This is a genomic window from Kushneria phyllosphaerae, from assembly GCF_900312995.1.
In the GTDB taxonomy this organism is placed as follows: Bacteria; Pseudomonadota; Gammaproteobacteria; order Pseudomonadales; family Halomonadaceae; genus Kushneria; species Kushneria phyllosphaerae.
This window is the reverse complement of record NZ_ONZI01000001.1, coordinates 170,834-228,140: the sequence shown is the minus strand read 5'-3', so window position 1 is coordinate 228,140 and position 57,307 is coordinate 170,834. Positions and strand designations below refer to the sequence as shown.

Annotated in this window: 51 protein-coding genes (1 of these 51 only partly in view); 23 read left to right on the top strand and 28 right to left on the bottom strand. The window is 61.4% G+C overall.

Going from position 1 to position 57,307, the window contains the following annotated elements; translation table 11 throughout:
- Positions 1-153: 153 nt before the first annotated feature.
- From KSP9073_RS00965 to KSP9073_RS00910, 12 genes are all read right to left on the bottom strand, one after another.
- Positions 154-801 carry an OmpW/AlkL family protein gene (locus KSP9073_RS00965; protein WP_108841094.1) on the bottom strand — a complete coding sequence of 216 codons (648 nt, stop codon included), beginning with the start codon at positions 799-801 and terminating at the stop codon, positions 154-156.
- A gap of 245 nt (positions 802-1,046) precedes the next feature.
- Positions 1,047-2,318, bottom strand: a complete 1,272-nt coding sequence (locus KSP9073_RS00960) for a TRAP transporter large permease (protein ID WP_108841093.1) — start codon at positions 2,316-2,318, stop codon at positions 1,047-1,049.
- A 1-nt stretch (position 2,319) separates the two neighbouring features.
- Entirely contained in the window at positions 2,320-2,886 is a 567-nt protein-coding gene (locus tag KSP9073_RS00955; RefSeq protein ID WP_108841092.1) for a TRAP transporter small permease, read from the bottom strand.
- A gap of 96 nt (positions 2,887-2,982) precedes the next feature.
- Entirely contained in the window at positions 2,983-4,002 is a 1,020-nt protein-coding gene (locus tag KSP9073_RS00950) for a DctP family TRAP transporter solute-binding subunit (protein WP_108841091.1), read from the bottom strand.
- Positions 4,003-4,243: 241 nt separating this feature from the next.
- On the bottom strand, positions 4,244-6,103 hold the full coding sequence (locus KSP9073_RS00945) for a bifunctional sugar phosphate isomerase/epimerase/4-hydroxyphenylpyruvate dioxygenase family protein (protein ID WP_108841090.1): 1,860 nt from the start codon (positions 6,101-6,103) through the stop codon (positions 4,244-4,246).
- Between the two features lie 79 nt (positions 6,104-6,182).
- A complete protein-coding gene (locus tag KSP9073_RS00940; RefSeq protein WP_108841089.1) occupies positions 6,183-7,043 on the bottom strand; it encodes a shikimate dehydrogenase family protein in 861 nt (286 codons plus the stop codon).
- A 50-nt stretch (positions 7,044-7,093) separates the two neighbouring features.
- Complete coding sequence (gene pcaDC, locus KSP9073_RS00935; RefSeq protein WP_108841088.1) at positions 7,094-8,281, bottom strand: bifunctional 3-oxoadipate enol-lactonase/4-carboxymuconolactone decarboxylase PcaDC; 1,188 nt, start codon at positions 8,279-8,281, stop codon at positions 7,094-7,096.
- Between the two features lie 57 nt (positions 8,282-8,338).
- Positions 8,339-9,661, bottom strand: a complete 1,323-nt coding sequence (locus KSP9073_RS00930) for a short-chain fatty acid transporter (RefSeq protein WP_108841087.1) — start codon at positions 9,659-9,661, stop codon at positions 8,339-8,341.
- Positions 9,662-9,699: 38 nt separating this feature from the next.
- The gene (gene pcaF, locus KSP9073_RS00925) at positions 9,700-10,902 is read right to left on the bottom strand and encodes a 3-oxoadipyl-CoA thiolase (protein WP_108841086.1); all 1,203 of its coding nucleotides are present in this window, start codon (positions 10,900-10,902) and stop codon (positions 9,700-9,702) included.
- A complete protein-coding gene (locus KSP9073_RS00920) occupies positions 10,899-11,738 on the bottom strand; it encodes a CoA-transferase subunit beta (RefSeq protein ID WP_243409061.1) in 840 nt (279 codons plus the stop codon). Before KSP9073_RS00920 ends, pcaF begins: the two co-directional genes overlap by 4 nt.
- Complete coding sequence (locus tag KSP9073_RS00915) at positions 11,735-12,559, bottom strand: CoA transferase subunit A (RefSeq protein ID WP_108841085.1); 825 nt, start codon at positions 12,557-12,559, stop codon at positions 11,735-11,737. Before KSP9073_RS00915 ends, KSP9073_RS00920 begins: the two co-directional genes overlap by 4 nt.
- A 242-nt stretch (positions 12,560-12,801) precedes the next feature.
- The gene (locus KSP9073_RS00910) at positions 12,802-13,950 is read right to left on the bottom strand and encodes a lyase family protein (protein ID WP_108841084.1); all 1,149 of its coding nucleotides are present in this window, start codon (positions 13,948-13,950) and stop codon (positions 12,802-12,804) included.
- Positions 13,951-14,104: 154 nt separating this feature from the next.
- On the opposite strand from KSP9073_RS00910, the gene KSP9073_RS00905 reads away from it, so the two are divergent.
- The 3 genes from KSP9073_RS00905 to pcaG all read left to right on the top strand — a co-directional run bounded on the left by KSP9073_RS00905 (position 14,105) and on the right by pcaG (position 16,528).
- The gene (locus KSP9073_RS00905) at positions 14,105-14,905 is read left to right on the top strand and encodes an IclR family transcriptional regulator domain-containing protein (RefSeq protein ID WP_108841083.1); all 801 of its coding nucleotides are present in this window, start codon (positions 14,105-14,107) and stop codon (positions 14,903-14,905) included.
- 228 nt (positions 14,906-15,133) lie between these two features.
- Positions 15,134-15,871: a protocatechuate 3,4-dioxygenase subunit beta gene (gene pcaH / locus KSP9073_RS00900; RefSeq protein WP_108841082.1), complete on the top strand. Its 738-nt coding sequence runs from the start codon at positions 15,134-15,136 to the stop codon at positions 15,869-15,871.
- 18 nt (positions 15,872-15,889) lie between these two features.
- Positions 15,890-16,528 (top strand): protocatechuate 3,4-dioxygenase subunit alpha, encoded by a 639-nt coding sequence (pcaG, locus tag KSP9073_RS00895; protein WP_108841081.1) that lies wholly within the window; start codon positions 15,890-15,892, stop codon positions 16,526-16,528.
- A gap of 46 nt (positions 16,529-16,574) precedes the next feature.
- On the opposite strand, the gene KSP9073_RS00890 is transcribed toward pcaG, so the two are convergent.
- On the bottom strand, positions 16,575-17,438 hold the full coding sequence (locus tag KSP9073_RS00890; RefSeq protein ID WP_165814116.1) for a LysR family transcriptional regulator: 864 nt from the start codon (positions 17,436-17,438) through the stop codon (positions 16,575-16,577).
- A gap of 108 nt (positions 17,439-17,546) precedes the next feature.
- On the opposite strand from KSP9073_RS00890, the gene KSP9073_RS00885 reads away from it, so the two are divergent.
- Positions 17,547-17,951, top strand: coding sequence for a tautomerase family protein (locus KSP9073_RS00885; RefSeq protein WP_108841079.1), 405 nt, complete (start codon positions 17,547-17,549; stop codon positions 17,949-17,951).
- Positions 17,952-18,020: 69 nt separating this feature from the next.
- Here KSP9073_RS00885 and KSP9073_RS00880 read toward each other — a convergent pair whose 3' ends face one another.
- Both KSP9073_RS00880 and KSP9073_RS00875 read right to left on the bottom strand, forming a co-directional pair.
- Positions 18,021-18,989: a PDR/VanB family oxidoreductase gene (locus KSP9073_RS00880; protein ID WP_108841078.1), complete on the bottom strand. Its 969-nt coding sequence runs from the start codon at positions 18,987-18,989 to the stop codon at positions 18,021-18,023.
- Between the two features lie 94 nt (positions 18,990-19,083).
- Positions 19,084-20,139: an aromatic ring-hydroxylating dioxygenase subunit alpha gene (locus KSP9073_RS00875; RefSeq protein ID WP_108841077.1), complete on the bottom strand. Its 1,056-nt coding sequence runs from the start codon at positions 20,137-20,139 to the stop codon at positions 19,084-19,086.
- Positions 20,140-20,288: 149 nt separating this feature from the next.
- Between KSP9073_RS00875 and KSP9073_RS00870 the strand changes: the two genes are divergently transcribed.
- A complete protein-coding gene (locus tag KSP9073_RS00870) occupies positions 20,289-20,978 on the top strand; it encodes a GntR family transcriptional regulator (RefSeq protein WP_108841076.1) in 690 nt (229 codons plus the stop codon).
- Positions 20,979-21,000: 22 nt separating this feature from the next.
- On the opposite strand, the gene KSP9073_RS00865 is transcribed toward KSP9073_RS00870, so the two are convergent.
- Positions 21,001-21,888, bottom strand: coding sequence for a helix-turn-helix domain-containing protein (locus tag KSP9073_RS00865; RefSeq protein ID WP_108841075.1), 888 nt, complete (start codon positions 21,886-21,888; stop codon positions 21,001-21,003).
- A 147-nt stretch (positions 21,889-22,035) separates the two neighbouring features.
- Here KSP9073_RS00865 and pobA point away from each other — a divergent pair, with 147 nt between their 5' ends.
- The 4 genes from pobA (at position 22,036) to KSP9073_RS00845 (ending at position 26,254) form a co-directional block, all read left to right on the top strand.
- Positions 22,036-23,220, top strand: coding sequence for a 4-hydroxybenzoate 3-monooxygenase (pobA, locus tag KSP9073_RS00860; protein ID WP_108841074.1), 1,185 nt, complete (start codon positions 22,036-22,038; stop codon positions 23,218-23,220).
- Positions 23,221-23,366: 146 nt separating this feature from the next.
- On the top strand, positions 23,367-24,398 hold the full coding sequence (locus KSP9073_RS00855; protein ID WP_108841073.1) for a TRAP transporter substrate-binding protein: 1,032 nt from the start codon (positions 23,367-23,369) through the stop codon (positions 24,396-24,398).
- A gap of 34 nt (positions 24,399-24,432) precedes the next feature.
- The gene (locus KSP9073_RS00850; RefSeq protein ID WP_108841072.1) at positions 24,433-24,960 is read left to right on the top strand and encodes a TRAP transporter small permease; all 528 of its coding nucleotides are present in this window, start codon (positions 24,433-24,435) and stop codon (positions 24,958-24,960) included.
- A gap of 1 nt (position 24,961) precedes the next feature.
- A complete protein-coding gene (locus KSP9073_RS00845) occupies positions 24,962-26,254 on the top strand; it encodes a TRAP transporter large permease (protein ID WP_108841071.1) in 1,293 nt (430 codons plus the stop codon).
- Positions 26,255-26,354: 100 nt separating this feature from the next.
- Here KSP9073_RS00845 and KSP9073_RS00840 read toward each other — a convergent pair whose 3' ends face one another.
- A complete protein-coding gene (locus KSP9073_RS00840; protein WP_243409060.1) occupies positions 26,355-28,184 on the bottom strand; it encodes a feruloyl-CoA synthase in 1,830 nt (609 codons plus the stop codon).
- 210 nt (positions 28,185-28,394) lie between these two features.
- On the opposite strand from KSP9073_RS00840, the gene KSP9073_RS00835 reads away from it, so the two are divergent.
- Complete coding sequence (locus KSP9073_RS00835) at positions 28,395-28,898, top strand: MarR family winged helix-turn-helix transcriptional regulator (protein WP_108841069.1); 504 nt, start codon at positions 28,395-28,397, stop codon at positions 28,896-28,898.
- 13 nt (positions 28,899-28,911) lie between these two features.
- On the top strand, positions 28,912-29,400 hold the full coding sequence (locus KSP9073_RS00830; protein ID WP_108841068.1) for a DUF3237 domain-containing protein: 489 nt from the start codon (positions 28,912-28,914) through the stop codon (positions 29,398-29,400).
- 28 nt (positions 29,401-29,428) lie between these two features.
- Here the strand turns inward: KSP9073_RS00830 and KSP9073_RS00825 are convergent, their stop codons facing one another.
- Positions 29,429-29,914: a MarR family winged helix-turn-helix transcriptional regulator gene (locus KSP9073_RS00825; RefSeq protein WP_108841067.1), complete on the bottom strand. Its 486-nt coding sequence runs from the start codon at positions 29,912-29,914 to the stop codon at positions 29,429-29,431.
- Between the two features lie 95 nt (positions 29,915-30,009).
- Between KSP9073_RS00825 and KSP9073_RS00820 the strand changes: the two genes are divergently transcribed.
- The 3 genes from KSP9073_RS00820 to KSP9073_RS00810 all read left to right on the top strand — a co-directional run bounded on the left by KSP9073_RS00820 (position 30,010) and on the right by KSP9073_RS00810 (position 33,669).
- Entirely contained in the window at positions 30,010-30,840 is an 831-nt protein-coding gene (locus tag KSP9073_RS00820; protein ID WP_108841066.1) for a p-hydroxycinnamoyl CoA hydratase/lyase, read from the top strand.
- Positions 30,841-30,921: 81 nt separating this feature from the next.
- On the top strand, positions 30,922-32,370 hold the full coding sequence (locus KSP9073_RS00815) for an aldehyde dehydrogenase (protein ID WP_108841065.1): 1,449 nt from the start codon (positions 30,922-30,924) through the stop codon (positions 32,368-32,370).
- 201 nt (positions 32,371-32,571) lie between these two features.
- Positions 32,572-33,669 carry a M42 family metallopeptidase gene (locus KSP9073_RS00810; RefSeq protein WP_207771383.1) on the top strand — a complete coding sequence of 366 codons (1,098 nt, stop codon included), beginning with the start codon at positions 32,572-32,574 and terminating at the stop codon, positions 33,667-33,669.
- Between the two features lie 61 nt (positions 33,670-33,730).
- Here the strand turns inward: KSP9073_RS00810 and KSP9073_RS00805 are convergent, their stop codons facing one another.
- Positions 33,731-34,375: a LysE family translocator gene (locus KSP9073_RS00805; RefSeq protein ID WP_108841063.1), complete on the bottom strand. Its 645-nt coding sequence runs from the start codon at positions 34,373-34,375 to the stop codon at positions 33,731-33,733.
- Between the two features lie 37 nt (positions 34,376-34,412).
- On the bottom strand, positions 34,413-35,063 hold the full coding sequence (locus KSP9073_RS00800) for a glutathione S-transferase family protein (RefSeq protein WP_108841062.1): 651 nt from the start codon (positions 35,061-35,063) through the stop codon (positions 34,413-34,415).
- Between the two features lie 64 nt (positions 35,064-35,127).
- Here KSP9073_RS00800 and KSP9073_RS00795 point away from each other — a divergent pair, with 64 nt between their 5' ends.
- Together KSP9073_RS00795 and gloA are read left to right on the top strand one after the other, a co-directional pair.
- Positions 35,128-35,586, top strand: coding sequence for a GNAT family N-acetyltransferase (locus KSP9073_RS00795; protein ID WP_108841061.1), 459 nt, complete (start codon positions 35,128-35,130; stop codon positions 35,584-35,586).
- Positions 35,587-35,706: 120 nt separating this feature from the next.
- Positions 35,707-36,243 carry a lactoylglutathione lyase gene (gene gloA / locus KSP9073_RS00790; protein WP_108841060.1) on the top strand — a complete coding sequence of 179 codons (537 nt, stop codon included), beginning with the start codon at positions 35,707-35,709 and terminating at the stop codon, positions 36,241-36,243.
- Positions 36,244-36,286: 43 nt separating this feature from the next.
- On the opposite strand, the gene KSP9073_RS00785 is transcribed toward gloA, so the two are convergent.
- On the bottom strand, positions 36,287-37,693 hold the full coding sequence (locus KSP9073_RS00785; protein ID WP_108841059.1) for a mechanosensitive ion channel family protein: 1,407 nt from the start codon (positions 37,691-37,693) through the stop codon (positions 36,287-36,289).
- Positions 37,694-37,853: 160 nt separating this feature from the next.
- Here KSP9073_RS00785 and KSP9073_RS00780 point away from each other — a divergent pair, with 160 nt between their 5' ends.
- The 7 genes from KSP9073_RS00780 to yccS all read left to right on the top strand — a co-directional run bounded on the left by KSP9073_RS00780 (position 37,854) and on the right by yccS (position 47,807).
- Complete coding sequence (locus KSP9073_RS00780) at positions 37,854-38,714, top strand: IclR family transcriptional regulator (RefSeq protein WP_108841058.1); 861 nt, start codon at positions 37,854-37,856, stop codon at positions 38,712-38,714.
- Entirely contained in the window at positions 38,707-39,678 is a 972-nt protein-coding gene (locus tag KSP9073_RS00775; RefSeq protein WP_108841057.1) for a 2-dehydro-3-deoxygalactonokinase, read from the top strand. Before KSP9073_RS00780 ends, KSP9073_RS00775 begins: the two co-directional genes overlap by 8 nt.
- A gap of 32 nt (positions 39,679-39,710) precedes the next feature.
- On the top strand, positions 39,711-40,334 hold the full coding sequence (locus tag KSP9073_RS00770; protein WP_108841056.1) for a 2-dehydro-3-deoxy-6-phosphogalactonate aldolase: 624 nt from the start codon (positions 39,711-39,713) through the stop codon (positions 40,332-40,334).
- A gap of 74 nt (positions 40,335-40,408) precedes the next feature.
- A complete protein-coding gene (dgoD, locus tag KSP9073_RS00765) occupies positions 40,409-41,557 on the top strand; it encodes a galactonate dehydratase (protein WP_108841055.1) in 1,149 nt (382 codons plus the stop codon).
- Between the two features lie 253 nt (positions 41,558-41,810).
- A complete protein-coding gene (locus tag KSP9073_RS00760) occupies positions 41,811-42,977 on the top strand; it encodes a nucleotide sugar dehydrogenase (RefSeq protein WP_108841054.1) in 1,167 nt (388 codons plus the stop codon).
- Positions 42,978-43,218: 241 nt separating this feature from the next.
- On the top strand, positions 43,219-45,435 hold the full coding sequence (locus KSP9073_RS00755) for a TonB-dependent receptor (protein WP_108841053.1): 2,217 nt from the start codon (positions 43,219-43,221) through the stop codon (positions 45,433-45,435).
- 149 nt (positions 45,436-45,584) lie between these two features.
- Positions 45,585-47,807 (top strand): YccS family putative transporter, encoded by a 2,223-nt coding sequence (gene yccS / locus KSP9073_RS00750; protein WP_108841969.1) that lies wholly within the window; start codon positions 45,585-45,587, stop codon positions 47,805-47,807.
- Here the strand turns inward: yccS and KSP9073_RS00745 are convergent.
- The 7 genes from KSP9073_RS00745 to KSP9073_RS00715 all read right to left on the bottom strand — a co-directional run.
- Positions 47,782-49,908, bottom strand: a complete 2,127-nt coding sequence (locus KSP9073_RS00745; RefSeq protein WP_108841052.1) for a sensor domain-containing protein — start codon at positions 49,906-49,908, stop codon at positions 47,782-47,784. The genes yccS and KSP9073_RS00745 overlap by 26 nt on opposite strands.
- A gap of 182 nt (positions 49,909-50,090) precedes the next feature.
- Positions 50,091-51,245: a M20 aminoacylase family protein gene (locus KSP9073_RS00740; protein ID WP_108841051.1), complete on the bottom strand. Its 1,155-nt coding sequence runs from the start codon at positions 51,243-51,245 to the stop codon at positions 50,091-50,093.
- 195 nt (positions 51,246-51,440) lie between these two features.
- On the bottom strand, positions 51,441-52,571 hold the full coding sequence (locus tag KSP9073_RS00735; protein ID WP_133240960.1) for a CapA family protein: 1,131 nt from the start codon (positions 52,569-52,571) through the stop codon (positions 51,441-51,443).
- A gap of 37 nt (positions 52,572-52,608) precedes the next feature.
- A complete protein-coding gene (locus KSP9073_RS00730) occupies positions 52,609-53,895 on the bottom strand; it encodes a flippase (RefSeq protein ID WP_108841049.1) in 1,287 nt (428 codons plus the stop codon).
- Between the two features lie 166 nt (positions 53,896-54,061).
- Complete coding sequence (locus KSP9073_RS00725; RefSeq protein ID WP_108841048.1) at positions 54,062-54,295, bottom strand: hypothetical protein; 234 nt, start codon at positions 54,293-54,295, stop codon at positions 54,062-54,064.
- A 148-nt stretch (positions 54,296-54,443) separates the two neighbouring features.
- Entirely contained in the window at positions 54,444-56,099 is a 1,656-nt protein-coding gene (locus tag KSP9073_RS00720; protein WP_108841047.1) for a carboxylesterase/lipase family protein, read from the bottom strand.
- 62 nt (positions 56,100-56,161) lie between these two features.
- Positions 56,162-57,307, bottom strand: the 3' portion of a protein-coding gene (locus KSP9073_RS00715) for a carboxylesterase/lipase family protein (RefSeq protein WP_165814115.1). Its footprint extends 591 nt past the window's final position; the window shows 1,146 of its 1,737 coding nt (coding positions 592-1,737); its start codon lies off the right edge, out of view; it ends in the stop codon at positions 56,162-56,164.

The window sequence follows — 57,307 nt, the reverse complement described above, 5'->3', positions numbered from 1 at the left end:
AGGTGTTGAAACGCGCATCCGTTTTAGACCCTGTCAGGGCGATAAAACACGATCATGACCGGGCGATAAACACAAAAAAACCCGACGGCAGGCCGAAACCGTCGGGTCAGCACCGGTCGAGAGAGCGGTGCAAAAAGGGTAGGATTTTCTGGATCAGAAGCGGTAGCTGATGCCGCTCATGATGACGACCGGATCGATATCCAGGTGCGTCTTGTAGGTCTCGCCGCCGGCGCTGGCGGTCACGTTGGAGTCGATGTCCAGATACCAGGCCGCGGCGTTGATGGCCCAGTGATCATTGATCAAAAGATCCACACCGACCTGACCGGCCCAGCCCCAGGAGTTGTCCATGTCCATGCTGGCGCCATCGATGTCGACGCTTTCCGCCGAGAAGCGGGTGTAGTTGATGCCAGCGCCGACATAGGGCTGTACGCGGGCATCGGTGCCGCCCAGCGGGTAGTACTGCAGCGTCAGCGTCGGGGGGAGGTGCTTGACCGAGCCGCCCTTGTCACCGTCGAGATTGAAGTCATGCTTGATGCGCTGCGCGGCCAGCAGTTCCACGCCCCACTGGTCGAGAAAGCGATAGCCGAAGGTGATCGCGAACCCGCGGCCGTCCTTGACGTCGACCTTGTCCACGCCGAGTGAATCGTAATCACCGTTGTCATCTTTCGGTGACACCTTGGCAAGGCCGGCGCGGGTGAAAAAATCGCCCTGACCGTAAGTGGATTCAGCAGCCTGGGCAGTTGTACCCACGGTCACCCCGAGTGCCAGAGCGGCAATGGAAATAAGCGGCAGCGCGCGCATGTGTCTGGTTCCCCTGAACAGGTTTTTTCTGAAGTGGTTCGGGCTCCCCTGAAGGCATGATGCGCCTGACCCGATCCCTGTAAGTGCCTGACACCATTTTGCCAGGCGAACGCTGTTCATTTATTGACGCACGTCAAATCCGTTGTTTTGAAAGACAGTTTTGAAAAACAGTTTGAAAGACATTGAGAACGCATTCGGGCCTTTCATTGTCTGAAAGGCCCGAATGTGATGAGGCTGATAGCGGCCTAAAAGCCGAGTAGATGGGGCAGGGTAGTGACAATGGCCGGCACAAAGGCGACCAGCAGCAGCACGCCGACCTGCACGGCAAACAGCGGCAGAATGCGCCGAGTCAGCCGCGCCATGCCGACATTGGCGATCGAGTCGACCACGAACAGACAAAGCCCCATCGGCGGGGTGATCAGCCCGATCATCAGATTAAAGATCACAACGATCGCAAAATGCACCGGATCAATGCCCAGCTGAACGGCAATGGGATGCAGGATCGGTACCAGCACCAGCATGGCAGCGATGCCTTCCAGAAACAGTCCGACCACCAGCAGTAGCGCGATGACGGCGATCAGAAAGGTCCAGGGCGTGGAGATCAGCGACAGGGTCCAGTCCGTGAGCAGATTGGGAATACGATTGAAGGTCAAAAGCCAATTGGCCGCGGCCACTGCGCCAATGACGATCATGATGACGGCGCTGTCGACCATGGTGCGCGAGAAGATGCCCGGCAGGTCGCGCAGGCGGATCTTGCGAAAGATAAACACGCCAACGATCAGCGCATAGGCGACCGCAAAGGCTGCCGCCTCGGTCGGGGTGACCACTCCGAGCAGAATCGAGCCGATGACAAACACCGGCATCAACAGCGGCACGATGCCATCAATCAGGATCGTGACCTTCTGCTCGCGAGGCATCTGCGTAGGCTTTTTCTGATAGTGGCTGGCAAAGAACACCACATACAGCGACAGAAAGACGGCCAGCAGCAGCCCCGGCACAATGCCCGCAATAAAGAGCGCCGGCACCGACACGCCGCTGACAATCAGCGCATAGATGATGACCGGAATACTGGGCGGAATGATGGGACCGATGACAGAGGATGCCGCCGTCAGCGCCGCGGCAAAATCGCGGGGATAGCCTTCCTTTTCCATCTCCGGGATAAAGACCCGACCCAGCGCCGAGGTATCGGCCACGGCCGAACCGGAAAGGCCTGCGAACATGACCGAGGCCCAGATGTTGACGTGCGCAAGACCGCCGCTCACCCGGCCGATCATCACCTTTGAAAAGGCAATGATGCGAGTGGTGATGCCGCTTTCGTTCATCAGCTCGCCGGCCAGAATGAACAGTGGGATGGCCAGCAGGGAAAAGGAGTTCATGCCGGCAAAGAGCTGGGTCGCCACGCCCTGAATGCTGTAGGGAAAATCGCCCGTGCCCATGAAGTAGAAAAGGGCGGCGAGGATGGCAAAGGCTACCGGCACACCGATCAGCAGTGACACCAGCAAAATGGCATAGACCATGTCAGATGCCTCCTTCGGATGGTGTGGTCGTGGCGGTGTGGTCCATGGTCAGGCGATCGATCAGACGCAGTATTCCGGCCAGCAGCAAAAGGACACCGCCGATGACCATCGCAAACTGATAGGGCGCCAGCGTTCCCAGTGCCTTGAAAAGCGACAGTCCGGTTGAGGTGCTCAGCGAGTCCGCGATACCGGTCATGCCCGACACGCGCATGCTGCCACGGCTTTCGACAAACCGCAGGCCGGCCACGGCAAGGGTGCCTCCCAGCACGATGACCGAGACATCAACCAGCAAAAACAGCCGCTCCCTGAGTGCCCGGGGCAGCGCATCGACCACAAGTCCCAGCCTGATGTGGCGGTCCTGCAGATAGGCCAGCGCGATGCCGAACATCACACCGTAGATCCCCAGAAAAATCGGCAGCTGCCCGCCCCATGCCAGCGAGCTGCCAAGAAAATAGCGCATCAATGCGTTGACCAGGACGATGGCAAACAGCAGCACCATGCTTAGCCCGGCGCCAAAGGCGAGCAGGGCGATGACGCTGGCACGCAGGCGAGCGTAGAGTCGACTCATGAGGTCATCCCGAGGGTAGTGAACACCGGCGGACAGTGATCCGCCGGCAGGTTGGGCCAACAAGGATTGGCGTGTGTCGATGATCGTGCGAAGACGTTATGACGCGTCCTTTTGAGTGGTGCTGTCGACGGCCTGCTGCAGCTTGTCGATCCAGTTCCCTTCATCGCCAAGGTCGTTGCGCAGCAGTTTAACCACCGGCGGCTGAGCCTTGTCGCGGAACTGCTCAAGTTCCTCAGGGGTGGGCGTGTAGACCTCCATGCCCGCTTTCTGAACGGCCAGAAGACCGTTGGCCGCGGTGAACTCCTGAATGGAGCGCCCCATGTTTCCTGCCAGCTTGCCGGCCTCCTCGACGATGGCCTGATCCTCGGGCGAGAGCGACTGGAAGAACTGCTCGTTGATCAGCAGAAAATCGGTGGCATAAACGTGGCGGTCCAGCGTCATGTACTTCTGCAGCTCATGCAGATTGTTGTTGTAAATGGTGCTGACCGGATTTTCCTGACCGTCCACGACGCCTGTTGACAGGGCCGTTGGGGTTTCCGACCAGGGGATCGGTGCCGGTTCACCGCCCAGCGACTTCACCAGCTCGACATACAGGGGAATATCCTGAACCCGGAACTTCAGCCCCTCCATGTCGGCGGGCGAATGGATCGGGTGATCGTTGTTGGTGAAATTGCGAAAGCCGGTTTCGCCGTAGCCCAGCGTACGCAGGCCGGTCTGATCGAGACAGTGCTGTGCCAGCGCGTTGCCGAAGTCGCCGTCCAGCACCTGCCAGGCCTGTGAAGCCGTATTGAACATGAAGGGGATATCAAGCACCCCGGCGGCGGGACAGACCTTGGACATCGCCCCTGAAATCATGACCACCTGGGTCATGCCATCCATGGCCTGCTGAACGGTTTCGTCCTCACCGCCCAGCGCGCCAGCCGGGTAAAGCTCGACCTTTAAATCGTCGCTTCTGGATTCCACGGCTGCCTTGAACATCGCCGCCGCGGCCCCCTTTTTCGAATTCTGCCAGCTGTCGGGATCGACATGCGCAAATCGGATCGTTTGAGCCTGAGCCACGAGGCTGGCGCCCATCAGGCCCCCGACGACTGCCATCTTCCAGATTGAGTTGACCATAGTGTTGTTCTCCACAGGCGGTTTTATCGTTGTACCGTCATGATGACTAAGCGCCATATTCGTGTTTGTTGTACGAACTTCGGTTTGCATTCCGAACCAGGCTATTCGCACGCCCGACCCGGGTCAAATGGACGAAAGCAGTACCCTCAGTTCCAGGATAAGTTTCGGTTTTTGAATGTATTTTTAAATTCAAGGACATGGAAGCGTTTTCTGCCCCTCAAGATCATGGCCGCGTGTGGTCTCAGCGCCGTTGCGCCCGATGACGCGACTGGGCAGCCAGCCGGATCGGCGCGTTGACGGCGCCGAACTGTTGATAGTCGCCGCGGCGCTCGACAATCTCGAAATAGAAGCGATCGGCGAAGAAATCGGTATAGGCGTGCAGGAATTCACCGCCTTCTTCACTGCGGTCATAGAGAATGTTGCGCGTGCGCATGCCCTCCAGCATCGCGTCATCAAGATCAAACCGCGCCGCCAGGTCATCGTAGTAGTTGTCGGGAATGTCCAGCAGCACCAGCCCGTTGTCGATCAGTCGATCAACCGTTTTGAAAATATCAGCGGTTGCCAGCGCGATCTGCTGAATGCCGCCGCGGCCTTCGCTCATGAAGCGCCCGGGCAGCGTTTCCTGGGCGCTTGAGACGTTAAGCGGCAGACGGATGGTGCCATCGCGGCTGGTCATGGCCTGGCTGACCACCAGCCCGTGAGGATCGACCAGCTCGTGCTCGCTGCCGGCCTCAAAGCCGAACACCGTCTTGAACAATAGCTGCCAGCCCAGCAGCTGGGTCGGGGCCACCACCGTCGATAGATGATCGACACCGGCCATGCCGGCCTCCGTGCCCCGAGGCGATTCAAACAGCTCGAAGTCGGTCTGCCACTGTTTTTCGCGAGCCGTGTTCGGGTCGACCAGATAGATAAGACTGTTTTCCATGCCGCGCAGGGCTGGAATCTGTAGCTCGCCCGGCCCGACCGGGCCTTCGTGACTGCGGGCCCGGAAGGCCCGGGCGCGGGCCATGGTCAGCAAGGGATCATTGTCGCGAACGCCTATGGCGCATACCGAAATGCCATGCACCAGCCGGAAGGTGTGGGCAAAGCTGTCGGTTTCCATGTTGAGCACCAGGTGCAGATCACCCTGACGCCAGAGCTGAATATTCTTGGAGCGGTGATGCCCGATATGGCGAAAGCCCAGCGCCGCAATCATTTGCTCCAGCGGTGCGGCCCGTTCTTCATCCACGGTGAATTCCAGAAAGTGGATGCCGTTGAAAACGGGTGACGGCGGCAGGGAGGAAAAATAAGGCGTATTGGTCGCCATGTTCTCGACCAGAATCATCGAGCGCATGCCATCCAGCGCGGTATCCCGGGGTGGGGCGGTTCGAAAGCTGGTGTTGAAGATCTCGTGAGACAGCGGCCCGTTATAGCCGGTACGGCCCAGCGCCTTCATGAACGCCTCGATATCCAGTCGCCCCTGCCCGGGAAAGCAGCGATAGTGGCGGCTCCAGTTGAGCAGGTCCATGTCCAGTAGCGGCGCATCTGCCAGATGGACCAGAAAAATGCGATCCCCCGGAATCTCGGCGATCGGGTCGGTGGGCAGACCGGGTGCCAGTGCGTGAAAGCTGTCGAGCACCAGCCCCAGCGACGGATGGTCGGCGCGCTGGACCATCTCCCAGGCCTCACGATAGTCATCGATATGGCGCCCCCAGGCCAGCGCCTCGAAACCGATGCGCAGGCCATGGGCGGCGGCACGCTCGGCCAGCTCGCGCAGATCGGTCACGATCTGTTCACGATCACTCGAGCTCTGGGGAGAGGTGTTGCTGCACACCAGCATGAAATCGGTGCCCAGCGCCTTCATCAGCTCAAACTTGCGCTCGGCGCGCTCGAAGTTGCGCCGGCGCTGGGGCTCTGGCATGCCTTCAAAGTCGCGAAAGGGCTGCAGGGCGGTGATGGACAGCCCCTGCGCCGTTGCCATCTCGCGCACCTCCTCGGGCGTGCCGCCCCACGAGAGCAAATCATTTTCAAAAATTTCGACGCCCTGGAAACCGGCGCGGCCGATGGCCTCGAGCTTGTCGCTGAGGTCACCGCTGATGGAAACGGTCGCGATCGAACGCATGAAATGTCTCCTGGTGGCTGAATCTGTCGCCGCCTCGAGCTGCTCGAGCGGCATGGCCTGTCTGCTGCCGTTTTTGTGATCACTTCTTGCCGATCAGCTCACGATGATAGTGCGCTCTCAGCGTCGGGGTCTGCTGAGCAATACGCGCCTCGGCATCACTTGAGGCGGCAAACCAGCGAAAGGCATCGACCCCCTGGAAGACAAAGAGATCCACGCCGGAGAATACGGTCATGCCCCGCTGACGCGCCGCCATCAAAAGCTCGGTTTCGGCCGGCACGTAGACGGCATCAAAAATCCACTGCTCATTGCGCAGTAACGTCACATCGAGCGGGCAGCCGGGATGATCGAGATGACCGATCGGTGAGCAGTTGAGTACGCCCTCTGCGCTCATTAGCCGCTCGGCAAGCCCATCGCGGTCGATGGCCATGGCGTCGGTGCCAAGGGCGCGCAGCTCCTCGGCCAGACGTTCGGCACGCTCGCGATCCGTATCGAAAATGGCCACCCATGGTGCCTCAAGGCCAGCCAGCGCATGGGCGACAGCCCGGCCCACGCCGCCGGCGCCCAGTTGCACGACACCCCCTGGCGCGACCTCGCCGAAATTGAAGCGCCACGCACTCTGAAAGCCGGTGAAGTCGGTGTTTTCCGCGCGGATACCGTCGGATTCAAACAGCAGCGTATTGGTCGAGCCGACGCGTCGTGCACTGTCGCCGACGTGATCGGCCAGCCCCAGCGCCTGCTCCTTGAAGGGATAGGTAATGTTGACGCCGCGATAGCCCTCCTGCCGCAGCCGCTCGAGATGGGCCAGCAGGGAGAAATCCGACACGCCGCTGACGTCGAAAAGATCGTAGCGGGTGTCAATGTCGGTCAGCTTTCCCAGCCTGCGATGCAGGTCGGGAGAACGTGATTGGGTGATGCCGATACCGATCAGGCCCAGTTTCATGGATAGCTCGCATGTGCAGTGATTGAAAAGCCTGCCTATCGTAGCGCCTGTTATGGGGTCGTGCCCTGGTCGCCCCAGCCGTGCTGTTTCGCCAGCCCAAAGGCGTGATTGGCCGCCGGCACGCCGGCATAGGTGGCCACGTGCATCAGCACCTGACGCAGTTCTGCCTCGCTGACGCCGGTGCGGTGCGCGGTTTTCAAATGCAGCACCAGTTCGCCATCGCGTCCGAGCGCGGCCAGAATCGCCAGCGTGATCAGGCTGCGCTGGGTCACGGACAGATCCTGACTGCCCCACAGCTCACCCCAGGCAAACCGGGTGATCATCTGCTGGAACGGCTGATCCAGTGTGGTGGCGTTTTGTGAGGCGCGCTCGACATGCTCGGCGCCCAGTACCCGTTTACGGGTCTCGAGTCCTTCATCGAAGGCCACGCCGTGCTGGCCGATCGTGTCGCGTCGCGCGCCCAGCCAGGTCATGAGCCGTCGGGCGACGCGTTCGGGCTGCTCGACCGAGGGCACGTGGCCGACACCGGTCAGAATCTCCAGCGGCGCCGCATTCAAAACCTCCGCCAGCGCCTCGAGGGTCTCTGGTGGTGTGGAAAGGTCATCGCTGCCGCCAAGCAGGTAGAGACCATCGCGCTCGGCGCTGTCCGTGAAGGCACCTCGCATGTCGAAGCCGGCCAGCATTTCGCACAGCCGCGCGTAGCTTTCGTCATCAGTGCGCGCGAGCTGGGCGCGCCAACCCTCGACGAGCGCCGGGTTTTCCCTTGTTGTCGCGCTGAACCAGCGCGGCGCCAGCTCACCGGCCATGGTGGCCAGTCCTTCATCACGAACGCGTTTCGCGCGGGCATGCCAGTTGTCCGGGGTGCCGATCACGGCGCCGGTGTTGGTCAGCACCACGGTGGCCAGGCGCTCGGGATGATGCACCAGCAGATACTGGCCGAGTGCGCCGCCAATCGAGGTGCCGACAAAGTGAAAGCGCTCGGCCCCGCCTTGTGCCACCAGTGTGAGCAGTTCATCGGCCAGCGCCTCGATGGTCAGGGCGCCAGAGGCGGCAGCACTGCCGCCGTGGCCGGGTAGATCCCAGGTCAGGACGCGGTAGCGGCTCAAGAGGGTGGGCAGCACCTCATCCCAGACGCTCTGGCTCATGCCCAGTGGATGGGCGAGCACCACCAGCGGTGCCGCTTCTGGTCCCAGCAGACGCCAGGCAATGGTACGTCCCTGATACTGCGTGAACGTCATGTGTGTCTCCTGATGGTCCAGTTCCGGTATGTCGAGTAACGGTCATGCTGCGCCGGCTTATCCCAGCAGGGCCAGCGCGGCAAAGACACCACCGATGGCCAGCCCCGAGATGACCAGCCAGATGATGAGGTATCCCATGATGTCGCGCGCTGAAAGCCCCGCCACACCCAGCAGCGGCAGCGCCCAGAACGGCTGAATCTGGTTGGTCCAGCCGTCTCCCCAGGTGAAGGCCATGATGGTCTGGGCCGGGTCGGCGCCAATGGCGGCGGCGGCCTCCATCATGATCGGCCCCTGAATGGCCCACTGACCGCCGCCAGAGGGAATGAAGAAGTTGACGATGCCGGCACACAAAAAGGTCAGGATGGGGAAGGTGGCAGGCGTGGCCAATGAGATGACGGCCTCCGAGAAATGCGTCACCAGTCCTGAGCCGGTCATCATGCCCGCGATGCCGGCATACAACGGAAACTGCACTATGATGCCGCGGGCCGCGCTCACTCCCTTTTCTGCCGCTGCCAGATAGGCCTTCGGACTGCGGTGCAGCAACAGCCCCAGCGCCAGAAAGAAAATGATCACGGTATTGAGGTCGATGCTCAGCCCGTCATTCACCGCCTGAACGATCAGATACAGCGCCGCCATGGCGCCCAGAAAGAGCGTCGGTAGCCGGCTGTGTTCGATGCGATCGGAAGGCGTACCGTCATGGGTGGCTGGTGGTTCGGTGGGTTCCGAGGCGGTCTGATCGGTCATTTGCAGGGTGACAATGTGCTCGGGCTGTTTCTGACGGGCGAAAAAGGCCAGCAGCAGGGCAAGCAGCAACAGCGTCAGGGCAATGTTCCAGCCGGAATACAGCGTCTGCGAGACCGGCACGATGCCGATCGCGTCTTCCATAAAATGTCCGGGGGTGGCGATGACCAGCGGAATCGAGGATGAGGGACCGCGCACCAGTTCACCGCCGTAGGCGGCGGCTACCAGCAGCGGGAAGTGGATCCCCGCGACCCGCTGGCCCATTTCGCGGGCCAGAATCGCGCCGGCCACCATGCCGAATCCCCAGTTGAGGTAGTAGCAGACAAAGCTGACCACGATGGTCAGCAGGATGGCCTGACGCGGCGACCCGGCATGTCGGGTCAGCCCTGACAGCGCGGTCTGCACGACCGGCGTCAGGGCCAGTACGTAGCCGGTCAGCAGCACCAGCGTCATCTGCATGCCAAACTTGAAAAGCGCCGAGAAGCCATCCCCCCAGTACGTCACCATATCGATGGGTGACTGTCGGGTAATGCCCATGCCCAGCATAAACACGATGGCGGTCAGCATCACCGCCAGTACAAAGGCGCTGGGCAGGTAGCGTTGAACGATACGCACCGAGACGTTGGTAATGGCTTCCATGGCACCTTCCTTGTCGTTATAGGGTCATGAAGGAGAAATCATAGCCGCTCCAGCACCGTTGCGATGCCCTGACCGACGCCGATGCACATGGTACACAGCGCAAAGCGTCCGCCGCGCTGTTCAAGCTCGTGCATGGCGCTGGTGATGATGCGCCCGCCCGACATGCCCAGCGGATGGCCAAGCGCAATGGCGCCGCCGTTGGGATTGACCCGCGGGTCGTCATCACGAATCCCCAGCTCGCGCAGACACGCCAGCGCCTGGGCGGCAAAGGCCTCGTTCAGCTCGATGTGATCGAGCTGATCCAGCGTCATGCCCAGCCGACTCAGCAGTTTTTGGGTGGCAGGTACCGGCCCCATGCCCATGATCCGCGGCTCGACTCCGGCCGTGGCCATGCCATGAAGGCGGGCCATCGGGGTGAGGTTGAAGCGTTTTACCGCCGCCTCACTGGCGACCAGCATGGCTACGGCACCGTCGTTGATGCCGGAGGCGTTGCCGGCGGTGATGCTGCCGCCGTCGCGAAAGGGCGCAGGCAGGGCGGCGAGCTTTTCAAGCGTGGTGTCGCGCGGGTGCTCGTCGGTATCAAGGATCAGCGGGTCCTGTTTGCGCCGGGCGATTTCAAACGGCTCGATCTCGAGCGCCAGGCGGCCGCTGTCCTGCGCGCGCTTTGTACGCTGTTGGGAGGCCAATGCAAAAAGATCCTGATCCTCGCGCGAGATGTTGAACTGTTCGGCCACGTTTTCGGCCGTTTCGGGCATTGAGTGCGTGCCAAAGCGTTCCTTCATCAAACGATTGACGAAGCGCCAGCCCATGGTGGTGTCTTCCATCGTCTGGCCACGTGACCAGACGCTGTCGGCCTTGCCCATGACATAGGGCGCGCGCGACATCGACTCGACCCCACCGGCCAGCATCAGCTCGGCCTCGCCGGCGCGAATGGCCCGCGCTGCGGTACCAATGGCGTCCATGCTGGAACCGCACAGCCGGTTGATCGTGGTGCCGGGCACGCTCTGCGGCAGGCCGGCCAGCAGTAGTGCCATGCGGGCCACGTTGCGGTTGTCCTCACCGGCCTGGTTGGCACAGCCCATGATGACGTCATCAATGGCTGCCGGGTCGAGATCCGGCGCCTGACGCAGGACGGCCTCGAAAATGCGCGCGGCCATGTCGTCGGGGCGCACGGTGGCCAGCGCGCCGCCGAACTTGCCGATCGCGGTTCGTCTGGGATGGCACAGATAGACGTCCGTCATGCGCTTTTCTCCTCATGATGACCGCTGTGATGGCGCTCGGTGCGCGCCTTGAGCTCGCGCAGCGTGCTGACTTCATGCCCGCTCGGCTCGGGGGTGGCCTCGGGGGCGTCGACAAAGCGCACCGGCCAGCCGGTCGCATCAACAATCTGCTCGCGGGTGACGCCGGGATGAATCGAGGTGACCACCAGTTCGTGCGTGTCCGGGTCCGGTCGCATCAGGCACAAATCGGTAATCACCAGCGTCGGGCCACGGCCGGTGTGGCGAGCGGTTTCGGGGTGCAGATCGTCACGGGCGCGGCCGTCGCGGCCGAAACCAAGACTGGTGATGAAATCGACCTCTTCGACAAAGGCGCGCGGGGAGTGCTTGATCATGACAAACACTTCACGCGAGTTGGTGGCGATTTCCGGAGCCCCGCCGCCACCGGGCAGGCGTACCTTTGGTTCGCGGTAGTCACCGATCAGCGTGGTGTTGAGATTGGCGTAGCGATCAATCTGGGCGGTGCCGAGAAAGCCCACATCGACCCGGCCGCCCTGCAGCCAGTAGCGAAACATCTCCGGCACCGACACGGTGGACAGCGCCGTGTCGCACAGTTCGCCGTCACCGATCGACAGCGGCAGCACGTCGGGCCGTGTCTGCAGGGTGCCGGATTCGTAGATCAATACCGTGTCGGGGGCATGGGTCAGGCGGGCCAGATTGGCAGCCTCGCTGGGCAGACCGATGCCGACAAAGCAGGTGGTGCCGTTGGTCAGCGCGCGCGAGGCCGTCACGGTCATCATTTCGGTGGCGGTGTAGTCACGCGCCGTCGTGCTGTCATGGACAGGGGGCATGTCACTCATGCAGATACTCCTTCTTCGACATTCATGACGTGGTCTTCCATCCACTGGCGGAAGGTGTCGCGGTCGCGGGCGATGGTGTCCCACTGCTTGTAGAAGTCGTTGCGCCGACCGTAGTAGCCGTGGGTATAGGACGGTGCGGCGCCGCCGGGGGCGACGGCGATGGCGCTGATCGCCCAGGCCGGCAGCACGCAGGCATTGGGATGGGCCTCAAGGCTGTCCACGACTTCCTCAACGGTCACCACGCTGCGGCGGGCGGCCAGTACGGCCTCCTTTTGCACGCCGATGATGCCCTCGATCAGCACGTTGCCTGCCCGGTCTGCCTTCTGGGCATGAATGACGGTGACATCGGGCCGATTGGCTGGAATGGCGGCCAGGCGCTCCCCCGTAAAGGGGCAGTCGATATGGCGAATGTCCTGGTTGACCCGCGGCAGGTCACTGCCGATGTAGCCGCGCAGCACGGCCAGCGGCAGCCCGGCAGCACCCGCCTCCCAGGCGCAGGCCATGGCGGCGTGGCTGTGCTCAAGGATCTCCAGCTTCGCGGGGTAGTGCTTCTCGACCGCATCGCGCAGGCGATGCAGGGAGCCGACTCCGGGATTGCCGCCCCAGGAGAAGATCAGTTTCGAGGCACAGCCCATGCCGATCATCTGGTCATAGAGCAGGTCGGGCGTCATGCGAATCAGCGTCAGGTTCTGGCGCTTCTGGCGGATGATCTCATGGCCGGCGGCAAACGGAATGAGATGGGTAAACCCTTCCAGCGCCACGGTGTCGCCATCGTGGACGTGGCGGGCGATCGCCTCGTGGAGCGAAAGAAACTCAGCCATGAGAAGGCCCTCTTTGTTCGCCATGTGAACTTTATGTTTGCACTGCGAACCAGATTAGGGCGAGGCCGAGCAGGCCGTCAATACACGTTTGGAGGTGGATAATGACGTGGAAATCTGTCAGCCCCGCTGGCAGGAGATTGTTTTGAAAGCAAAAAATGCCGCCGACGCATGAGGGCGACGGCAGCAAAAATGCGACCAAGGTCTATAAGCGAGTCGGGAGGGGGCCTCATCGACCCGCGTGACTACCGGGCCAGGTGCGCCAGCACCCGATCAATCTGACGGTGGCTGCTGTCGCGATCATGTCGGGCGGCCACGCCGAGTGCGTCAAGCCTTGCGGCCATGGCCTCGTCGTGAACTTCCAGCCCTTCCAGCAGCACGGCGAGCTGTAACAGGGCACCTTCGAGTAACTGCTGGCTTTCGATCAGCGGCGCCCACTCGCTGTGCCACTCGCCCAGACCGCGCTCCAGTGGCTGGCTGGCGGCGTTGATCACGGTGGCCGTGTGGCCATGAACGTGGCGAGTGGCGGTGCGGATCAGCGCGCAGCGCACCGGATTGCGCTTGTGGGCCATCGACGAGGAGCCCCCCACGCCGTCACCCGCGGGTTCGCTGAGCTCACCGATCTCGCTTTGTGCCAGCAGGGCCACATCGAGAGCGATCTTGTCGGCGGCTACAGCCAGGGCATCGAGTGCGGTGATCAGGGCATGAATCGGCTGGCGGTCGGTATGCCAGGGCAGCAGCGGGGCGCGCAGCCCCAGCGAGGCGGCCAGCGTTTCCATGATGGCGAGTCCGTCTTCGAGGCCGTTGTGAATGCCCACTGGTCCGCCGAACTGCAGCGGCAGCCCCGTCGTGACGATCTTTTCCAGACGCGCCCTGGCCTCATCGAGCTGCAGGGCCCACTGGGCGGCGCGTATGCCAAAGGTGATCGGCAGGGCCTGCTGCATCAGTGTGCGCCCGATCATGGCGGTATCGCGGTGGCGGTCCATCAGGGCAGCCAGTGCGCTCAGGTTGCGCTGAACCAGCGTCAGCAGAGTGGGCAGGCGGCGCTGGCTCAACAGCATCAGGGCGCTGTCGAGTACGTCCTGGCTGGTAGCGGCAAAATGAAAATGAGACCGCAGATCTTCGGGCAGGGCGGCTTTTGCCTGACGCACGAAGGGAATGGCCACGTTGCCCCCCAGCGCCGTACCGTTTTCCAGATCCTCGAGATCAAACACGTGGCCGGCAAGATGCTGTCGCAGTGTCTCGCCGGTACCTGCGGGCAGCACGCCGTGGCGCTCTTCGCTGTCGGCCAGGGCCAGCTCGAAATGCCTCATGGCATCGACCAGGGCGGCGCTGTCAAAATGTTCAAGCGCCGCCTGACTCATGAAAGGGTGCTGAAGAAAGGCCACGGCCATGATGTCTCCCCGCTATTGCGCTGGTGCAGATACTCTGCGACCTTTTGTACGTTGAGCGAACACCCTTATCCTGGCATGCGCTCTGACGGCTGGCGAGCGTTGGTACCGGCCGCCTGGTGGATGCCTGTTGATCCCTTTTTCAGGAGACCCCTTGATGGTGAAGCCGACCGACGGCGACGACGATGCCGCGATTACGCCGGACGATCGAGATTTTGTGACGGCCCTGGCCAGTGGGCTTGAGGTCATCTCTGCCTTTGACCATGAGCATCGCAGCATGACGCTCAGCGAGGTGGCCACCCGCACCGGCATGAATCGGGCCCGGGCCCGCCGGTTTTTGCTGACCCTGCAGGCGCTGGGCTACGTGGCGCGGCGCAAGCGTCAGTTCGAGCTCTCACCGCGCGTGCTGTCGCTGGGCTATTCGTTTCTGTCGGCCAATAACTATCACTCGGTGGTCCAGCAGGGGCTGGAAGCGCTGACCGAGCGCACGGGCGAATCGGCCTCACTCGGCGTGCTCGACGGGCTCGACGTGGTGTACGCCGCCCGCTCGGCTGCTCGCCATCGGCTGATGGCCATTACGCTGTCGGTCGGCACCCGGCTGCCGGCGCTTTACACCTCGATGGGGCGCACGCTGCTGGCGCAGCTGGAGGAAGCCACGCTTGATGGATTGCTCGAGGGCGTGACGCTCGAGGCTCATACCGAGTACACCCTGACCGATATGACCGCCTTTCGCGCCGAGATCGAGCGGGTGCGCCGCGACGGCTACTGCATTGTGGATCAGGAGCTTGATTCCGGTCTGCGCTCGCTGGCGGTGCCACTGTATGCCGGGACCGGGCGGCTGCTGGGGGCGATCAATATCAGCACCAACGCCATGCGTATCTCCGAGCAGCAGTTGAGAGAGGACTTCCTGCCGCTGCTGCTGGAAAAACGCGATCAGCTGGCCCGTCACATGCAGTAAGCCCTCTGCAGTCACCCCTGTCGGGCAGGCCTCTTGTGCCTGCACTATCCCTCAAACCGGTTGACCGATCTGCGACCAAAGTGGTGATTGCCTTTTGCAGACCGGCTCCATAGTTTGGTTCGCATCACAAAGAAGTGTTCATATCGCGAACAAATCGCCGGTAAGGCACTTCTTTCCTGCACCGCTGCCCGCCCGCCGAGCGCTTCATTCACCCACGAGATGCAAGCCATGTCGGATATAGAGAACAGGCGCTTTGTACCGCGCGATCGCAACTGGCACCCCGCCCCTCACACGCCAGGCTACAAGACATCGGTGGCCCGCTCACCGCGCCAGGCGCTGGTCAGTCTGCTGAAACCCACCTTGTCCGAGCTGTCCGGTCCGGATTTTCAAAACCTGCGCATGGGGCCGCACGACAATGATCTGCTGCTCAACTTCCGTGAGGATCCGCAGCACTCGGGACTGCCGATCGGCGAGCGCATCATGATGCATGGTCGGGTCATCGATCAGTTCGGCAAGCCCATTCCCCACACGCTGGTGGAAATGTGGCAGGCCAACGCCGGCGGGCGCTACCGGCACAAGAAGGACCAGTATCTTGCCCCGCTGGACCCCGGCTTTGGCGGCGTGGGGCGCTGTCTGACCGATGAGCAGGGTTGGTATCGCTTTCGCACCATCAGGCCCGGTCCCTATCCCTGGCCCAACGACATCAACAGCTGGCGCCCGGCCCATATTCACGTCTCCGTGATGGGGCCTTCGATCTCGACACGCCTGATCACCCAGATGTATTTCGAGGGCGACCCGCTGATTCCGCTGTGTCCCATCGTACAAACGCTGCGCGACCCCGAGGCCGTGGCCACCATGGTCGGGCGGCTGGATATGGCCCACAGCCGTACCATGGACTGTCTGACCTATCGCTTTGATCTTGTCGTGCGCGGTGAACTGCAAACCTGGTTTGAAAATCAGGGTTAAGTGAAAAGGAGATCAGTCATGCAACAGCCCAATGCGCAACCGATGGCGGATGGCGTGCTGCGCGAAACCGCCTCGCAGACCGCCGGCCCCTATGTCCATATTGGACTGGCGCTCGATATCGCCGGCCTGCCGCCGCGGGAGCAGGAGATCTGGAACCGGCTGGCCGGTGATCAGGCCGAAGGAGAGCGTATCGAGGTCATCGGCCGGGTCATCGACGGCAATGGCGATACTGTCCGTGATGCCCTGCTGGAGGCCTGGCAGGCGGATGCCAGCGGCGAGTATCAGCCCCGGTTTGACAGTGATGCGCCATTTAACAGCTTCGGACGGACGGCCGCGACGGTGGAAAATGACGGCGAATGGCAGTTTCTCACCATCAAGCCCGGCGCCGTAACGCTTGGCAACGGTCGGCAGATGGCGCCGCACATCAATCTGACGGTGTTTGCCCGCGGCATTAATATCCACCTCAACACCCGGCTCTACTTTGAGGATGAAAGCGAGGCCAATGCGGGCTGTCCGGTTTTTAATGCCATTGAATCGCCCACGCGTCGCCAGACCCTGCTGGCTCGGCGCGAGTCCGACAGCGGTGACGGTGTGGAACGCTATCGCTTTGATATTCGCCTTCAGGGCGAAGGCGAGACAGTGTTTTTCGACTTCTGAAATCAATACGGAAATATATTGAGGTAAATACTCTCAATATATTTTCTCAGGAACGGCGCAATATATCGGTCAGTATGGTGCATACCTTTTTTTGGAAAGGTGTTTGTAGGGTTCCAGGTATCAATGCGAACGCTGCTTCTGGCAGATCCGGCAAGCCATCTTCTCGACCAAGACGAACAAGGGACTTGTTAATGCTGGAAGTATTCAGACAGCCAAGTCCCAATCCTGCAGCCAGCGCCAACTGAAGTCCTGTGACACCAGAGGCTGAATGGATGATTTCGCAGGGCGTTCCGTGCTGATGTAGCTGATGTATCGCAAGGCGATGCATCGTGCATGATTCAGGCATCATCACTAAAGGCAGTGGCCTGAGCTTGGTCACGAGCTTGTCCGCTGCGACCCAATGCAGTGGTTCTCGATATAGTTCAAGCCATCCCTCTGGAAGGAAATCTCCTATCGGCAAAGGCTTCATGACAAGGCCAATGTCGTAATTGGCATTACATACGTTTTGATCGATCAGTGCGCTTGGTTGGATATCGACATGCAGTTTTAGTTTCGGGTAATCACGTTGCAGACGCCGCAAGACATTGGCAATGTCATCGGGTCGAAAATAGTCGGTAATCGCCAAGCGAAGCGTCCCCGACAATTCATCGCTTTGAATGTCTCTATAAACGAGATCGTTTAGTTTGAGCAGCTCTCTGGCCTGTGGCAGGAGGCGCTCTCCCGCTGCCGTAAGCTGAACACCAGTTTTCCTGCGAATAAAAAGAATTGATCCGCAAAATTCTTCAAGTTTGCGTATCTGCTCACTAACCGCAGACTGGGAACGGCACAATCGAATAGCCGCAGCGGTAAAACTGCCGCTATCAGCTACCGTAACCAATGCGTACAGCAGTTCCAGATCAAATCGGCGCATAAAAGTCATCCATGCGATTATCTGTTGGATGACATCGGATTTTCCCGTTTTTCCGATGGCTTGGGAAGCGTCATGGTAATTGCTCCCTTTTATCCAAGGAGCTACAGCATGCCGCGAATTACCCTTACTATTTCTGGTGCCTCTAACGATGAGCTGACCCGGCGTGTAGCCCATGAGCTCGGTCAATTGACCGCATCGTCACTCGATAAGCCATACAATGCCACTATGCTCATGGTTGACTACTTTCCCCGCGAAGACTGGTTTATTTCCGGACGATCCCTTCAGGAATTGGGAAAAAACTCATTCAGGCTGGAAGTTACGGTTACAGATGAAACTAATACCCGAGAAGAAAAAGCTCGCTATCATCGCGACGCATTCGATCTACTGACGAAACTGATTGGCGATATCCATCCGCATTCAAATATTCATATTATCGATTGCAGGGCTAGCGCCTACGGTTATGGGGGCGAGACGCAGGAACATCGTTATCAACATGCTATGGCAAGTGTGTAGCAATACAGGGTAATGATTTGACCGGGCGCTTGCCTTTAAGCGATCGCCCGATCCAGCGAAATTATTCCATTACAGATCCAGTACCAGTAGCCGACTTTTGGCACGCGAGCAGCAGGGCGTGAACTGATCGTTGGCGGCGTGTTCATGCTCTTCAAGATATAGATCGCGATGGTCGGGTTCGCCTTCCAGAATGCGGGTCAGGCAGGTGCCACACACGCCCTGTTCGCAGGAGACCATGATCTCGATGCCGTTTTCGGTCAGCACCTGATAGACGCTCTTGTCTTCGGGCACGGTGAAGGTGGCGCCGCTGCTGGCGATTTTGATCTCGAAGCTGGTGTCATCCTCATCCCCTTGCGCTGCGCCGCTGAAGTGCTCGCAGTGCAGCTGATCCTGCGGCCAGTCGTGAGCCTTGAACGTCGACAGCACGTGATCGATAAACCCCGCCGGCCCGCAGACGTAAACATGGGTATCCCTCGGTGCTGCCGCGGCCAGTGCGGTGACATCAAGCCGGCCGGCGTCAGGGGTGTCGTCGTAGTAGAGATGCACCTGCTCGGCACTGTCGCTCGCCTCAAGGCGTTCGGCAAAGGCCATGCGCGTCCGGGTGCGGGCGGCGTAGTGCAGCTCAACGTCGGCATGCGTCTGTGTCAGGCGTTCAAACATGCACAGAATCGGCGTGATGCCGATGCCGCCGGCAAACAGCAGCGTATGCGGGGCTGGTTCGAGTGCGAAGTGATTGCGCGGGGCGCTGATCTGGAGCAGATCGCCCTCATTGAAGGTGTCATGCAGCGCGGCCGAGCCGCCGCGTGAGGCGGGCTCGCGCAGGATGGCAATGTGGTAGCGATCACGGGTGTCGGGCTGGCCGATCAGCGAATACTGGCGGGTGATCTGATCGCTGACGCGTACGTCGATATGGGCGCCGGCGCTGAAGGCGGGCAGGGGTCGGCCGTGCGGGTCGGCCAGCGTCAGAGCGATGACGTCCTCGGCCTCGACGCGCCGCTCGATCACCTGCACGAACATGGAAAGTGTTGTGTTGCTCATCACGGAACTCCTGTTCGGTAGCAAACCGACTCAAGGGACGAACGGCGCCGGGCGCCGTTCGTCATTGATCGCTGGGTCGTGGGCGAAAGGCGCTTCAGCCGGCGGCGGCAGCACCGGGGGAGGGCGCGGCTTCTTCGGTCAGCAGGCGATCAATAATGCGCCGGGCACGCACACCGCCGCCGTCGATGTTGAGGCTTAAAAGGCGGCGGTTGGGGTATGCCAGCAGGTTTTTCTGCTGGGATTCGAGCATCTCCAGATCCTCGGCAAAGATCTTGCCCTGACCCTCCTTGATGCGCTCGGTCAGCGCCTCGTCCTGCGGATTGAAGTTGCGCGCCATGCCCCAGAAGTACCAGTGCGAGGTCTCGGTTTCCGGCGTGATGAAATCGACCACGACGCTGGCCACGCGCGACTCGGCAGGCGCATTGATGCCGCCCTTGCCGGCCGCGGCGACGCCGACCTCGATCAGCACATGGCTGGGCGGTGTGAAGCGGCAGACCTGCCAGCGATCCACCGGCATGTCCTCGGCCATGTTGTTGCCCCTCAGTGCCGCCTGCCAGAACGGTGGCGCGGTGATGTTTTCCATCTCCCGGCGAGTGATGACTTCATCACCGTTGACCACGGTTTCGGGCGCGGCTTCCTCGATTTCGGCCTGGCCGATGCTGGAGGCGTGAATGTAGGTTTCGTGGGTCAGGTCCATGAGGTTGTCGATCATCAGGCGATAATCGCACTGAATGTGATAAAGCCCGCCGCCGTAGGCCCAGTCGGGGCTTTCGGCCCAGTGCAGCTCCGGGATCAGTTCGGGGTCGGCCTTGTCGGCCTCGCCCGGCCAGACCCAGATAAACCCGTGGCGTTCGACCACCGGATAGGTGCGGTTGGCAGGAAAACCACGCACGCGCTGGCCGGGCATGCTCGAGCATTTGCCTTCACAGTTCATCTCAAGCCCGTGATAGCCACAGACCAGCTGGCCATCGCGCACGAAACCGAGCGACAGCGGCGCGCCTCGGTGCGGACAGAAATCCTCGACGGCGGCGACTTTGCCTTCCTCGGCGCGAAAGAACACGATCCTTTCATTGCAGACGGTACGGCCCAGCGGCTTATCATCAATCTCTTCAGGCGTGCAGGCGACATACCAGACGTTTTTGGGAAACATGGTGTGGTCCTCATCAGCGGATGAATTATTAATATGTTATTGGATCCAGAGTAGAGCTCTTCGAGGCTTGATTGGTCAATATATGCTTTGGTTGGATCCATTGGCGCCAGCAGTATTCTCTAAAGGCTTTTTTGACGCGGGGCAGGGCGGTGAGCAAAAACAATACGAGTGTGGTGGCCAGTCTGCGCCAGTGGATTCGCGAGGGGCGCTACCCGGCAGGTGAGCGTCTGGCCGAGTTGCATGTGGCCGAGCATCTGGGGGTGTCACGCACCCCGGTCCGGCTGGCCTTTCGTACTCTGGAACAGGAAGGGCTTCTGGAGCGCGCCGGGCAGCGCGGTTATCGCGTGCGCGCCTTCACCGAGACGGACATTCTCTGTGCGCTGGAGGTGCGGGGAGCGCTGGAAGGGGTCGCAGCTCGACGACTGGCAGAGCAGGGCCTGTCGACGGCGCTTGAGGCGCAACTGATCGACTGCCTTGACCGCGGGCATGCGGTGCTTGAGAAAGGCTTTCTGGAGGCTGACGATGTGACCGTCTGGAGCGAACTCAATGAGTGCTTTCACACTACCATCATTGGATCCATTGGCAGCTCGGTGATTGGTGATGCGCTGGCGCGCAACGACCACCTGCCCTTTGCCTCGGCGGATTCGATCATTCTCGATACGCAGGCGCTGGATCGGGAGTATCGCAAGCTTCATGTTGCTCAGACCCAGCATCAGACCATCGTTCAGGCGTTGCGACAGGGCGAAGGCGCGCGGGCCGAGATGCTCATGCGCGAGCATGCCTATATCGGGCTGCGCTACGGCGAGCTGCTGAGTCTTGATCCTCCCGACAGGCGCTGAGCCGGGCCGCTGATCAATGCCTTCAGGGCAAACGCTGGCGAAAGGCGCGCGGCGTCTCGCCGGTGTGGCGCTTGAAAAAGCGGGTGAAATAGCCGGGTTCGGAAAAGCCGAGCTGGTCGCTGATGGCGGCCACGCTGTGACGGGTGTAGGTGAGCTGCCGACGTGCTTCGAGCAGCAGCCGATCGTGCAACAGCTGCAGCGCACTGCGCCCGGCCAGCGCTCGACAGAGCTCGTTGAGATGGGCACTGCTGATGCCTACATCCGCCGCCATCTGCGGCACGGTGGGCTGGTCACGAAAGCAGGTCTCGATCAGCGCCTGATAACGCTGTAGATGCTGCTCTCCCCGGTGGGGTGCGGCGCGATGATGATGCGGCTGCCAGCGCGCACGGCGCCACAGCTGCACAACGACTGCCTCGATCAGGGCGTTGAGCATGGCTTCGCGCCCCTCGTGCTGGCCCATCGGGGTATGGCGGTATTCGGTGTTCAGCTGCTCGAACAGTGCCGTCAGGGGTATGCATTCGGCGCGATCGGCGAGGACGTAGTGATCGGCGTGCTGCAGCACCGGCGCCTGGGGCAGACGCTGCTGGAGCTGCTCCACCAGCGGACGCGCCAGGGTGACGATATGGCCTTCGGTATCCGGTGAAAAGTGAAAGTCATGGGACACCGTGGCCGGCACGCAGATCAGCGCCGGCGGCGTCAGTTGACAGGCCAGCTCGCCGAGATGCGCGTGGCCACCGCCCTGGGTCAACAGCAGCAGATGCATCAGATCGGCGTGGCGATGGAGTCTGATATACCAGCCGTGCGGCCGGCTGCGATCGGCAATGGTCTCACAGTGCAGCAGATCCGGCGTGGGCCAGTCCCGGGTTTCTCCGTAGAGACGAAAAACGGGCACTGTCTGGGCGATCGTCATCGCAACACTCCCGCGTGAAGGGTGAGTGACAGACTAAAGTCAGCGGTGAATCCGTGGATATTGTCATTTCGTCGTTCATTTGTGCCTTAAAGACGCGTACCGCGAGGCTGACAATGTGACGCATCATTTCTGAAACGGAAGTTCGTGATGCGTACACAAGTGGCCATTATTGGCGCCGGCCCTGCTGGTCTGCTGCTGGGCCAGCTTCTACAGCGCCAGGGCATTGACAATGTAATCATCGAGCGCCGCTCGGGCGACTACGTGCTGGGGCGCATCCGCGCCGGCGTGCTGGAGCAGGGCACGGTGGATCTGCTGCGCGAGGCCGGCGTGGATCAGCGCATGGCGCAGGAGGGCATTGTGCATGATGGCTTTGAGCTGGCGCTCGATCAGCGCCGCGTGCGCATCGACCTGGCCGGGTTGACCGGTGGCAAGACAGTGATGGTCTACGGCCAGACCGAGGTCACCCGGGATCTGATGGCGGCCCGCGTCGCTGCCGGGGCGACCACGATCTATGAGGCCGATGAGGTAGCGCTGCACGCTCTCGACACCGAGCGACCGCGGGTAACCCTTGAGAAAGACGGCGAGCACGTCGAGCTCGAGTGTGACTACGTGGCGGGCTGTGACGGCTTCCACGGCGTGTCGCGCCGCTCGATTCCCAAGGACCGTCTCAAGACCTTTGAGCGGGTCTATCCGTTTGGCTGGCTGGGGATGCTCTCCGAGACGCCGCCGGTCAACGACGAGCTGATCTATTCAAGCCACGCGCGCGGCTTTGCCCTGTGCAGCATGCGCTCGCGCCATCTTAGCCGCTACTACCTGCAGGTGCCGGCCGAGGAGAACGTCGAGGCCTGGTCGGATGATCGTTTCTGGACGGAGCTGGCCGCGCGCCTGCCCAATGATGTCGCCGAGAGGCTGGTCACCGGCCCTTCGATCGAAAAGAGCATCGCGCCGCTGCGCAGTTTTGTGGTTGAGCCCATGCAGTACGGCCGCCTGTTTCTGGCCGGCGATGCGGCTCATATCGTGCCGCCCACTGGCGCCAAGGGGCTGAATCTGGCGGCCAGCGACGTTCATACCCTCTATCACCTACTGACCGGTATCTATCGTGACGGCCGCACCGACCTCATCACCCGCTACTCCGAGATCTGCCTGCGCCGCGTCTGGAAGGCCGAGCGTTTTTCGTGGTGGATGACCGCCAACCTGCACCGATTCTCCGATCAGGAAAATTTCGAGCGCCGCCTGCAACAGGCCGAGCTTGAGTATGCCACCGGTTCCCGGGCCGGACTCACTACCATTGCCGAAAACTATGTCGGGCTGCCACTTGAGGCACTGATGTGACGTCGGCCTCTCGGGCTCAACTAAAGTCCGGCTATCTCGACTCCGGAGGGCAGTTTACTGTGTGATCTAAAGCGAACTTTTGTGCTTATGGCGAACATTTCGCTGCAATAAAAGAAACGATTTTCCATTCGGGACCGGGAACGCTCATGAACACTCGTTTTGGCACCTTCGTATTGACCGCCGCCATTGCCCTGCTTGGGGCCGGCCACAGCCAGGCGGATACCACGCTTCGCATGTCGCATTTCTGGCCCGGTGGCTCGACCACAGACAAGGAAATCTTTCAGGCCTGGGCACAGGCGGTCACGGAGCAATCGGGTGGCGAGCTGCGGGTGCAGGATTTCCCCTCCCAGACCCTGAGCAAGGCCGACGATACCTATGACGCCACTGTCAGGGGCATCGCCGATATCGGGGTGACCGCCCAGGGCTATACCGCCGGGCGCTTTCCGCTGTCCCAGATCGCCGAGCTTCCAGGGGTGATCGACAACGCCTCGCAGGGCGCCTGCATCGTGCAGACCCTGTATGACGAGGGTCGCTTTGGTGATGAGTACAAGGACAGCCACGTGCTGTTCATGTTCACTACCGGGCCGGGCTATATCCATACCCGCAGGACCGATGTGCAGACGCCGGCCGACCTCAATGGCCTGCGCATCCGACGCCCGACCGCGGTGGCCGGAGACATGCTCGAGAGCATGGGCGCCCGTCCGGTGGGCATGCCGGCGCCGGACATCTACACCTCGATGCAGCGCGGCGTGCTGGACGGTCTGAGCTTCCCCTGGGAGGGCATGAAGGTTTTTCGGCTCAACGAGCTGACCCACTACCACACCCAGGTGCCGTTTTACGCCGTGGTGTTCGTGGCCGCCATGAACAAGCGCGCCTATGAACGTCTCAGCGACAGCCAGCGTGCGGTCATCGATGCCAACTCCGGCATGAAATGGGCCGAAAACGCCGGTGCTGTCTTCTCACGTCTTGATGCCGCCGGGAAACAGGAAGCCGAAGCGGCTGGCGACACCATCCGCGTGATCGATCATCCGCTGGACAATCCCGACTGGCAGGGCCCCCTGAAGCAGGGCATCGAAGGCTATTTAAGCGGGCTGGAATCGCGCGGCATCGATCAGGGCCGTGACGTCTACCAAGCCGCCCTTGATGCCCGGAATGCCTGTGATGCGAAGGCCTCCTGAGATCGATATCCACGTCTGAACCGGAGGGATGGCGATGCAGCAGGGACTTCTTGGACTTGGACGCTGGCTGGAAGTGCTCGGCCGGTTCGTGGCCGGTGTGGCGCTCGCGGCCATGCTGGCGGTCACCGTGGCTGACGTGACGCTGCGTTATCTGTACCGCCTCACTGACGGTGCGGTGACGCTGCGCATCACGGGCAGTGTGGAGATGGTCAGTTATCTGATGCTGTTTGCCCTGCTGGCTTCGATGGCCGCCAACGTCGAAAAGGGGCAGGTGGTGGTCGAGGCGTTCAGCCACCGGCTCAACGAAACTCTCAAGACCCGCCTCAACGGCTTCTATCTGCTGGGCTTTACCGCGCTGGGCCTGCTCGTGGCGCTGGGGCTGTGGGATTCAGCCGTCAGCGCCGAGGGTCATGGGGAGGTCACCCAGGACCTGCGACTGCCGATGGGGCCGATCTACGCGGTGGCGGCCGGGTTGAGTCTGCTGCTGGGCGTTCGCAGCCTGATCTTTGCGGTGCTGGGGCTGGTCTTTAATTACCGCGTCGCATCGGTCGAGGAGATCTGACATGGGCAGTGAAATGATCGGCGCGCTGGGTCTTGGGCTGTTGCTGTTGCTGCTGGTACTGCGTGTGCCGGTGGCGTTGAGCATGCTGCTGATTGGCGTGGGCGGCTTTGCCCAGATCATCGGCTGGAGCGCGGCGCTCTCCATGGTGCGTTCGGTGCCGGTCGAGGTACTGACCAACTACAGCTTCAGCGCCATCCCGATGTTCATTCTGATGGGCGTGCTGGCGGCGCACTCGGGCATGGCCGGCAAGCTGTTTGAGGCCACTCGCACCCTATGTGGTGGGTGGAAGGGCGGGCTTGCGATCTCGGCGATCGGCTCCTGCGGCATCTTTTCGGCGATCTCCGGCTCGTCGCTGGCGACGGCCAGCACCATGACGCGGGTCGCCCTGCCGGAGATGGAGCGCTACGGCTACAACCGGGGGCTGGCCACCGGAGCGCTGGCCGCCGGGGGCACGCTGGGCATCATGATCCCGCCCAGTATCGCGCTGCTGATCTACGCCATTCTCACCGAGCAGTCGGTGGGCGACATGTTCATGGCCGGGCTGATTCCGGGCCTGATGGGGCTCTTGTTTTATTGCCTGACCATCACCGTGGTGATGAAGCTTCGCCCATCACTGGCCGTGGCCGGCGAGCCGACCCGCTGGTCGGAGAAGCTGGCTTCGCTGACCGGGCTGGTGCCTTTTTTCGGCGTGTTTTTGCTGATCATTCTCGGCATCTACTTCGGGATCTTCACTCCCACCGAAGGGGCCAGTATCGGCGCCTTTGCGACTCTGCTCTACGCCCTTTTCAAGGGCATGCGCGGTGCCGGGCTGTGGCGGGCGCTGCAGGAGACTCTGGCACTTTCGACAGTGGTATTTTTCATGCTGGTGGGCGCCGAGACGCTGGGTTATTTCATCTCGGTGTCGCGTATCTCGTTTTCCATTTCGGACTATCTCTATAGCCTCGAGCTTTCGCCGATCGCGGTGCTTTTATGCATTCTGGCGATGTATTTCATTCTCGGCATGTTCATGGATTCGCTCGCCATGCTGGTGATCACCGTGCCGGTGGTCTATCCGATCATTCAGTCCGTGGGGATCGACCCGGTCTGGTTTGGCGTCGTCACGGTGCTGACCGTCGAGCTGGGACTGATTACACCGCCGGTTGGCATGAATGTCTTCGTCATCAAGGCGATGGCGCCCCACGTGGGGCTGGGCGAGATCTTTCGCGGCGTCACGCCGTTTATTATTTCGGACTTTGTACGCCTGGCCCTTTTGATCCTGTTTCCGGCGCTCAGCCTGTATCTGGTTACCGGATAGCGCATCGCTTACCGATGGGTCAATGAAAACGCCGACGATATCGTCGGCGTTCTGGCAAGCGCTCGGGGGCATCAGGCCGGTGAGATTATGGGGGTATCGATCATGTCGGCAGTATCAGACGCGAAGAAGGGGGGGCGGCATAAAGCTCGTCGATCAGCGCCGGATAGCCTTCGCGGACCAGCCGCTGGTTGACCGATCCCTTGTCGGTCACCTCGCCCCGGTCCAGCGAAAGCGGGAAGTCGAGGATGAGCAGGCGCTCCAGGCACATGGAGCTTGATCGGCCGGTACAAAAGTCGCTCAGCCGCCGGGTCATAAACGCGCGAAGGGCCTCATCGTGGGCCAGCGCTGCCGGGTCAATGTCCACCTCGCACCCCAGCTGCTGTCGGCAGCCGGCCGGATGCAGCACTACCAGCGCCGTCAGGTAATCGCGCCCTTCACCGACGATCACGATGTCCTGGACCACGGGGGCCAGCGCGTCAACGGCGGCCAGGCGCAGCGCGCCCACGTTGACCCAGGTGCCGCTGGAGAGTTTGAAGTTTTCGCTGAGCCGGCCGTCAAAGACCAGCCCGGCGCCGGGGTTGCCCGGCTCGAGAGGGCGCATGGCGTCACCGGTGCAGTAATAGCCCTGCTCATCAAAGGCCTCCCGGGTGCGCTCGGGATCACGCCAGTAGCCGGGGGTGACGCTGGGGCCTTTCAGACGCGCCTCCCACTTGTTTTCCGAGCGCACCAGCCTGACCTGCAGGCCGGGCACCGGGCGGCCGATCAGGCCCGGAATGTCGGCGTCCTCAACGGTAGAAAACGCCAGACACGCCTCGGTGGAACCGAGCCCTGCCAGCATCGGCAGTGCCCGGCCGGTGGCCGTGCGGCCCAGTGCCTCAAGCGCTCTCCTGACATGCCCCGGCAGCACCGCGCCGCCGAAATGCATCATTTCAAGACGCTTGAAAAAAATGTCGCGCAGCTCGGTGTCGTCCCGCAGGTGGCCGGCCAGCGCCTCGAACCCTTTCGGCACGTTGCAGTAAAAGGTCGGCGAGATCTCGCGCAGGTTGGCAACGCTTTTGCGCACGCCCTCGGGCGTCGGATTACCGTCGTCGATATACAGCGCGCCGCCATGATAGAGCGCCATGCCCAGAATGGTGTTGCCACCGAAGGTGTGGTGCCAGGGCAGCCAGTCCACCAGCACCGGCGGGGTGCTTGCCAGAAAGGGCAGCTGTTGCGCCAGCATGGCCTGGTTGCTGCAGAGCATGCGCTGGGTGTTGATGACCGCTCCTGGCATGCCGGTCGAGCCCGAGGTGAACAGCAGCTTGGCCACGCTGTCGCCGGTCACGGCCTCGTGAGCGCGTTCGACGCTGTCGCCTCTGAGCGGCGTGTCGGCCATGCTCTCGAAAGCGTGCGCCCGCGCCGATGGTCGGGTTGCTACCAGCGGAGTCTCTCCGTGTCCCACGGCGTCCAGTGCGGCCGCAAAACGGGCTTCATCGTCAACGAAGATCATGCCAGGGGTTACCGTCTCCAGCGCGTGGCGCAGCCGGGCGTGATCCCCTTTCATCAGCGCGTAGGCCGGTGAGACGGGCACGCAGGGAATGCCGACATGCAGGGCGGCACAGGTCAGCAGGGCGTGGTGGAGATCGTTGCCGGAAAGAATGACCAGCGGCCGGTCCGGTGACAGGTCGTGATCAAGCAGCGCCTGGGCGAGATGCACCATGCGCGTTGCCGCCTCTCCAAATGTCAGGGTGACCCACGGGGGCAGTTCTTCACCCGGGATGTCAGCGCCGGCAGCGCGCTGAGCCAGAAACACGCTGTCCGTGCGCGTTTGCGCCCACATGACAAGGCGCTCGGTCAGACAGCGCGGGAAGGGCCCGAGGCTACCGCCATCAAGGTGATATGACGTATCTGACGTGTCGTGCTCCTGCAGGGAACTGCTGTCGGACCTCATGGCGCGCTCCATGATGGGGGTGATGAAAAATGGGAGTGATGCTGACCGATACCGGAAATAGTTGTATAGAGTAACTATATCCCTTTGCCCGGCGCCGGAAATGCGACTTTAGGTCATCAAATAGGGGATGCAGGCACTGCTAATTGCGTTAAACTTGATGGAAAGGTTGCTTTGATCCATTAATTGGCTGCCGGTTCGAGGAACAACGCCATGCCTGTCAGTGACAAAAAAACGCCGATTCATCAGGTGATGCAGGAAGAGGTCGAGACCGGTCCGGTAGACGGCCTGATTCTGGAGGAGCGTCTGGGCTATGCCCTGCGTCGCGCCCAGCTCAAGGTGTTCAAGCACTTTGATGAGGCCATGCGCGAGCACGACATTCGCCCGGCCCAGTTTTCGGCGCTGGTGATCATCGAGGGGTATCCGGGAGTGACTCAGGCAAGCCTTGCGCAGACCCTGGCGATCGACCCGCCGCGGGTGGTCAATCTGGTCAATACGCTGGAGTCCAGAGGGCTGGCGGTGCGGGTGCGCAGCAAGCGCGATCGACGCTCGTACGGCATCTTTCTGACACGCGCCGGGGAGGCGCTGGTGGTCACGCTCAAGGCGTTGTCGGAGCAGAGTGATCTGACCGCGACTCAGGGGCTGAGCGACATTGAGCGCCGTCAGCTGCTCGCCCTGCTGCGCAGGGTCTACAGCCCACAGGCCCCGGAAAAATAGAGGAGCGTCCTGCATGACCAGCGATAACCACGGACCATCGGCGCCGACGCTCGAGTTTGTCACCTGCATTCATGTTGATGTGGCAGCACCGCTGGAGCTGGGTAAGGACCGCCTCGGGCGTCGTCGCTTTATCCCTATCACCGGCGGCCATTTTTCAGGGCCCGGGCTCAACGGACGAGTGCTGGCCGGCGGCGGCGACTGGCAGACCCTTCGCCCGGATGGCGTGGCCGAGCTTGAGGCGCGCTATTTTCTGCAGACCGATGCGGGCGAACTCATCGAGGTCACCAACACCGGCTATCGTCACGCCCCGAAAGACGTCATGGCACGACTGGTCAATGGCGAGGTCGTGCCGGCCGAGGCGTATTACTTTCAGACCACGCCGCGTCTGCACACCGCCAGCGACGATCTCGGCTGGCTCAACCGCACGATCTTTATCGGCGCCGCCCAGCGACTGCCTGATGACGTCATCATCAATCTGTTCGCGGTGACCGGCGCGTCATGATCAGGAGGCCGGCCCCCGTGTGCTCGCGCTAGATCAGCCCCGCCCCCAGCGCCCTGAGCGCTGTTTTGAGGTACTGCTCGAACGCTTCGCGTTGCTGATCATCCAGCGACGCCATCATGGTCGCCTCCAGCGCCCCGGCGGCCCGGTCGCACTCGGCCAGCAGGTGCTCACCCTCCTCGGTCATGCTGATATGGATGATGCGCCCATGCCAGGGGTCGGGGGTGCGCATCACCAGGCCGCGCTGCTCCATCATGCGGATCATCTCGTTGGCCGCCTGAGGGGAGACCAGTGAGCGCTCGGCCAGCTGCGCGTTGGAAAGCGGACTGCGTCTGGCCAGCACCGACAGCGCCGTGTACTGCTGCATGGTCAGTCCCAGTGGGCGCACGGCCTCACCGATATGCTTTCGCAGGGCGCGGTCCAGCCGGCCGACCAGATACGGCACGCGAGGACCGCTCTCATTCGGCTGTGACGGCTCGGGCAATGCGTCGAAAGTTGAATCCGAAGTGTCGGTCATGATCAGAATTTCCCCTTTGCAGGTGACAAGGTTCGCACTAGTATACGTCAGGTAAGTATCAACCTACTTGATATTAAATTGACAGGTAACCTGATATGACCGACTACAACAACCGCTGGGATACCGTCGATGTCACCGTTGAGGATGGCATCGCCTGGGTCACGCTCAATCGCCCTGACAAGCGCAACGCCATGAGCCCCACGCTCAATCGCGAGATGATTGACGTGCTTGAAACCCTGGAGCTTGACGAGAACGCCCGGGTGCTGGTGCTCAGTGGTGCCGGCGAGTCGTTTTCGGCCGGCATGGACCTCAAGGAGTACTTCCGCGAGATCGATGCCAGCCCCGAGATCGTGCGGGTGAAGGTGCGTCGCGATGCCTCGACCTGGCAGTGGAAGCTGCTGCGTCACTACGCCAAGCCGACCATTGCCATGGTCAACGGCTGGTGCTTCGGCGGCGCCTTCTCGCCACTGGTGGCCTGCGATCTGGCGATTGCGGCCGATGACGCCGTGTTCGGCCTGTCGGAAATCAACTGGGGCATCCCCCCGGGCAATCTGGTCAGCAAGGCGATGGCCGATACTGTCGGTCACCGTCAGGCGCTTTACTACATCATGACCGGCGAAACCTTTACCGGCCGTCAGGCCGCCGATATGGGGCTGGTCAATCGCAGCATCCCGCTTGCCGAGCTGCGCGAGACCACCCGGGCCCTGGCCGCGACACTGGGCGAGAAGAACCCGGTGGTGCTGCGGGCCGCCAAGACCGGCTTCAAGATGTGCCGCGAGCTGACCTGGGAGCAAAACGAGGAGTACCTGTATGCCAAGCTGGATCAGGCGCAGCTGCTCGACCCGGAGCACGGTCGCGAACAGGGCATGAAGCAGTTTCTGGATGATAAAAGCATCAAACCCGGGCTGCAGAGCTACCGTCGCTGAGCACAGGGTGCAGGACACGCCGCTGCCCGGTATCACCCGTACAGCGGTCGATCATCATTCCCGGTATCCATGGAGCCTGTCATGAATCTCGAACTTCTGATCGGAGGCCAGGCGCGACCGGCCCGGCGGCAAGCAACGTTTGAGCGCCGTAATCCGCTCGACGATACGGTAGTGACCCGCGCCGCGGCGGCAACGCTTGATGACGCCGTGGCCGCGGTCGAGGCCGCCCAAAATGCCTTCAAACGCTGGTCGCAGACCGGGCCCGGCGAGCGGCGCATGAAGCTGCTCGCCGCCGCGGATCGCATGGAGGCGCGTCAGGACGAGTTTATCGAGCGCATGGTCAATGAGACCGGCGCGACGCCGGGCTGGGCCGGCTTCAACGTGATGGTCGCTGCCGGCATGCTGCGTGAGGCCGCCTCGCTGACCACTCAGGTGGGGGGAGACGTGATCCCGTCCAACGTGCCGGACAATCTGGCGATGGGGATGCGCGTGCCGTGCGGGGTCGTACTGGGCATCGCGCCGTGGAATGCGCCGATCATTCTGGCCACTCGCGCGATTGCCACCCCGCTGGCCTGCGGCAACACGGTGATTCTGAAAGCCTCCGAGCAGTGTCCGGCGACCCATCATCTGATCGGTGAGGTGCTTGTCGAGGCCGGTCTGAATGATGGCATCGTCAATGTGATCACCAACGCCCCCGATCAGGCTGCAGAGGTGGTGAATGCGCTGATTGATCACCCTTGCGTGCGCCGCATCAATTTTACCGGTTCCACCCATGTCGGGCGCATGGTCGGCGAGCGCGCCGCCCGCAATCTCAAGCCGGCACTGCTGGAGCTGGGCGGCAAGGCGCCGATGCTGGTGCTTGAGGATGCCGATCTGGACGCCGCCGTGGAAGCCGCAGCCTTCGGGGCGTTTTTCAACCAGGGGCAGATCTGCATGTCGACCGAGCGGCTGGTGGTGGTCGAGGCCATCGCCGATGCATTCGCCGAGAAGCTCGCCCGCAAGGTGGCCGGGCTGCGTGCCGGTGACCCACGCGACGCCAACAACGCGCTGGGCACGCTGATCAACCGGGCATCGGGCGACAAGCTCAATGCGCTGCTGGATGATGCAGAAGGCAAGGGCGCACGGCGTTTGACCGGTGGTCGGGCTGAAGGGGTGATCATGCAGCCCACGCTGGTCGATGGCGTCACCGATACCATGCGGCTTTATCGCGAGGAATCCTTCGGACCTGTAGTGGCCCTGATTCGCGTGGCCGATGAGGCCGAGGCGATTCGGGTGGCCAACGACAGCGAATACGGGCTGTCGGCGGCGGTGTTTGGTCGTGATACGGCGCGGGCCATGCGCGTGGCCGGGCAGATCGAATCCGGCATCTGCCACATTAATTCATCGACCGTGCATGACGAGCCGCAAATGCCCTTTGGCGGGGTCAAGGACAGCGGCTACGGGCGCTTTGGCGGCAGGGCCGGTATCGAATCCTTTACCGACCTGCGCTGGATGACCGTGCAGCTGGGGCCGCGCCACTACCCGATTTAGCCTGTTTGATATCAACCTCGGCCTGTGCGTTTTTTCATCAGGTCATGACCCCGGTGCCGTGATAGCGGGCCGGGGTCTCATGTATTTAACCCTTTGAACTCTGTCTCGAGCGCTCGAGACTGGACGCGAGGGTTCATTCGCGCCATGGTCAGGGCGTACGGATCGATCGATCCCGGAATGACTGCACGAACAGGACGCATCATGAGTGACAACAGCACCCTTTTGAACGATCAGTCGCTTGAGTTTCTCGAGCGCTATCTCAACAACGCATCCCCCACCGGCTACGAGTGGGAAGGCCAGAAACTGTGGATGGACTATCTGCGCCCGTGGGTCGATGAATTTTTCACCGACACCTATGGCACGGCAGTCGGCGTGATCAATCCCGATGCCAAATACAAGGTCGTGATCGAAGGTCATGCCGACGAGATCAGCTGGTATGTGAACTACATCTCCGATGAAGGGCTGCTCTATGTGATCCGCAACGGCGGCAGCGACCATCAGATCGCGCCCTCCAAACGGGTCAATATCCACACCAAAAACGGCATTGTGGAAGGCGTGTTCGGCTGGCCGGCGATCCATACCCGCCGCAGCCCCGGCAGCGAAGAGCAGGCGCCCAAGCCAGACAATATCTTTATTGATGTGGGTTGTGACAACAAGGCAGAGGTCGAAAAGCTCGGCGTGCATGTCGGCTGCGTGATCACCTATCCGGACACCTTCAGCGTGCTTAACGGCAACAAGTTTGTCTGCCGCGCGCTGGATAACCGCATGGGTGGTTTCATGATTGCCGAGGTGGCACGCCTTCTCAAAGAAAACGGCAAGACGCTCGATTTCGGCCTCTACATCGTTAATTCGGTCCAGGAAGAAGTCGGCCTGCGCGGTGCGCAGATGATCGCCGAGCGCATCCGCCCGGACGTGGCGATTGTCACCGATGTGACCCATGACACCCACACGCCGATGATTGATCCCAAAAAGGAAGGCAGCAACAAGATGGGTGCCGGCCCCGTGATTGCCTGGGCCCCGGCGGTGCAGAACCGTCTGCGCGAGCGCATCCTGGACGTGGCCGAGAAGGGCAACATTCCCTTCCAGCGGGTCGCCAAGTCACGCGCCACCGGCACCGACACCGATTCGTTTGCCTACAGCAATACCGGTGTGGCCTCGGCGCTGATCTCTCTGCCGCTGCGTTACATGCACACCACCGTTGAGATGGTGCAGCGCGAGGATGTCGAAAACGTTATCCGACTGATCTACGAGACGCTTTTGAATATCGAGTCCGGCGAGACCTTCAGCTATTTTGACTAGCAGCCATCCCTGAAGCATGGCCCTTGCTGAAACCTCCGGCGCCTTCGGGCGCCGGAGGTTTTCAGGCATGAGGCGTGCGCGTCAGGGCCAGCCGAATGCCCAGCCCCACGAACATAACCCCGACGCTGCGCTCAAGCCATGCCTTGAGCCTGGCGCTGGGGCGCAGGCGCTGTCCGCCCAGCGTGACAGCGGTGATCAGGACGACACTCCACAGAGTGCCTACGACATCAAAGATCAGCCCCAGCGTCAGAAAGGCGACTGGTTTGAAGGGGGCTGTCGGGTCAATGAACTGCGGCATGAACGCCATGAAAAAAAGCGCCACCTTGGGGTTAAGCACGTTGGTCAAAAAGCCCTGGCGAAACAGGGTGCGCAGACGAGCAGGGCGGGTACGAGTCACCGGTGCCTGCGGGGTCTGATGGCGCCGCTTGAGCAGCGCCGACAGACCCAGCCAGATCAGATAGAGCGCCCCGACCCATTTAACCACCGTGAAGGCCATCGCAGAGGTGGCCAGAATGGCTGACAGCCCAAGAGCAGAGGCCAGCACATGCACCAGCGTGCCGGTACTGATGCCCAGCGCCGTCACCGCGCCCTGCTGCCATCGGCCTGTGGCGGTTCGCGACACGATCAATAGCGAGTCCGGCCCCGGCGTCATGTTCAGGATCAGGCCCGAGAGCATGAAAATGGCAAGATCATGGATGCCCAGCATGCGATGTCCTCTGATAGTGAGGGTTTAAACGGTTTTTCTAGTAGGCCAGCCGGCCCTTCAATTCACCAAAGGGCTGCATCACGTGTTGTTGATAGGCGGCCCTTGCCTGCAGCTGCTGATACCAGCGTCGAACATTGGGCAGTTCGGGACGTGAAATGTCTTCCATCTCGAAGTAACGATACAGTGTCGTACCGGCCGGGATATCGGCAAGCCCCAGCGTTTCACCGCTGAGCCAGGGCTGTTGGCGTAGCTGATCATCAAGTCGCTGATAAAGTTGATCGCAGCGCTTGAGCGCCCTTGAAATGGCGGCCTGATCACGCTGCGCGTCCGGCGTTCGGTAATAGCCCCAGAAGATGCCGCCGAAAAAGGCCGGTTCCAGTTCTGACAGCGACCAGTCGACCCAGCGGTCGATCAAGGATTGTGCCGCGGGTGACTCCCGCTGGAAGTTATCGTTGCCGTACTGCGCCGCCAGGTAGCGAAGAATGGCATGGGTTTCCCAGATGATGGTCGTGCCGTCCACGATGACCGGGATACGCCCGCCTGGGTTCATGGCCAGAAACTCGGGACGGTCCAGTCCTCCATATTCGCCGCCAGCGGGAGTGTGCTGGTAATCAAGCAAGAGTTCGTCGGCCAGCCAAAGCACCTTTTGCACGTTGTAGGAACTGATTCGCCCATAAATTTTCAGCATTCTGCTTTCTCCTTTTTGTACACTCGGTACTCGAAAAACAACGCGACAGGCAGGAGAAGCCGGCATGTCCCTGGAGTTTCGCTGGTCGAGGTTTGATGAGCTCAGCACGCGCGAGTTTTATGAGATCGCGAAAGCGCGTGAGACGGTATTCGTGGTGGAGCAGCAGTGTGCTTATCAGGAAGTGGATGCCCTTGATCCGCTGGCCTGGCACCTCAGGGCAGCCGTGAATGATCAGCTGGCTGCCTATGTCCGCCTTGTAGGGCCTGGCGACAAGTTTGTCGAACCCTCGATTGGCCGGGTGATGACGCTTGAGGCCTTTCGCGGATATCAATACGGGCGTGCGCTGATGAGTGAAGCGATTCGTTTCACCGAGCAGATCTATCCGGGCCTGGGCATCACGATCGGCGCGCAGGTCTATCTGACCGCCTTCTACGAGTCCTTTGGGTTTGTCGCGGTCAGCGAGCCTTACGATGACGATGGCATTCCCCACATTGATATGCACAGGCCCGCCGTGACGCAATAAAGACTGCGCCATTTCTGAACCGGGAGCATTGCCTGCTCTCTTGCCAAAAATGCGTTCGCCCGTGGCAGGGGAGCCTGGCATGGTCGACACTGGCAGGCACACGTTTTACAGGAGAGGCACATGACCACCTTTACCGAGAAGGCCCCGGGTGTGGCGGAGGAAATTCCGACAGCCGCCGCGGGCTTTACCCTCAACCACTCAATGGTGCGCATCAAGGATCCGGAAAAGGCGCTGCATTTTTATACTCACGTCTTCGGCATGCGCCTGCTGCGCAAGCTCGACTTCCCCGAACTTCAGTTCACGCTCTATTTCCTGACGCAGCTGTCTCCGGAAGACAGCGTGCCGGAAGACCCGGATGAGCGCACGATCTGGACCTTCAGCCAGCGCGGACTACTGGAGCTGACCCATAACTGGGGCACCGAGGACGATCCAGAGTTTGCCTATCACAACGGCAACTCGGACCCACAGGGGTACGGCCATATCTGCTTCAACGTGCCCAATCTGGAAAGCGCCGAGACGTGGTTTGAGGACATGGGCGTCGAGTTCATCAAGCGCGCCAATGACGGCAAAATGAAAAATGTCATCTTCGTAAAAGACCCGGATGGCTACTGGATCGAAGTGATTCAGGCCGAACTGATGGGTGGCGCCGGGAAATAACACTCGACGCCATCCCGGCCCGCGGTGTGGGCGGTCCCTGGTACTAGCTACCGGGGCCAGGGCCATTGGGGGCCCGGTCCTCGCTTGGCACGTCTTCCGGCGTCTGGGTCAGCGCTGCCTCCTCGGGCGCGGAGCGGTCGTCCTGCTCGCCATGCAGACTGTTGCGATCCGGCATCATCACGCGCATGCGTGGAAAGGCGTCCGGATATTCCCGGGCGATAAAGCGGATCAGGCCTTCGCGCATTTCGCAGCGCAGATCAAAGGTGTCGCCACCACCGCGGGCGCTGACCAGTACACGCAGCTGCATGTTGTACTCGGTCATTTCAAGAAGCTGCACCTTGCACACTACGCCGCTCCACAGCGGCGAGTTCTGCGCAATGCGGGTGGCTTCTTCCTGCAGTGCGTCCAGCGGCAGCGAGAAGTCGGCATAAAGCATCACACTGCCGATCAGGTCGTTGGTCCTTCGCGTCCAGTTCTCGAAAGGGTTGTCGAGAAACCAGGTGATCGGCAGTACCAGCCGGCGCCAGTCCCAGAGCCTGACCACCACATAAGTCAGCGTCAGCTCCTCGATCCAGCCCCACTCGCCCTGGACCACCACCGCATCATCGAGCTGGATCGGCTGGGTGAGTGCGATCTGGACCCCGGCCAGCAGGTTGCCAAAGATCTTCTGCGCGGCAAAACCCAGCACCACCCCCATGATGCCGGCCGAGGCCAGAATGCTGGTGCCGAGCTGGCGTACCTTGTCAAAGAGCATCAGCATCGAGGCCACGGCCACCAGCACGATGAGAAAGTTGACGATCTTGCGCAGTACGGCAATCTGCGTGTGCACCTTGCGCGCGTTCAGGTTGTCGGCCACGTCAACGCGGTAGTGCTCTCTGAGCGCGCGTTCGCCGATATTGACCCCGTGGACCAGGATGCCGGCGATACTGCCAATCAGCAGCATGCTGGTGAGGTTGTGAATGACCAGGTTAAAGCGCTCGGAGGTCACAAACAGCGGAAACAGCGAGAAGAGGAGAAAAATCGGGAAAAGCGCCGCGGCGGCCCGGGCCATAAAGGGCGCCAGAAAGCGCTCGAAGTAGCCTTGACGTGTCTGTGACCAGCGGTCCATTACGGCGATTACGCGTCTTGAGACCCGCACAAAAAGCCAGAAACCCAGGAATACGCCCACCACGTTGGCCAGCGTCATGATGGTGGGCTGCCAGCCCAGAACGGTGGGCACCAGATAGTAAAGCGCCACCATGGCGCCATAGCACCACACCAGACACACCAGCGGTGGATGCACGGCCAGCGCTGCCACGTTGAGCAGATGCCAGCGCCCGTGTTCCAGCCGGCGCAGGCGAAGGTGCACAATCCTGAGCCCGCCATGCAGGACCACGGCGGCGGCAATCGCCACCAGAGCCAGCGTCCAGCGGGGCAGGTGCGTTAACCAGATCATCAGGGTGTCATGCATGGATCGGATCCTGTCACAGTCGGACATGAGTGCTTTTCTGACCTTGGTCTTTTCTGACTTTAGTACAGGATCGAGACCTTCGTAGCATGTTACGAATCCCATAACGTGGGAGTCACGTCTGCATATTGGGATAGAGCCGTTTCAGGCGTAGACTGAGGTCATGACAACTTCTTTTTCTGCCTCCCTTCCCGAACGCCCCGTCGGCGCTCAGGCCCTGATGCGCGGTCTGGCGGTGCTGGACGCTGTGGCTGAAGGGCATCATGGCCTGGCCGCCATCGGCGAGCGTATTCAATGTACGCGCAGTACGACCCATCGGCTGGTCTCGGCGCTGGTCCATGCCGGCTATCTGCGCCAGAGCGGGCAGGGCTATCAGCTCGGTTTGAAACTGGCCACGCTCGGTACTCGTGCCCGCGAGCAGATGCCGCTGGTCACGCTGGCCCGCCCGGTCATCGAGACCCTGGCCCGAAACTGCGGTGACAGCGTGCACCTAGGCGTTCGGGAAGGTGATGACGTGGTCTATCTCGACAAGATCCGGGGCTCACGCGGGCTTGAAATGCGCTCGCGCCCCGGGCTTCGGCTGCCGCTGGCCCTGACCGGTGTGGGGCGGGCGCTGATGCTCGACCTTGATGAAGCTCAGTGGCAGCGCCTGCATGCGCTGGCCTGTGATCGCCATCGCCACCAGAGCGAGGCACCGGTGGCAGGACTTTCACCGCTGGAGCCTCCGGCCTGGCCCGAGTATCGAGCGCGGCTGCTCGACTATCAAAAGACAGGCGTGGTGCTGGATCTTGAAGACAATGAGCGGGGCATTCGCTGTGTGGCGGCGCCGGTGCGCGACGAGCAGGGCATGATTGTGGCGGCCATCAGCATCGCCAGTGCCACACCCTGGATGTCGGATGCTCGGCTGGCAGAGCTGGGCCCGAGCGTGCGTGACGCCGCCGCGCAGCTATCGCAACGGATCGCCCGGCCTGAGCGTTACCCCGATTCTGCCTTTTCTTCATCTGCGGGAGCCTTTCATGACTGATACCTCTGCGCGCCTGATTGCTCTCGACTGGGGAACCTCCACGCTGCGTGCCTGGCTGCTCGACGGGGAGGGGCAGATTCTGGATCACCGTCACGAGCCCTGGGGCATTCTGCATACGCCGGAAGGGGATTTCGCTCGCGCCTATCAGGCCGTTGTCGGGCCGTGGCGCGAGGCGCATCCAGAGCTTCCGGCACTGGCCTGCGGCATGATCGGCAGCCGCGGCGGCTGGCAGGAAGTGCCCTATGTGGCAGCCCCCGCCGATGCCAATGCCATCGCCAGTGGGCTGGTCGAGATCGATACCAGTATCGACCGGCTCTCGCTGGTGCCGGGCGTCATGCAGCACAGCGATGCCGAGACCGGCGCCCTGCCCAACGTAATGCGCGGTGAGGAGACCCAGCTGATCGGCGTCATGGCCCGGCATCCCGAGCTTTCGAAGGACTCGCTGCTGGTCATGCCCGGCACCCATAGCAAGTGGGCGCGGATCGAGGATGAGCGGCTGGTCGGTTTCACGACCCACATGACCGGTGAGCTCTACGCCGTACTGCGCGAGCACTCGATTCTGGGGCGTCCCGCGCATGAGTGTCAGGAAGAGGCCAGCGAGACAGCAAGTCTCAACGCCTTCGATGAGGGGGTCAAAAATGCTCTGGATGCCGGCAGTGCCGGACTTTCGGGGCAGCTTTTCAGCGTGCGCAGCCGCGTGCTGGCAGATGAACTCTCGCCCGCGACCAGCCTTGCCTACCTCTCAGGGCTTTTGATCGGCGAGGAGGTGCGCAGTGCCACGGCTACGCTGGGAGATACGTCCCGTTTGAGGCTTGCGCTGATCGGCGATGACGCCCTGTGCCGGAGGTACGCCCGCGCGCTGGCCCACTTTGAATGTCCTGATGTCGAGATTATTCATGACGCCAGCATCAGCGGCTTGATGACCATCGCCCGCCATGCCGGTTTGACTGCCGCCGCCCGATGACCCTGACGCTTTAGCTCACCAAGGAGCAGACCATGTTGAATGAGTACCTGCAGACCCTGCCGTTGATCGCCATTTTGCGCGGTGTCACCCAGCACGAAATCGAGCCCATCGGTCAGGCGCTTTATGAGGCGGGCTTTCGCATCATGGAAGTGCCGCTCAACTCACCCGAGCCGCTGGAAAGCATCGTGCGGCTGGATCGGCTTCTGGGCGACAAGTGCCTGATCGGTGCCGGGACGGTCACCCGTGTCCAGCAGGTGCGTGACGTGGCGCACGCCGGCGGCAAGCTGATCGTCTCCCCCCACGGTGACCCGCGCGTCATTCAGTCCACGAAAGCAGCCGGCCTTGTCAGTGCCCCGGGCGTGGCCACGCCGACCGAGGCCTTTGCCGCGCTCAACGCCGGTGCCGATGTGCTCAAGATGTTCCCGGCCGAGCAGCTGGGGCCAAAGGTGATCAAGGCCTGGCGCGCCGTGCTGCCGCCCGAGGTGGCGCTGTTGCCGGTCGGTGGCATTACGCCCGACAACATGCAGGCATTTGTCGATGCCGGCGCCGGCGGTTTTGGGCTCGGCTCGGCGCTCTACAAGCCCGGCATGAGTGCTGAAGATGTGGGCCGTAACGCCCGCGCCTTCGCGGATGCCTGGCAGGCACTCAAGCGCTGAGTCGCTGTCAATCGATCCCTGTTTGATCGCCTTTTGTTCCATCCATTTCCGACCAGGAACTGCCGAGACCTGCCATGAAAATTACCCGACTGGAAACCTTCATCGTACCGCCGCGCTGGTGCTTTCTGAAAATCGAGACCGACGAGGGATTTGTCGGCTGGGGGGAGCCGGTGGTCGAAGGCCGCGCCCACAGTGTGGCGGCCGCCGTCGATGAGCTTTCCGACTATCTGATCGGCAAGGACCCGCGCCACATCGAGGATCACTGGACGGTGATGTATCGCGGCGGCTTCTACCGAGGTGGTGCCATTCACATGAGTGCCCTGGCCGGTATCGATCAGGCGCTTTGGGACATCAAGGGCAAGGTGCTGGGCGTGCCGGTTCACGAGCTTCTGGGCGGGGCCGTGCGAGACCGCATTCGCGTCTACTCCTGGATCGGGGGTGACCGTCCTGGCGATACCGCGCGCATGGCGAAAGAGCGCATGGACGGTGGCTTTACCGCCATCAAGATGAACGCCAGTGAAGAGATGCAGTTCGTCGATACCTTCGACAAGGTCGATGGGGTCATTGCCAACGTGGCGGCGATTCGTGATGCGGTCGGCCCGAACTTCGGCATCGGTGTGGATTTCCATGGTCGCGTGCACAAGCCGATGGCCAGGGTGCTGATGAAGGAGCTTGAACCCTATCGACTGATGTTTGTCGAAGAGCCGGTGCTCAGCGAGAACGCCGAGGCGTTGAAGGAGATCGCGCCGCTGTCCAACATCCCGATTGCGCTTGGCGAGCGGCTCTTCTCGCGCTGGGACTTCAAGCAGATTCTGGCCGGCGGCTATGTGGATATCATCCAGCCCGACCCGTCCCACTCCGGCGGCATCACCGAAACACGCAAGATCGCCAACATGGCCGAGGCCTACGATGTGGCGCTTGCGCTGCACTGTCCGCTGGGGCCGATCGCACTGGCGGCCAATCTGCAGCTTGATGCCAACTGCTACAACGCCTTCATCCAGGAGCAGAGCCTGGGTATCCACTACAACCAGGGCAATGATCTGCTGGATTACGTCAAAAACCCGGAAGTGTTTGCTTATGAAGACGGCTACGTCAAAATCCCGCAGGGGCCGGGACTGGGCGTTGAGGTCAATGAAGACTATGTGCGCGAGCGCGCCGAGATTGGCCATCGCTGGCGCAATCCCATCTGGCGCCATGCCGATGGGAGCTTTGCCGAGTGGTAGCGCCGGTGGCACTGACAATGCCCTGAAAGCGCGCCACAATGGGGCCGGCGTCTGCGCCGGCCTGTTGTTTTCCGGCCCGGTGTCTTCCTTGCACGCATGAAAGTAGCGTTTGTGCCAAGCGCTTCCCGTGACGGGTCGCGTATGATGGTCGGCAACAGTCACGACCGCGGCCCTGGAGGGGCGCTGTCATTGGGACGTTTTTGGGGTCCGGTGACGGCCGGTAAAGCACATTTTTGATGAAAGGACGGTTCAAGTGAAAATTGCAGTTGCAGGCACAGGCTATGTGGGCCTTTCCAACGCCATGCTGCTGGCGCAGCATCATGAAGTGGTCGCGGTCGATATCGTGCCCGAGAAGGTCGAGCGTCTCAACGAAGGGATCTCGCCCATCGAGGACGTGGAAATCTCGGATTTTCTGGCCAACCGTGCGCTGAATTTCACTGCCACTCTGGACAAGGAAGCGGCCTATCGCGATGCGGCCTATGTCATCATCGCCACGCCCACCGATTACGATCCCCAGACCAACTACTTCAACACGAAAAGCGTTGAATCGGTCATTGATGACGTCATGGCGGTCAATCCCGACGCCGTGATGGTGATCAAATCCACCGTGCCGGTAGGCTATACCCGCGATGCGGTCGAGCGCTTCAATACGCAGAACCTGATGTTTTCGCCGGAGTTTCTGCGCGAGGGCAAGGCGCTGTATGACAATCTGCATCCGTCGCGCATCATTGTTGGCGAGCGCTCCGAGCGCGCCGAGACGTTTGCCAACATGCTCAAGGAAGGGGCAGTCAAGCAGGACATTGCCACGCTTTTGGTCGACAGCACCGAAGCCGAGGCGATCAAGCTCTTCTCCAACACCTATCTGGCCATGCGCGTGGCGTACTTCAACGAGCTCGATACCTACGCCGAGACGCACGGCCTCAACGCCCGTCAGATCATCGACGGTGTCGGCCTCGACCCGCGCATCGGCAATCACTACAACAACCCGAGCTTTGGCTACGGCGGCTACTGTCTGCCCAAGGATACCCGTCAGCTTCTGGCCAACTATCAGAACGTGCCCAACAATCTGATTCAGGCCATTGTCGAAGCCAACCGCACCCGCAAGGACTTCGTGTCCGAAGCGATTCTGCGCCGCAAGCCGAAGGTCGTCGGCGTGTATCGTCTGGTAATGAAAAGCGGCTCCGACAACTTCCGCGCCAGCGCCATGCAGGGCGTGATGAAGCGCATCAAGGCCAAGGGCGTTGAAGTCATTGTCTATGAGCCTAACCTGGCAGAAGAGGAGTTTTTCAACTCCCGCGTGATCAAGGACTTCGAGGCGTTCAAGGCAGAGGCCGACGTAATCGTCGCCAACCGCATGATGCCCGAGCTCAAGGACGTGCAGGACAAGGTCTATACCCGCGACCTGTTCAATATCGACTGAACGTCCCTTCAGTCACTGCGCTCTATCAAAACCATCCTTCGGGATGGTTTTTTTATGTCTGTTTAAGTCAACGCCTGTTGCAATGCATATGCGAATCGTTTTCAAATGCACAAAATTCACACTGACGGTCAGTGATATGGGCAGATTCGGCAAGCAAAAGGGTCGCCTGTGACGTGTATCTGCTGACGCAGGGTCGCGGTGCGACCGACGTCGGCGACAATAATTCAAAGGGTTCAGGGCAATGACAAGGGAACAGGATTTCAGGCGCCGGCTGATGCAGCGCTTTGCCGCAGGCATCGTTGTGGGGGGTGCGGTCGCGACCAGCGCAGCGTACGCGGCCGAGCAGAGTGGCCATCTCGATACCCTTACAGTGACCAGCACCGCGATTGAAACCGCCGGTAATACGCCGCCACCCACCTATGCCGGCGGGCAGGTAGCCGCTGGTGGCCGCCTGGGCATTCTGGGTGAGCAGGATGCGATGAACGTGCCGTTCAACGTGATCAGCTATACCGATGAGCTGATCGAGAACCAGCAGGCCGATACCATCGGTGACGTGCTGCAAAACGATGCCTCGGTCGCGGTCGGCACGGGCTTTGGCAACTATTCCGAATCCTTCAAGATTCGCGGCTTCAATCTCTACAACGACGACATTTCGTTTGGCGGTCTCTACGGCGTGCTGCCGCGTCAGATCGTTGCCAGTGACATTGCCAGCCGCGTAGAGCTTTTCAAGGGCGCCAGCGCCTTTGCCAACGGCGTGCCGGCCGGCGGTACCGGTGTGGGGGGCTCGGTCAATATCGAGCCCAAACGTGCTACCGATGAGCCCATCAACCGACTCTCGACCGGCTATACCAGCGATGGCTATATCGACTCCGGTGTGGATATCGGCCGTCGCTTTGGTGAGGCCAACGAGTTTGGCGCTCGCCTGGTGCTCAAGCGCGGCCGCGGCGATACCGCGATCGATGACGCCGAGCGTGAAAACACTCTGGCCCTGCTGGGGCTGGACTATGACGGCGGTGACGATCGACTCTCGTTCGATCTGGGCCATCAGAAAACCGTGATCGACGGTGATCGGCTCAACCTGAATCTGGGCAGCTATACCGGCAACTCGGTACCCGATGTGCCACATAGTGACGCCAACTATGTGCCGGGCTGGAACCGTTCCAGTCTTGAAACCACCTTCGCCATGGTGCGCGGCGAGCATGACTTCAACGATGACTGGACCGGCTACGCCGCGCTGGGCGGCAATCGGACCCATGAACGTACCCTGTCCGGTAGCGTCAGCCTGGCCGATGAGGCGGGCAACGGCACCGTTTCTCAGCTGGATACGGCCTATCAGTCGGAATCGCTGGCCAGCCAGATCGGGCTGCGCGGCAAGCTCGACACCGGGACGGTCTCGCATCAGCTCAATCTGGGCTACTCCAGCGTCTATTCGCGTCAGGACGTGGCCTATGAAGGCAATTTCGCGGGTACCGCGACCAATCTTTACGACCCTGCCGATATACCGCTTCTGGATTCTCCGTCTGTGAGCGGTAACCTGAGTGATCCCAATACCACCGGGCGGGTCTATAACAACGGCGTTTCGCTCTCCGACACGCTGGGCTTTATCGACGACCGGCTGCTGCTGACGCTGGGTGCGCGCTATCAGGAAATCGAGGTTAACAATTACAGCGGGGTAGATGGCTCAAGCCAGCCCGGCTTTACCGAATCGCGTGTGACACCGGTCTACGGTCTGCTCTACAAGGCCACCGACAATATCTCGCTGTATGCCAACCATATCGAGGCGCTTCAACAGGGAGAGAGTGCCCCAAGCCAACTCAACTATCCGAACCTGACCAATCCCAACGATATTCTGGGGATCGTCCGCTCCAAACAGGACGAGGTCGGCGCAAAGTTTGATTACGGCAATCTCGGCGGCGGTATCGCGCTGTTCCAGATCGAGCAGCCTCAGGTCAGCGTCGAGAATAACGGTGATGGCACTCGAACGGCCGGCTATAACGGTGAGCAGCGCAATCGCGGACTCGAGACCAGTCTTTACGGCGAGCCTCTGGAGGGCGTGCGTCTGCTCGCCAGTGCGACCTGGATGGACCCCGAGCTGCGTGATACTACCGACGGGGCCAACGATGGCAATGATGCGCCGGGCGTAGCCGGCTATCGCTATGTACTGGGCGGCGAGTGGGACCTGCCCGATGTACAGAACCTGACCGCGACCGGACGCGTGATTCGCACTGGCTCGCAGTATGTGGACGAGGCCAACAACCTGAAGGTGGATCCCTGGACGCGGCTGGATCTGGGCCTTCGCTACACCATGCCGTTTAACGAAGGCAATCTCATCTGGCGCGCCGATGTCGAAAACGTTACCGACGAAGCGTACTGGGCATCGGCGGCAACGACCGGGTCACAGACCCTTTGGCAGGGCGAGCCGCGTACCTTCAAACTTTCAGCGACGCTGGATTTCTAATCCTTCCGTACGAACATTCCACACCCTCCGTCGGCCCCTTCGAGGCCGGCGATGTCGTCTCCATTGCCTTTCTGTTATGTTCGCGCTGTTATGGCACGCCCTGCTGGCTGGCAGGTGTCGCCTTCGTGTTCCCCGTGGAGGCCAGCGCCATGCTCAATCGCCTGACCCATTCACTGCGCCGTCTCTGGGCGCTGGATGCCTTTGCCTATAGCCTGCGCGTGTTCATCGCGCTGACCGGCGTGATGCTCTGGAGCGGGCTTTTCGGCCACATCGAGCAGATGATTCCGCTGTTTCTGGGCGTAATTGCCAGTGCGCTGGCCGAGACCGACGACAGCTGGCAGGGTCGGTTGCGGGCGCTTCTGGTCACGCTGGTCTGCTTTGCCATCGCCTCGCTTGCCGTGGAGCTGACCTTTGCCCATCCGTGGCTGTTTGGCATCGGGCTGGGACTGGCCACCTTTTTGATGATCATGCTCGGCGCCATCGGCCAGCGCTACGCCACCATCACAACAGCCACGCTGATTCTATCGGTCTATACCATGATCAACATCGAGCAGCGCGGCGGGGCGACGGTGGAAAATCTCTGGCACGGGCCGCTGTTGCTGATCGCCGGAGCGGCCTGGTACGGCGTGCTGTCGATCGCATGGCAGGTGCTGTTTACCCACCAGCCGGTGCGCCAGAGCCTGGCGGCGCTGATGACGGAGCTGGGGGAGTATCTCGCCATCAAGGCCTCACTGTTCGAGCCGCTGCGCGGGGTGGATCGCAGCGCTCGCCGACTGGCGCTGGCCCGTCAGAACGGCCGCGTGGTCAGTGCGCTCAACGAGGCCAAGGAGATGATCTTTTCGCGCCTTCAGGGCCAGCACAACAGTGCGCGCATCGACCGTTACCTGCGCCTTTATCTGATCGCTCAGGACATCCATGAGCGTGCAAGCTCCACCCACTACGATTACGACGCGCTGGCCGAGCACTTCTTTCACAGTGATGTGCTCTTTCGCTGTCAGCGGCTGTTGTACCAGCAGGGACAGTCCTGCCGGGCGCTGGGCCGAGCCCTGTTGCTGCGCCAGTCGTTTGATCATGGTGAAAGCGAGCAGGCGCTCAATGATCTGCGGGCCTCGATCGAGTATCTCAAACGCCATCCGCCCGGCGAAGACACGCGCCAGAACCACCGGCTGCTGCGCTCCTTAACGTCGCTGGCCATCAATCTGGGCGAGCTGGAGCGACAGCTGACCCGTGCCGACAATCCTGAAATGGCGCTGGACGAGTTTGATCGCAAGCTGCTGGACCGCTCGCCGAGTGGCCTGAGTGACGGCTGGCAGCGGCTGCGCGGCCACTTTCGCACCTCATCGCCGATCTTTCGTCACGCCCTGCGTCTTTCCTCGGCACTGGTGGCGGGGTATCTGCTGCTGCGCCTGATTCACCCCACCCAGGGCTACTGGATTTTGCTGACCACGCTGTTTGTCTGTCGGCCGAGTTTTGGTGCGACCCACCGCTTTTTGCGCCAGCGCATTACCGGCACCGTGATGGGGCTGGTGGCCGGCTGGGCGCTGATCACGCTGTTCCCCTGGGACGCTGCGCAGGCCCTGATTGCGGTGCTGGCCGGGGTATTGTTTTTTGCCACCCGCATTCGTCATTACACGATCGCCACTGCGGCCATCACACTGATGGTGCTGGCCTGCTTCAACCAGGTGGGCGACGGATTTGATCTGATCTGGCCGCGGCTGATCGACACGCTGCTTGGGGCGGGCCTTGCGGCGCTGGCGGTGTTGGTGATCCTGCCGGACTGGCAGGGGCGACGGCTCAATCGGGAGGCGGCATCGGTCGTCACGGCCAGTGAAGCCTACTTTTGTGAAATCGTGCGCCAGTATCGCAGCGGCAAGCGTGACGACCTGGCCTACCGGCTGGCCAGGCGCAACGCCCATAACGCCGATGCGGCGCTGTCGACGCGCCTGGCCAGCGTCATGCAGGAGCCTGGGCAATATCGCCATGATGCCGACGAAGGGTATCGGCTACTGGTGATCACCCACAGCATTCTTGGTCATCTATCGGCGCTGGGCGCACACCGGCGCAGCGTTAGTGAACGACTGGACGTGCAGGAGCTGGAAGTGGTCTTTGAGGCCATCAGTGGCTATCTCTCGGCCATTGCCCGCGCGCTGTCCCGGCGTCAGGCGGTTGGTACGCTGTCACCGCCGCCCGAGTCGATGGTGGCCTTTCTCGAGCAGCTGCCAGAGGAAGTCGAGGACGCTCGCCGGCTGGTGCACTCTCAACTGGCCATGATCTGTCATCAGATGACGCCGCTGGCCGAGGTGGCCGGACGGCTGCTGGACCAGCAGGGCCAGCGGCGCCGTCTGGTCAGCGCGGGGCAGGCGGCGGGGTAGACTCGAGAGTGTTCGCTGTTTCGGAAACAATATCAGCGGCCGGCCCCGGTCGGCCGAGCAGAAATCCCTGCAAATGCGAGCAGCCCTCCTGCTGCAACAGGGCCATCTGCTCGGGACGCTCGACGCCTTCGGCAGTGACTTCCATCTCAAGGCTTTTGCCCATGCCGGTGACGGCGCGCACGATGGCCAGCGCCTCGCGACTGTCGCACATTTCGCGAATAAAACTCTGATCGATCTTGAGTCGGTCAAACGGGAAAGAGCGCAGATAGTGCAGCGACGAGTAGCCGGTCCCAAAGTCATCCAGCACGATGCGAACGCCCAGACGCTTGAGCTGATGCAGGATATCGATATTGCGCTGACTGGCATCAAGCAGTGTTGACTCGGTGATCTCAAGCTCCAGCCGAGAGGGTAAAAGCCCCGTCACCTCCAGCGCATGGGCGACTTCATCAACCAGTCCCTGACGGCCGAACTGCGCCGGCGACAGGTTGACCGAGATGCGCTGATCAGACGGCCAGCGGCTGGCCTCACGACAGGCCTCGACCAGCGCCCAGGCGCCAATTTCAAGAATCAGGCCGCTGTTTTCGGCAATTGGAATGAACTCCAGCGGTGAGACAACGCCGCGAACCGGATGACGCCAGCGCATCAGGGCCTCAAATCCGGTGATATGGGTTCCGGTGATGTCATGGATAGGCTGGTAGAGCAAAAAGAGTTCCTTTTGTGCCAGCGCATTGCGCAGGTCGTTTTCAAGGTCGAGGCGTTCGCGCGCCAGCTGCGCCAGTTCGGGGCGAAAGGTGGTATAGCGCCCCTTGCCCTGACGCTTTGATTCATAAAGGGCCAGATCTGCGCAGCGCATCAGCTGCTCGAAGCTGTCAATGTCGTGACTGGTGCGCACACCGCCCAGACTGATGCCCGTCTGTACAAGGTGCTCGCTGAGCTGAAACGGTGCCCGCGCGCTGGTGGCCAGGGTATAGGCCAGATCGGAAAGGGCGATATCGGAGTGAACCTTGGGCACCAGCAGGGCAAATTCGTCACCGCCAATGCGGGCCAGCGTTTCGCCGTGATGCAGATGTTGCTGCAGTCGGGCAGCCAACTGGCACAGCAGCTCATCACCGACCTGATGGCCCAGCACATCATTAATGGTCTTGAAGTTGTCCATGTCCAGCAGCAGCATGCCCACTTCCCCGATGCCGGTGCCTGGAATCTCCAGCAGTGCTCGAGTGCGCTCACCGAATAGCAGACGGTTGGGAAGGTTGGTCAGGGCATCATGATGGGCCATGTGGCGTATGGTCGCCTGGGCGGTATGATCCTCGGTAATGTCATCGATCAGATAAAGACGCTGGCCGGTGGCCTCGCCGTTGTCCGTGATTTCAAGGGTCAGACACTTGAGACGACAGGTGCCTTCAGGCGTTTCCAGCTTGAGCCTGATATCACGCGATGGCGCCTCGGGGAAATGCGCCAGTTCGGACTTGATGCGTGTCAGCAGTGCGTCGGTAGGCAGCTGCGCCAGCAGCGTGCGGGGGCCGACCTGATACGTTTGCAGGTCGTGGTTGCACAGCAGGAGACGACCATCGCTCTGGTCTTCTACCAGCACCCGGGTCGGAATGTTGTGAATGACGGTATGCAAAAAGGCGTAGAGACCGCTGAGTTCGCGGGACTGACGCTCGGCGGTGTCACGCGCCTTGAGAATCTCCTGCTGGTGGGCCCGCTTTTGCGTAATGTCCCGGGTGATCTTGGCAAAGCCGATCAACTGACCCTGCTCAAGGATGGGATCGATCACGACGCTTGCCCAGAAGGCACTGCCATCCTTGCGAAGCCGCCAGCCCTCCGCCTCGTGGCGCCCGTTGCGACGGGCGGCTGTCAGCCCCAGCATGGGCAGATCTGCCTCGCGCTCTTCGGGCGTGTAAAAACGACTGAAGTGCTGCCCCACGATCTCGTCGGCGCGATAGCCCTTGAAGGTCTGGGCGCCCTCATTCCAGCTCAGCACGACCCCCACGGGGTCGAGCATATAGATTGCGTAATCGGTAATCTTTTGCACCAGCTGGCGATAGAGGGCATTGCTGTTCGTCAGCTCGGCGCCGGTGTCATGCCGTGTGTCTGCCATGGCGTATTCGATCGAGAAAAGGAAAAGAGGGACTTCGAAACTTTCACGACAGATCAGGTCGATGCCGTTAAAAATTGATGTGGATTATGAAACAGTAAACACTGATCAAAGCCGCAATTAAGGCCTTTTTTAAGCCTCAACTGCGGCAATAGGGCGGTGAGGTCGCGATATCTGGCGGGGCTTTACCCCAGCAGATGTTTTACCAGTGCTTGCCACCAGGCCACGCCGAGCGGGGCCAGCGCATCGTTGAAGTCATAGCCGGGATTGTGCAGGGCGGCGCTGTCGCCGTTGCCCATCCAGATGTAGGCACCCGGGCATTTTTCCAGCATGAAGGCAAAGTCTTCCGAGGCCATACACGGCGGCAGATCGTAATGGACCTTTTGAATCTCCGGCATGCTTTCCAGTACTTCGGCGCAGTGAGCCGCCTGCTCGGCATCATTGATGGTGGCCGGATAGCGTGACTGATAATCGAGCTCGACGGTCAGCCCGTGAAAGTCGGCGCTGGCCTGAATGGCTTCGCGAAAGCGTTTCTCAAGGTATTCGCGAAGGGCCGGGTCGAAGCAGCGCAGCGTGCCGCGCAGCTCGACCGTGCCCGGCATGACGTTGAAGGCGTCACCGCCGTGAAACTGCGTCACACTCAGCACCGCCGGCTGATGCGCCGGACGCTCGCGGCTGATCAGCCCCTGAAGCTGCGTCACCAGCTCGCAGCCCGCCAGAATGACGTCATCGCCCATGTGCGGCATGGCCGCGTGACAGCCTCTGCCGGACAGGCGCAGCGTGAAGACATCAAAGGCCGCCATCGAGGGGCCGCTATGGACGGCCGCCTCGCCAACCGCCATGCCGGGCCAGTTGTGCAGGCCATACACGGCGTCCATCGGGAAAAGATCAAAAAGGCCTTCCTCGATCATGACCCGGGCGCCGCCCTCGTTTTCCTCGGCCGGCTGAAAGATGAAGTGCACCTTGCCGGTAAAATCCGGGTTGCGCGCCAGCGCCCAGGCCGCGCCGAGCAGCATGGTGGTATGACCGTCATGCCCGCAGGCGTGCATGCGCCCGGGCGTGGTAGAGGCCCATTCCAGCTCGGTGGCTTCTTCAATGGCGAGTGCGTCGATATCGGCGCGCAGGCCAATGGTGCGCCCGGGGCCACGAGTGCCCTCGATCGTTGCGACCACACCGGTACCGGCAAGCCCGGTATGCACTTCGATGTCGGCCTCACGCAGCAGTTCGACAATGCGTGCGCTGGTGCGATGCTCTTCAAAGGCGATTTCGGGATGGCGGTGAAAATCGTGGCGCCACTGGTGAAGCTGGTCGGCGCTGGGATAGGGCTCAAAAGCGGTCATGAGGATTCCTGAGCAGAAGTGTTGTTGTCGAGGGGCATCTTCCGGAACAAAACCTTATGCCGATCGCGCCTCGCTGTCGATGCAGCGCCGCTGCCTTCTACAAGAGGTCCAAACGGGCAGGCCCGGCAAAAAAAGGCCCCTGACAGAGAGACTGTCAGGGGCCTTGTTCTTGCTACAGGCAGGCAAGCGGCGGTACTAGCGTTTTGCCTTGAGCTCGGTAGCGCGTCGGGCGGCGTAGTAATAGGTCTCGTTTTTCATCAGGTGCATGCCCAGCACCGGCTTGTCGAGGTGGCGGCGCTTGCCCAGAAGCGTTGCCGCTACTTCCTTGATACTGCCCTTGAGCGTGCCGTCACAGGGCACCCCCATGAGGCTGCGAATCTGATTGGGCTGAATGTATTTCTGATAGATGGCGGTGCTCATCTCATCATAACGGCGCTGATAGTCCTCGTGCAGGAGGGCATCCAGTCGCGCCAGATCGGTGCGATCACCTTCCGGTGACAGACACACCACATCGTTTTCGGTGTGGTGGAAGACCGGCGTGAAACGCACCGGCGCGCCTTTTTCAAAACCGAGCTTCACGGCATAGGAATAATTCTTCTTCGCCGCCGGATTGGGCCGGTTGCTGAAGTAGAAGTTGCCCAGGCTGTAGAAGATCAGCGAGTCGTTCCAGGTCTCATGACCCTGCGGCACATGAGGATGGGCGCCCACGATCACATCGGCGCCCAGATCGCACAGATGCTGGTAGCGCAGGCGCCACTCCTTCTGCGGGATGTCGTAGTACTCAAGACCTGCGTGGGCAAAGACGATGACGAAATCGCACTCGCGCTTGAGCTCGATAACCATCCGGTCGATGGCGGGGTGGTTGAGCCAGGCGTAGCCGGCCTGATCAGGCTCGGCGTTGTGATCGAGCACGCCGAACTGCGCCTCGCAGGCATTGATCATGCCGATACGGACATCCTGAATCTCGCGGATCAAGGGCAGATAAGCCTTCTCGACGGTCATGCCGGCGCCGAGCATGTCGACATCAAGACGCTCGCCTTCACGCAGCGTGGCCTCAAGCGCCTCGTCGCCAAAGTCCATGATGTGGTTGTTGGCCAGAAGCATCATGTCAAAGCCGTGGCTTTTGAGCACCGACATGATCTCGGTCTGCTGGTTGATGTGCGGACCGTCCTTGGGCTGTTCGCGACCAAAGCCGCGAATCGGTGCCTCGAAGTTGCAGACGGCGTAATCGCAGGCGGCGATGGTCTGACTCATGGCGTCATCGCAGACGGGGCCGCCGTTGTACTGGCGGTTGACCACATCGCCACAGACAAACATTTCAATCATGGTATCGGTTTCCAAAATATCGACGGGGTCGGCAGCATCAACCGGCCGGCGCAGGGGCAGATCTGGCGCCCATAAAGGCTGTCAGCTGAAGCCTCAGGACACGGCCCCGACGGTAAAAGAGATTAAGCACCACGGCCGACAGGATTTCGGCAATCAGGGTCGACATGGCCGCGCCCACCAGACCGTAATGAGGAATGAGCAGGTAGTTCAAAACGATATTGAGCGCGCTGACAAACAGCATCTTCTTGAGCAGGAAGCTGTAGCCGCCCATCACGGTAATCACGTTGAACGCCGAGGTGCCCAGTACCGAGAAAACCGAGGAAATGACGGTAACGCCCAGCGCGGCGGCGGCCGGGGCATATTGCTCGCCGTAGAGCATGTCGATCAGCTCGACCCTGAAAATGCCCATCAGCGTGGCCGGAATCACCGCGACCACGAACACGGCCAGAAACAGTCGTCGAATGCGATGCTCGAACACGGACGGGTCAGTGTTTCTTGCCGCATGATTGATGCCGACCATCCAGGACGTCATCAGCGCCATGGGAAACATCATCCAGCCCTGGGAAAGGGTCAGGGCGGCGCTATACCAGCCCACGTGCGTTTCATCGAGCATGCTGCCCAGCATGATCTGGTCGGTGCGGGTGTAGAGGGCAATCGACAGACTCGAGATCGCCAGTGGAATACCAACCTGCACGATATGGCGGGAGTGACGGCGGCTGCGCGCCTTGAAGGTATGCGCAATGTCGCGGGTCTTTTTGCGAAACAGATGCTGCTTGATGAAATACGACACCGCCCACTGAACGATGTTGGCTGCAGCAAAAAAGCCCACCGTGGCCCCCAGCTTGATAAAGGCAAACTTGAGCGCCACGCCGATACCGAGGGCAATGTTCTGCGCCACGGTGTTGAACTTGGAATCCAGCGATGAATTGAAAAAGACGCTGTAGACCTCGTTGGTGGTAAAGAAGCTGCCCCAGATGATGATGGAAAACACCAGCCTCTGTTTGGGGGTGTCAAAATAAAACCAGGCCCCGACGGTCAACAGCACACAGATGATAATGAAATTGATCGCGCGCACCCGGGTAGAGGCCGCCATCAGCAGCAGTCCGCTCTGTCGGTTGCGGGCCAGGCGATTGAAGACCACGTTATCGCCGCCCATTTTCACCATGGGTGTGATCAAGGCCACGATCGCCAGCGCCAGGCTGATCAGACCGAACTCGCTGGGGCCCAGATAGCGAGCGACATAGACCGTGATGAAAATACCGGCCAGCGCCAACATGACCTTTTCGCCAAGAATCCAGGCGGTATTGATGAGTGCCTTGTTCATGAAGCTGCTTTTTCAGGGGGGAGACACCGTCGGGTGGCCGATCGGCAAGGGAGGCCGATCATGCCACCAGAAAGGGTTACCGTGTGTGCAGAGTTGTGCGATGTCTCGGGTTGTATCGAGCTGCAACATCAGGTCATGACAGAAAAATCCGGTCAGATCACCGGGCTCAAAGGCCTTCCAGCAGACGACCAAGCGACGTTTCCCGCAAAAGAACACGCAGCGTTTCAGGCATGTCCTTCCACGCCAGGCGCAAATACTCCTCGCGCCTGATCATATTCGTGTAATTCTGTTCCAACTGCTGGCAGGGGGACAGCGCGTTCATGAGGGCGTCATGTTCGGCTTCATTTTGCAGTGAAGCGTCCTGTTCGTTGGCCTGTGCGTAAAAGCGATCCAGTTTCATGATGGCGAGAATCCAGAAGATGTTCCCCGCTTATATCGACCGCTATGTTACCTTCTTGATCATTTTGTTACGCAAAATTACCAAAGTCGTAGCCCTGTAGGGTCATGCCTTCAGGACGTGGATGATGATCGGCAAAACACCAGGGGTATCAATGATCGAGGACCGGCGTCAGATGTTGCTCGATCAGGTCCAGCTGCGCCTGCCCCGGGTCCTGTCGGGCTACCGGCCCCGCCTTTTGGGTAAAGTCCATCATCAGGTTTGATAGTGGGGTATGCAGCGGCCAGGTGGGCGCTCCGCCGCCGTTGGGATTGCCATCCCGAGCGAAATTGACCACGTAGCGATGCAGCTGCCAGGCCATGGCTCGGTCGCTGTCATCAAGACGGTCGTAGCGCGATTCAAGCGTGCGAAAGAGATAGGGCAGCTCGCTGGCATGCACTGCTCCCGGCCACTGGTCACGCGCCTCGAGCGCGACGTGCGAGAAACGATAGCGCCACACCGGCTCGCCGCTGGCGGCCAAATGATCGGCAATAAAGCGCGCCGGTTCGGTCATCATGCGATCCATGCCAATGGCGCGACCCACGCGCTGCACGTCACCGCTGCCCTCGGCGTCATACAGTGCGCGGGCACGGTCGGCGTCTTCGCCAAAGGGCGCCAGCAGGGTATCCATGCTGTCTGCCGAGCTGAATCCCAGATCGGCATCGGTGGTACCGATCATCATCGGAACGTGCTGCGCAAGTCCGGCCTGATAGATCCCTTCCGGCTCGCCGGAGACCAGATTACCATCGCGAATCGGGCCGCCGGTCCAGGTGCTCGGGCCTTCCTGTGGCGTCATGAGGCTTTGCATATTGAGCCCATTGACCACCTGTTCGGCAGGCAGGTGCCTGAGGGCGGCGAGGGCGTCTGCTCCTTGGCCTTCGATGCCCTGTTGATGGGCAAAGGCTTCACCAATGCTCTCGGCCGAAGGGAGATCGCCCTGATCGGCTGAAAGCGCGGGCATCGGCCCCATCAGGGCCCGGCCACCGCCGGACATCACCACGGCGCGCTGGAACAATCCGCGGGCAGCCGGTGAGCCGGTCAGGTCCAGCACCGATGCGCCGCCGGCGGATTCGCCCATGAGGGTGACGTTGGCAGCATCGCCGCCAAAGGCGCCAATATTGCGCTGCACCCAGTTCAGGGCGGCCAGCTGATCCATGATGGCGTAATTGCCCAGCGGCGCTCTTTGCTGCACCTGATTGCTTGGCTGTTCATGGCTCAGGGCGGGATGAGCGAAAAAACCGAAGCGGCCCAACCGGTAATTGAGGCTGACCAGAATCACGCCGTCGCGGGCGAAGGCGCTGCCGTCATAAACCGGCGTCGAGGTGCCGCCGTTGACGTAGCCACCGCCATGGATCCATACCAGCACCGGATGATCAGTCGGCGCGCGGTCCACGCGAGGATCGGGGATGGCGTCAGCCGGTGCCCAGACATTCAGGTAGAGACAGTCCTCTGAAGGCGTTACCCCCAGAGGGGCGGCATCGCTCGGATCGGGGCGCTGCATGCAGTCCGGGCCGAAGCGGGTCGCCTGGCGCACGCCCTGCCAGGGGGATACCGGCTGTGGTGGGCGCCAGCGGTTGTCTCCCGTGGGCGCCGCCGCATAGGGGATGCCCTTGAACGCTGTCACGTCGAGCGCGCTGCGGCCCTGCAGCGCGCCGGTGTCGATGTCTACCCGGGTAACGGCCGGGTCGGACGAGGCGGCCTGAGCCCAGGCCCACAGGGGCGTGGCCAGTAGCCCCAGCGTCAGCAGTCCTTTCAGCCAGCGTTGCATGCGATGTCCCGTTTGCGTTGGATCATGCGCCCAGCATAGACCACGCCGGAAGACCGGGCCTGTCAGCCCTGATGATCCGGCTCGGGGTCTGCATCGGGGGCGGCCACCCAGCGGCCCTCGATCATGTCCAGCCGCTCCCACCAGGGGTCGCGCATCACCTGCGGCCCGTCATCCTGAGTGAAATCCACCAGCTTCTCCTGCGTCGGGTCATGTCGGGGCCACTGTGGCAGGCCCTCGCCGTTGGGGTCGCCGGTCAGCGCGAAGTTGATCACGTAGCCATGAAAGGCCGTGGCCGTGGTGCGGTCGCTGTCGTCGATCGAGCTGCCGTAGAGTTCATCAAGATGATCAAAGAGATAGGGAATGTCGGTGGCATGCGGTGCACCTGCCCAGTCAGCACGACGCGGCGCGGCGACATGCGAGAAACGATAGCGCCACACCGGCTGGCCGGCGGCGTACATTTCATCGGCAATAAAGCGTGCCGGCTCCGTCATGGTGCGGTCGCGGCCGATCTCCTTGGCCAGCGTTTTCAGATTGACGTTGCCGCTGGGGTCATAGAGCGCGCGCATGCGATCGGCATTATCGCCAAAGGTATCGAAAAGCTCGGTTTTCGAGGCGGCATCCGCGCGCCCCAGATCCATGCTGGTCGAGCCGATCAATAGCGGTATTCTGCGCTGCTGCTGCTTTTTGAAGCGGTTCTGGGTCTCATCGACCAGAATTTGGCCATCGCGTACCGGGCCACCGGCATAGGTTTCACGCTCGCGGTTGGGGGTATACATCATGCTCATGTTGAGATCCCCGGTCACGGCTTCGGCCGGCAGCGCGCGCAGCGCCTCACGCGCGGCCTCGTCGTTGCCCTCGATGCCGTGACGCTGTGCAAAGCGGGTGCCGAAGCTATCGGCCGATGGATTGTCGGGGTGGTCGTCATGCAGGTCATGGCGCACGGCGCGCAGCCCGCGGCCGCCTCCGGACATCACCACGGCGCGCTGAAAGAGCCCCTCGGTGGCGGGGCTTGCCATCAGGTTGAGAATCGAGTTGCCGCCGGCAGATTCGCCGACCAGGGTGACCTGATTCGGGTCGCCGCCGAAGCGGTCAATATTGCGTTTGACCCACTCAAGCGCCCGGATCTGGTCCATGACGGCATAGTTGCCCTCCAGGGCATCATTGCCGTCTTCGCCGTCCAGCGCCGGATGAGAGAAAAAGCCAAAGCG

Bases quoted from the DNA above. Each gene is read 5' to 3' on its own strand.
- KSP9073_RS00965 (WP_108841094.1), bottom strand. From the start codon at position 801: ATGCGCGCGCTGCCGCTTATTTCCATTGCCGCTCTGGCACTCGGGGTG.
- KSP9073_RS00960 (WP_108841093.1), bottom strand. From the start codon at position 2,318: ATGGTCTATGCCATTTTGCTGGTGTCACTGCTGATCGGTGTGCCGGTA.
- KSP9073_RS00955 (WP_108841092.1), bottom strand. From the start codon at position 2,886: ATGAGTCGACTCTACGCTCGCCTGCGTGCCAGCGTCATCGCCCTGCTC.
- KSP9073_RS00950 (WP_108841091.1), bottom strand. From the start codon at position 4,002: ATGGTCAACTCAATCTGGAAGATGGCAGTCGTCGGGGGCCTGATGGGC.
- KSP9073_RS00945 (WP_108841090.1), bottom strand. From the start codon at position 6,103: ATGCGTTCGATCGCGACCGTTTCCATCAGCGGTGACCTCAGCGACAAG.
- KSP9073_RS00940 (WP_108841089.1), bottom strand. From the start codon at position 7,043: ATGAAACTGGGCCTGATCGGTATCGGCATCACCCAATCACGTTCTCCC.
- pcaDC (WP_108841088.1), bottom strand. From the start codon at position 8,281: ATGACGTTCACGCAGTATCAGGGACGTACCATTGCCTGGCGTCTGCTG.
- KSP9073_RS00930 (WP_108841087.1), bottom strand. From the start codon at position 9,661: ATGGAAGCCATTACCAACGTCTCGGTGCGTATCGTTCAACGCTACCTG.
- pcaF (WP_108841086.1), bottom strand. From the start codon at position 10,902: ATGACGGACGTCTATCTGTGCCATCCCAGACGAACCGCGATCGGCAAG.
- KSP9073_RS00920 (WP_243409061.1), bottom strand. From the start codon at position 11,738: ATGAGTGACATGCCCCCTGTCCATGACAGCACGACGGCGCGTGACTAC.
- KSP9073_RS00915 (WP_108841085.1), bottom strand. From the start codon at position 12,559: ATGGCTGAGTTTCTTTCGCTCCACGAGGCGATCGCCCGCCACGTCCAC.
- KSP9073_RS00910 (WP_108841084.1), bottom strand. From the start codon at position 13,950: ATGGCCGTGGCCTTTCTTCAGCACCCTTTCATGAGTCAGGCGGCGCTT.
- KSP9073_RS00905 (WP_108841083.1), top strand. From the start codon at position 14,105: ATGGTGAAGCCGACCGACGGCGACGACGATGCCGCGATTACGCCGGAC.
- pcaH (WP_108841082.1), top strand. From the start codon at position 15,134: ATGTCGGATATAGAGAACAGGCGCTTTGTACCGCGCGATCGCAACTGG.
- pcaG (WP_108841081.1), top strand. From the start codon at position 15,890: ATGCAACAGCCCAATGCGCAACCGATGGCGGATGGCGTGCTGCGCGAA.
- KSP9073_RS00890 (WP_165814116.1), bottom strand. From the start codon at position 17,438: ATGCGCCGATTTGATCTGGAACTGCTGTACGCATTGGTTACGGTAGCT.
- KSP9073_RS00885 (WP_108841079.1), top strand. From the start codon at position 17,547: ATGCCGCGAATTACCCTTACTATTTCTGGTGCCTCTAACGATGAGCTG.
- KSP9073_RS00880 (WP_108841078.1), bottom strand. From the start codon at position 18,989: ATGAGCAACACAACACTTTCCATGTTCGTGCAGGTGATCGAGCGGCGC.
- KSP9073_RS00875 (WP_108841077.1), bottom strand. From the start codon at position 20,139: ATGTTTCCCAAAAACGTCTGGTATGTCGCCTGCACGCCTGAAGAGATT.
- KSP9073_RS00865 (WP_108841075.1), bottom strand. From the start codon at position 21,888: ATGACGATCGCCCAGACAGTGCCCGTTTTTCGTCTCTACGGAGAAACC.
- pobA (WP_108841074.1), top strand. From the start codon at position 22,036: ATGCGTACACAAGTGGCCATTATTGGCGCCGGCCCTGCTGGTCTGCTG.
- KSP9073_RS00855 (WP_108841073.1), top strand. From the start codon at position 23,367: ATGAACACTCGTTTTGGCACCTTCGTATTGACCGCCGCCATTGCCCTG.
- KSP9073_RS00850 (WP_108841072.1), top strand. From the start codon at position 24,433: ATGCAGCAGGGACTTCTTGGACTTGGACGCTGGCTGGAAGTGCTCGGC.
- KSP9073_RS00845 (WP_108841071.1), top strand. From the start codon at position 24,962: ATGGGCAGTGAAATGATCGGCGCGCTGGGTCTTGGGCTGTTGCTGTTG.
- KSP9073_RS00840 (WP_243409060.1), bottom strand. From the start codon at position 28,184: ATGAGGTCCGACAGCAGTTCCCTGCAGGAGCACGACACGTCAGATACG.
- KSP9073_RS00835 (WP_108841069.1), top strand. From the start codon at position 28,395: ATGCCTGTCAGTGACAAAAAAACGCCGATTCATCAGGTGATGCAGGAA.
- KSP9073_RS00830 (WP_108841068.1), top strand. From the start codon at position 28,912: ATGACCAGCGATAACCACGGACCATCGGCGCCGACGCTCGAGTTTGTC.
- KSP9073_RS00825 (WP_108841067.1), bottom strand. From the start codon at position 29,914: ATGACCGACACTTCGGATTCAACTTTCGACGCATTGCCCGAGCCGTCA.
- KSP9073_RS00820 (WP_108841066.1), top strand. From the start codon at position 30,010: ATGACCGACTACAACAACCGCTGGGATACCGTCGATGTCACCGTTGAG.
- KSP9073_RS00815 (WP_108841065.1), top strand. From the start codon at position 30,922: ATGAATCTCGAACTTCTGATCGGAGGCCAGGCGCGACCGGCCCGGCGG.
- KSP9073_RS00810 (WP_207771383.1), top strand. From the start codon at position 32,572: ATGAGTGACAACAGCACCCTTTTGAACGATCAGTCGCTTGAGTTTCTC.
- KSP9073_RS00805 (WP_108841063.1), bottom strand. From the start codon at position 34,375: ATGCTGGGCATCCATGATCTTGCCATTTTCATGCTCTCGGGCCTGATC.
- KSP9073_RS00800 (WP_108841062.1), bottom strand. From the start codon at position 35,063: ATGCTGAAAATTTATGGGCGAATCAGTTCCTACAACGTGCAAAAGGTG.
- KSP9073_RS00795 (WP_108841061.1), top strand. From the start codon at position 35,128: ATGTCCCTGGAGTTTCGCTGGTCGAGGTTTGATGAGCTCAGCACGCGC.
- gloA (WP_108841060.1), top strand. From the start codon at position 35,707: ATGACCACCTTTACCGAGAAGGCCCCGGGTGTGGCGGAGGAAATTCCG.
- KSP9073_RS00785 (WP_108841059.1), bottom strand. From the start codon at position 37,693: ATGCATGACACCCTGATGATCTGGTTAACGCACCTGCCCCGCTGGACG.
- KSP9073_RS00780 (WP_108841058.1), top strand. From the start codon at position 37,854: ATGACAACTTCTTTTTCTGCCTCCCTTCCCGAACGCCCCGTCGGCGCT.
- KSP9073_RS00775 (WP_108841057.1), top strand. From the start codon at position 38,707: ATGACTGATACCTCTGCGCGCCTGATTGCTCTCGACTGGGGAACCTCC.
- KSP9073_RS00770 (WP_108841056.1), top strand. From the start codon at position 39,711: ATGTTGAATGAGTACCTGCAGACCCTGCCGTTGATCGCCATTTTGCGC.
- dgoD (WP_108841055.1), top strand. From the start codon at position 40,409: ATGAAAATTACCCGACTGGAAACCTTCATCGTACCGCCGCGCTGGTGC.
- KSP9073_RS00755 (WP_108841053.1), top strand. From the start codon at position 43,219: ATGACAAGGGAACAGGATTTCAGGCGCCGGCTGATGCAGCGCTTTGCC.
- yccS (WP_108841969.1), top strand. From the start codon at position 45,585: ATGCTCAATCGCCTGACCCATTCACTGCGCCGTCTCTGGGCGCTGGAT.
- KSP9073_RS00745 (WP_108841052.1), bottom strand. From the start codon at position 49,908: ATGGCAGACACACGGCATGACACCGGCGCCGAGCTGACGAACAGCAAT.
- KSP9073_RS00740 (WP_108841051.1), bottom strand. From the start codon at position 51,245: ATGACCGCTTTTGAGCCCTATCCCAGCGCCGACCAGCTTCACCAGTGG.
- KSP9073_RS00735 (WP_133240960.1), bottom strand. From the start codon at position 52,571: ATGATTGAAATGTTTGTCTGTGGCGATGTGGTCAACCGCCAGTACAAC.
- KSP9073_RS00730 (WP_108841049.1), bottom strand. From the start codon at position 53,895: ATGAACAAGGCACTCATCAATACCGCCTGGATTCTTGGCGAAAAGGTC.
- KSP9073_RS00725 (WP_108841048.1), bottom strand. From the start codon at position 54,295: ATGAAACTGGATCGCTTTTACGCACAGGCCAACGAACAGGACGCTTCA.
- KSP9073_RS00720 (WP_108841047.1), bottom strand. From the start codon at position 56,099: ATGCAACGCTGGCTGAAAGGACTGCTGACGCTGGGGCTACTGGCCACG.